Origin of the sequence: Idiomarina sp. 017G, assembly GCF_004362265.1 — a bacterium.
Taxonomy (GTDB): Bacteria; Pseudomonadota; Gammaproteobacteria; order Enterobacterales; family Alteromonadaceae; genus Idiomarina; species Idiomarina loihiensis.
Genome location: NZ_SNWT01000013.1, coordinates 1 through 45,564, shown reverse-complemented (window position 1 = coordinate 45,564; position 45,564 = coordinate 1). Strand labels below are relative to the sequence as shown.

Annotated in this window: 37 protein-coding genes; 18 read left to right on the top strand and 19 right to left on the bottom strand. The window is 46.9% G+C overall.

What is annotated here, in order from left to right:
- Positions 1–190 precede the first annotated feature (190 nt).
- Complete coding sequence (locus DEU30_RS13130) at positions 191–739, top strand: gamma carbonic anhydrase family protein (protein ID WP_034819523.1); 549 nt, start codon at positions 191–193, stop codon at positions 737–739.
- 12 nt (positions 740–751) lie between these two features.
- Here the strand turns inward: DEU30_RS13130 and DEU30_RS13125 are convergent, their stop codons facing one another.
- The 3 genes from DEU30_RS13125 to DEU30_RS13115 are packed head-to-tail and all read right to left on the bottom strand — an operon-like array spanning position 752 to position 5,857.
- Complete coding sequence (locus DEU30_RS13125; RefSeq protein ID WP_034819521.1) at positions 752–3,871, bottom strand: error-prone DNA polymerase; 3,120 nt, start codon at positions 3,869–3,871, stop codon at positions 752–754.
- Positions 3,855–5,258, bottom strand: a complete 1,404-nt coding sequence (locus DEU30_RS13120; RefSeq protein ID WP_034819519.1) for a DNA polymerase Y family protein — start codon at positions 5,256–5,258, stop codon at positions 3,855–3,857. The genes DEU30_RS13125 and DEU30_RS13120 overlap by 17 nt, the downstream gene beginning before the upstream one ends.
- Entirely contained in the window at positions 5,258–5,857 is a 600-nt protein-coding gene (locus DEU30_RS13115; RefSeq protein ID WP_034819517.1) for a SulA-like SOS-response cell division inhibitor, read from the bottom strand. Before DEU30_RS13115 ends, DEU30_RS13120 begins: the two co-directional genes overlap by 1 nt.
- 118 nt (positions 5,858–5,975) lie before the next feature.
- Here DEU30_RS13115 and DEU30_RS13110 point away from each other — a divergent pair, with 118 nt between their 5' ends.
- Together DEU30_RS13110 and DEU30_RS13105 are read left to right on the top strand one after the other, a co-directional pair.
- A complete protein-coding gene (locus DEU30_RS13110; RefSeq protein WP_011235792.1) occupies positions 5,976–6,887 on the top strand; it encodes an acyltransferase in 912 nt (303 codons plus the stop codon).
- Positions 6,888–6,899: 12 nt separating this feature from the next.
- Positions 6,900–8,135 carry a mechanosensitive ion channel family protein gene (locus DEU30_RS13105; protein ID WP_034819516.1) on the top strand — a complete coding sequence of 412 codons (1,236 nt, stop codon included), beginning with the start codon at positions 6,900–6,902 and terminating at the stop codon, positions 8,133–8,135.
- 1 nt (position 8,136) lies between these two features.
- Here DEU30_RS13105 and DEU30_RS13100 read toward each other — a convergent pair whose 3' ends face one another.
- The 6 genes from DEU30_RS13100 to DEU30_RS13075 all read right to left on the bottom strand — a co-directional run bounded on the left by DEU30_RS13100 (position 8,137) and on the right by DEU30_RS13075 (position 13,805).
- Complete coding sequence (locus DEU30_RS13100) at positions 8,137–8,754, bottom strand: thiol:disulfide interchange protein DsbA/DsbL (protein WP_034819514.1); 618 nt, start codon at positions 8,752–8,754, stop codon at positions 8,137–8,139.
- Between the two features lie 38 nt (positions 8,755–8,792).
- A complete protein-coding gene (locus tag DEU30_RS13095) occupies positions 8,793–9,797 on the bottom strand; it encodes a serine/threonine protein kinase (protein ID WP_011235795.1) in 1,005 nt (334 codons plus the stop codon).
- Positions 9,790–11,220: a cytochrome c oxidase accessory protein CcoG gene (gene ccoG / locus DEU30_RS13090; RefSeq protein WP_011235796.1), complete on the bottom strand. Its 1,431-nt coding sequence runs from the start codon at positions 11,218–11,220 to the stop codon at positions 9,790–9,792. The genes DEU30_RS13095 and ccoG overlap by 8 nt, the downstream gene beginning before the upstream one ends.
- Before the next feature lie 66 nt (positions 11,221–11,286).
- A complete protein-coding gene (locus DEU30_RS13085) occupies positions 11,287–12,519 on the bottom strand; it encodes a Zn-dependent hydrolase (RefSeq protein ID WP_011235797.1) in 1,233 nt (410 codons plus the stop codon).
- A gap of 127 nt (positions 12,520–12,646) precedes the next feature.
- Positions 12,647–13,174: a carboxymuconolactone decarboxylase family protein gene (locus DEU30_RS13080; protein WP_034819511.1), complete on the bottom strand. Its 528-nt coding sequence runs from the start codon at positions 13,172–13,174 to the stop codon at positions 12,647–12,649.
- Between the two features lie 85 nt (positions 13,175–13,259).
- Positions 13,260–13,805 (bottom strand): peroxiredoxin, encoded by a 546-nt coding sequence (locus DEU30_RS13075; RefSeq protein WP_011235799.1) that lies wholly within the window; start codon positions 13,803–13,805, stop codon positions 13,260–13,262.
- Between the two features lie 143 nt (positions 13,806–13,948).
- On the opposite strand from DEU30_RS13075, the gene DEU30_RS13070 reads away from it, so the two are divergent.
- Positions 13,949–14,863 carry a hydrogen peroxide-inducible genes activator gene (locus tag DEU30_RS13070; protein WP_034819509.1) on the top strand — a complete coding sequence of 305 codons (915 nt, stop codon included), beginning with the start codon at positions 13,949–13,951 and terminating at the stop codon, positions 14,861–14,863.
- A gap of 1 nt (position 14,864) precedes the next feature.
- On the opposite strand, the gene DEU30_RS13065 is transcribed toward DEU30_RS13070, so the two are convergent.
- Positions 14,865–16,376, bottom strand: a complete 1,512-nt coding sequence (locus tag DEU30_RS13065; protein WP_034819506.1) for an FMN-binding glutamate synthase family protein — start codon at positions 16,374–16,376, stop codon at positions 14,865–14,867.
- Positions 16,377–16,507: 131 nt separating this feature from the next.
- Here DEU30_RS13065 and DEU30_RS13060 point away from each other — a divergent pair, with 131 nt between their 5' ends.
- Entirely contained in the window at positions 16,508–17,641 is a 1,134-nt protein-coding gene (locus DEU30_RS13060; protein ID WP_034819504.1) for a PQQ-dependent sugar dehydrogenase, read from the top strand.
- A gap of 1 nt (position 17,642) precedes the next feature.
- The gene (locus DEU30_RS13055; protein ID WP_034819502.1) at positions 17,643–19,676 is read left to right on the top strand and encodes a TonB-dependent receptor; all 2,034 of its coding nucleotides are present in this window, start codon (positions 17,643–17,645) and stop codon (positions 19,674–19,676) included.
- 5 nt (positions 19,677–19,681) lie between these two features.
- Here the strand turns inward: DEU30_RS13055 and DEU30_RS13050 are convergent, their stop codons facing one another.
- The 3 genes from DEU30_RS13050 to DEU30_RS13040 form a co-directional block, all read right to left on the bottom strand.
- The gene (locus DEU30_RS13050) at positions 19,682–20,368 is read right to left on the bottom strand and encodes a type 1 glutamine amidotransferase domain-containing protein (RefSeq protein WP_034819500.1); all 687 of its coding nucleotides are present in this window, start codon (positions 20,366–20,368) and stop codon (positions 19,682–19,684) included.
- Positions 20,369–20,431: 63 nt separating this feature from the next.
- Entirely contained in the window at positions 20,432–21,772 is a 1,341-nt protein-coding gene (locus DEU30_RS13045; RefSeq protein ID WP_034819498.1) for a sigma-54 dependent transcriptional regulator, read from the bottom strand.
- On the bottom strand, positions 21,769–23,256 hold the full coding sequence (locus DEU30_RS13040) for a HAMP domain-containing sensor histidine kinase (protein ID WP_227016393.1): 1,488 nt from the start codon (positions 23,254–23,256) through the stop codon (positions 21,769–21,771). Before DEU30_RS13040 ends, DEU30_RS13045 begins: the two co-directional genes overlap by 4 nt.
- A gap of 169 nt (positions 23,257–23,425) precedes the next feature.
- Between DEU30_RS13040 and DEU30_RS13035 the strand changes: the two genes are divergently transcribed.
- The 3 genes from DEU30_RS13035 to DEU30_RS13025 all read left to right on the top strand — a co-directional run bounded on the left by DEU30_RS13035 (position 23,426) and on the right by DEU30_RS13025 (position 28,435).
- Entirely contained in the window at positions 23,426–23,809 is a 384-nt protein-coding gene (locus DEU30_RS13035; protein ID WP_034819495.1) for a DUF4168 domain-containing protein, read from the top strand.
- Between the two features lie 240 nt (positions 23,810–24,049).
- Entirely contained in the window at positions 24,050–26,650 is a 2,601-nt protein-coding gene (locus DEU30_RS13030) for a TonB-dependent receptor (RefSeq protein ID WP_034819493.1), read from the top strand.
- A gap of 126 nt (positions 26,651–26,776) precedes the next feature.
- Complete coding sequence (locus DEU30_RS13025) at positions 26,777–28,435, top strand: acetolactate synthase large subunit (protein WP_034819491.1); 1,659 nt, start codon at positions 26,777–26,779, stop codon at positions 28,433–28,435.
- On the opposite strand, the gene DEU30_RS13020 is transcribed toward DEU30_RS13025, so the two are convergent.
- Together DEU30_RS13020 and DEU30_RS13015 are read right to left on the bottom strand one after the other, a co-directional pair.
- Positions 28,432–29,004, bottom strand: a complete 573-nt coding sequence (locus DEU30_RS13020; RefSeq protein ID WP_034819489.1) for a glutathione S-transferase family protein — start codon at positions 29,002–29,004, stop codon at positions 28,432–28,434. The two genes, DEU30_RS13025 and DEU30_RS13020, sit on opposite strands and share 4 nt — an antisense overlap.
- Before the next feature lie 12 nt (positions 29,005–29,016).
- Positions 29,017–29,895, bottom strand: coding sequence for a cation diffusion facilitator family transporter (locus DEU30_RS13015; protein ID WP_034819486.1), 879 nt, complete (start codon positions 29,893–29,895; stop codon positions 29,017–29,019).
- Between the two features lie 128 nt (positions 29,896–30,023).
- Between DEU30_RS13015 and DEU30_RS13010 the strand changes: the two genes are divergently transcribed.
- From DEU30_RS13010 to DEU30_RS13000, 3 genes are read left to right on the top strand one after another with little or no spacing between them, the layout of a single operon-like run.
- Positions 30,024–32,105, top strand: coding sequence for a TonB-dependent siderophore receptor (locus tag DEU30_RS13010; protein ID WP_114982434.1), 2,082 nt, complete (start codon positions 30,024–30,026; stop codon positions 32,103–32,105).
- The gene (locus tag DEU30_RS13005; protein ID WP_011235812.1) at positions 32,095–33,240 is read left to right on the top strand and encodes a heparan-alpha-glucosaminide N-acetyltransferase domain-containing protein; all 1,146 of its coding nucleotides are present in this window, start codon (positions 32,095–32,097) and stop codon (positions 33,238–33,240) included. Before DEU30_RS13010 ends, DEU30_RS13005 begins: the two co-directional genes overlap by 11 nt.
- 17 nt (positions 33,241–33,257) lie before the next feature.
- Positions 33,258–33,617, top strand: coding sequence for a MerC domain-containing protein (locus DEU30_RS13000; RefSeq protein WP_011235813.1), 360 nt, complete (start codon positions 33,258–33,260; stop codon positions 33,615–33,617).
- On the opposite strand, the gene DEU30_RS12995 is transcribed toward DEU30_RS13000, so the two are convergent.
- The 3 genes from DEU30_RS12995 to DEU30_RS12985 form a co-directional block, all read right to left on the bottom strand.
- Complete coding sequence (locus tag DEU30_RS12995) at positions 33,608–34,840, bottom strand: permease (RefSeq protein WP_011235814.1); 1,233 nt, start codon at positions 34,838–34,840, stop codon at positions 33,608–33,610. The genes DEU30_RS13000 and DEU30_RS12995 overlap by 10 nt on opposite strands.
- 193 nt (positions 34,841–35,033) lie before the next feature.
- Entirely contained in the window at positions 35,034–36,335 is a 1,302-nt protein-coding gene (locus DEU30_RS12990; RefSeq protein ID WP_011235815.1) for a DUF5690 family protein, read from the bottom strand.
- Between the two features lie 91 nt (positions 36,336–36,426).
- Positions 36,427–37,161, bottom strand: a complete 735-nt coding sequence (locus DEU30_RS12985) for a DeoR/GlpR family DNA-binding transcription regulator (protein WP_279512853.1) — start codon at positions 37,159–37,161, stop codon at positions 36,427–36,429.
- Between the two features lie 286 nt (positions 37,162–37,447).
- Between DEU30_RS12985 and DEU30_RS12980 the strand changes: the two genes are divergently transcribed.
- From DEU30_RS12980 to DEU30_RS12970, 3 genes are all read left to right on the top strand, one after another.
- Complete coding sequence (locus DEU30_RS12980) at positions 37,448–39,793, top strand: TonB-dependent receptor (protein ID WP_011235817.1); 2,346 nt, start codon at positions 37,448–37,450, stop codon at positions 39,791–39,793.
- 62 nt (positions 39,794–39,855) lie between these two features.
- Positions 39,856–41,895, top strand: a complete 2,040-nt coding sequence (locus DEU30_RS12975) for a phospholipase C, phosphocholine-specific (RefSeq protein WP_011235818.1) — start codon at positions 39,856–39,858, stop codon at positions 41,893–41,895.
- A 26-nt stretch (positions 41,896–41,921) separates the two neighbouring features.
- A complete protein-coding gene (locus DEU30_RS12970) occupies positions 41,922–42,590 on the top strand; it encodes an HAD family hydrolase (protein WP_011235819.1) in 669 nt (222 codons plus the stop codon).
- 56 nt (positions 42,591–42,646) lie between these two features.
- Here DEU30_RS12970 and DEU30_RS12965 read toward each other — a convergent pair whose 3' ends face one another.
- Complete coding sequence (locus DEU30_RS12965) at positions 42,647–43,549, bottom strand: polysaccharide hydrolase (RefSeq protein ID WP_011235820.1); 903 nt, start codon at positions 43,547–43,549, stop codon at positions 42,647–42,649.
- 200 nt (positions 43,550–43,749) lie between these two features.
- Here DEU30_RS12965 and DEU30_RS12960 point away from each other — a divergent pair, with 200 nt between their 5' ends.
- The 3 genes from DEU30_RS12960 (at position 43,750) to DEU30_RS12950 (ending at position 45,437) form a co-directional block, all read left to right on the top strand.
- The gene (locus DEU30_RS12960; RefSeq protein ID WP_011235821.1) at positions 43,750–44,301 is read left to right on the top strand and encodes a hypothetical protein; all 552 of its coding nucleotides are present in this window, start codon (positions 43,750–43,752) and stop codon (positions 44,299–44,301) included.
- Positions 44,302–44,412: 111 nt separating this feature from the next.
- Positions 44,413–44,883 carry a hypothetical protein gene (locus DEU30_RS12955; protein ID WP_034819481.1) on the top strand — a complete coding sequence of 157 codons (471 nt, stop codon included), beginning with the start codon at positions 44,413–44,415 and terminating at the stop codon, positions 44,881–44,883.
- 71 nt (positions 44,884–44,954) lie between these two features.
- The gene (locus DEU30_RS12950; protein WP_034819479.1) at positions 44,955–45,437 is read left to right on the top strand and encodes a hypothetical protein; all 483 of its coding nucleotides are present in this window, start codon (positions 44,955–44,957) and stop codon (positions 45,435–45,437) included.
- The last annotated feature ends 127 nt before the right edge of the window (positions 45,438–45,564 follow it).

The window sequence follows — 45,564 nt, the reverse complement described above, 5'->3', positions numbered from 1 at the left end:
AACGTGGAGCGCATTTTAGAGATTTAACTCGTCCCGTCAAGCGCTTTTAGCACCTTTCTAACTGTTTTTTTACTGACTGCGTAAAGTTTCAGCAACACGCTGCTTTTCTCGCCAAACTTAGGCCAGACATGACCTATTTACCTCTATCTGCTATAAAGGTTGTAACAGCTTTTAACTCAGGAGCACACTTATGGCAGATATCCGTAGTTACTGTGAATATGAACCAGTTATCGGTGAACGCGTTTACCTGGACCCCAGTTCGGTCATTGTCGGTAATATTACAATAGGCGATGACAGCAGCGTATGGCCTATGGTCGCAGCGAGAGGCGATGTTAACCGTATTACTATTGGCAAGCGCAGCAACATTCAGGATGGAACCGTTCTTCATGTTACGCGTAAATCCAAAGCCAACCCTGATGGGCATCCCTTAGTTATTGGGGACGAAGTTACCGTAGGGCACCATTGCATGCTGCATGGTTGCAAACTGGGTAACCGCATATTAGTAGGCATGTCAGCCGTTATAATGGATGATGTCGTAATAGAGGATGATGTCATTATTGGAGCCGGTAGTCTGGTTCCTCCGGGCAAACGCTTAGAAAGTGGCTACTTATATGTCGGCAGCCCAGTTGAAAAGAAAAGACGCCTTAATAGTGGTGAGACGAACTTTTTAAGCCAATCGGCACAAAACTACGTCGATTTAAAAGACGACTACCTTTTACAGGTGAGTCCAGTTTCTTAAGTTAATGGAAGCTTAGTGGAAACGACGGCTTTCCAGTCGAGAGAAACTTAACAGGCCGGATAAGTCTTTTAACCGGCCTGCAATAACATGCACCACACCGTCGTGAATTTCGACAATGCCTTTTACCCAAAGTAGGTTGCTGGTCAGGAAGCATTGTCGAAATTGGCGGGCGGTATTCGCCCAGACCACCACATTGCTGTTTCCGCTTTCATCTTCCAAAGTTAAAAAAGTGACGCCGCTACGGGTGCCAGGCCTTTGACGGCAGGTGACTAAGCCGGCCAGAGTCAGCACTTGTCCTGAGCGGCAGGTCATTAGGTCGCGGGCCATAACACAGTTTTTTAACTCAGGGTTATTTCTCAGCAAAGCTAATGGGTGGCGGCCTAAGGTCAATCCGGTCGACTCATAATCCGCTTTTATATTGTCCGGCTCATCAGGCGCAGGCAGTTGGCGGGCAGGGCGATCCTTAACATTCTCAAACAACGGCATTTGCTGATCACTCATAGACAAGCTTTGCCAATGTGCCTGATGCCGGTGTCCAGCAATGCTCTTTAATGCGTCGGCGCGGGCGAGGGCGTTGATATCGGAGTCCCGCAATCCGCTTTTTCGCAATTCATGCATGCTGGTGAAACCGTCCTCCGGCCTTTGCATCAACGTATGTTTTATTCTGCTTTCGGATAGGCCTTGAATTTGCCTTAAGCCCATGCGGACAGTCTCATCAGAGTTCGTATCTTCTTTAGGCAACCAGCAATAGTTCCAGTCGCTGGCGTTAATATCCGCAGCCAAAAACGCTACGCCGTGGCGTTGTGCGTCCTGTACCAACTGCGATACCGAATAAAAACCCATAGGCAAACTGTTCAGTAAACCGACATAAAAAGCAGCCGGGTGGTAGGTCTTAAACCAGGACGACACATAAGCTAAATTAGCAAAACTGGCAGAATGAGACTCAGGAAAACCATATTGTCCAAAGCCACAAATTTGCCGGAACAACCGTTCTGCAAACTCCTGCTTATAACCTCGCTCCAGCATGCCGTTAATAAGCTTGTCTTCAAAGCGGGTTAAATGCCCATTTTGCCCCCACGAAGCCATTGCCCGACGAAGCTGATCCGCTTCGCCACCGCTAAAGCCAGCCGCGACCATAGCCAGCTTAATTACCTGCTCTTGAAAAATAGGTACGCCCAGCGTTCTTTCTAATACCGACTTTACTTCATCGCTAGGGTAATCAACCTCTTCCAGACCTGCGCGGCGACGTAAAAAGGGATGCACCATGTCGCCTTGTATGGGGCCGGGCCGCACTATCGCAATTTGAATGACCAGATCATAAAAAGTTTTGGGCTTTAATCGCGGCAACATATTCATTTGCGCCCGCGACTCTATCTGAAAAATCCCCATAGAATCGGCGGTTTGCAGCTGCTGATAAACTCGGCTGTCTTCCTGCGGAATGGTTGCCATGGTCAGTTGCTGGTCATAGCGCGAATTAATAAGCGTCAGCATTTTTCGTAATGCCGTCAGCATGCCCAGCGCCAGCACGTCTACTTTTAATAAGCCCAGGCTTTCGAGATCCGTCTTGTCCCACTGAATAACCGTACGGTCCGTCATCGAGGCATTTTCTACCGGAACCAGCCGTGACAAGTCATCAGCAGCGATAACAAAACCGCCGACATGCTGCGACAAATGCCGGGGAGTACCCATCAATTGCTCAGTGAACTGTAAAAGGTGCTGCCCCCTTACCGAATTTGTGACTTCGGGGTGCTGTTGCACCAGCTGTTGCTGCCAGCTTTGCTCTTTGTCGCGTCGGTCTAAGTTGCGACGGAAATACTGCAGTTGCTGCTCACTAAAGCCCAGAGCTTTGCCAACATCACGAAAAGCACTTTTAAAACGGTAGGTAATAACCGTTGCAGCCAACGCTGCGCGCTGCCGACCGTACTTGCGGTAAATATACTGAATGACTTCTTCGCGGCGCTCGTGCTCAAAGTCCACATCGATATCGGGAGGTTCGTTCCGTTCCTTAGAAATAAAACGTTCAAACAACACCTGAATTTGCGCCGGGTTAACCGCGGTAATGCCCAGACAATAACAAACCACCGAGTTTGCTGCCGAACCACGCCCTTGAAATAAGATTCCCTGCTCACGGGCAAAACGAACTAAGTCATGAATGGTTAAAAAGAAAGGCTCGTAGCTTTGCTCTTTTATCAGGCTTAGCTCTTTTAAATAAAGCGCTTTTATCGACTCGGGCACACCTTGCGGATAACGCCAGCGAGCGCCTTGTTCAGTTAACTGCTTTAAATAGCCGGAGGCACTCATACCTTCAGGAACCAGTTCGACGGGGTATTCGTAACGAAGTTCGGACAGACAAAACTGACACTGCTGAGCAATAACCAGTGTTTCGGCTAGCCACTTTTGCGGGTAGCACTGTTGCAACTCACTCAGGCTTCGCAGATGATGCTCCGCGTTGTTACTGGCTAACCCCGGCTGATGCGCTAAAGAGCCACCATGTTGAATCGCGTTCAGAATGTCATACAGCGGCTGTTGTTCAATGGTTGCCATGCGAACGCCACCAGCGCAGGTGACTTTCACTTTAACGGCCTGTTGTAGCTCAACCATAGCCTGAAAAGCCCTTTCATCGTCAGCCTGGTAATGCCGCTCGTATAATAGCCAAAAGCGCTGCTGCCATACCGATTTCAACTTTTCACCAATGGCCAGAAGCTGGGCCTGAGAAAAGTCTGGCTGCCACAATAAAAGACACTGAGAGAACCCGTCGAAAAAATCATCGATGTTGGCCTGATAATGGCCTTTTTCACTGCGACTACGGAACAGTGTAATTTTTTTACAAAGCTCCGCATAGGCTTCCCGGGTTGGCGCCAGCACAACCAGCGTACCCACTTCGGTCACCCTGAATTCACTACCCACAATCAGTTTAATACCCTGCTCTTTTGACTCCTGATAGGCTTTTACAATACCGGCCAAAGAGCATTCGTCAGTTATTGCTATGGCGGCATAACCCAGATCATCTGCGTGCCTCACCAGTTCCTCCGGCGAAGCGGCTGAGCGCAAAAAACTGTAATGGCTTAAACTGTGTAGCTCAGCAAAAGGTTTTCCACCGGAACCTTTGAACATATCAGCTGAACCAACCATGCAAATACCATTGTCCGGACTCAAAATAGAGCCAACCCACACGCTGAAACTTGTCCCGGGCAATCCAGTAGTCGCGCGCTATGTCACCAGCGTCCCACCAACCACAGACTTTGCGTTCCGGCCCGTGACGTAGTTGCCATAAATCAATTGAAGTTGGCTGCGGAGGCTGTAATAGCCAAAGAGGCCGCTTAGGCGCCGCAGATAAAATTTGAGGCTTTTCCCCTGCCGGGCGTCGAAATTCGTTATTACCGGGGCGAGGGTCGTCATTCATGGCTGGCGAGAACACGGCATTGTTGCCAAGCTTAGCCTGTAACCGGCCAATAAGCTGCAGTGTTTCATGCCGGTGTTGCTGCACACCAAAAAAGTGACTGTTGTGCTGTTCAGACTGCAATAGCTCGTTAGCTACCAACGTAATTTCTATAACCGCTTCTGGCAAGGGTATAGATTCCATTTTTAACTGCAGTAACGACAAAAAACTCTGCCCCCGCCAGCCGGGTTCAGCTAAAGCGACGGGAACAACAGAAGGAGGTTCATATCGGTGATGCAGTTCAATACTAACCTGCTGGGTTACTTTTTGCCGCTGATAGAGAAAATCTTCCAGCTCACCGAACAGTCTTTTTAGCGGAAACAACAACCCTTGCCAGTGAGGAATTTCAGTGACCAGATCCAGGCTTTGCCGGAAACTTTCCGGTGGAGTGAAAAAATTATAACTTTGCTGCTGGCGACCCTGAATTCGCTCCAGATATAACTGTGTTTCCAGGCCCAACTGCCGGCCGACTTCATCTCCCGATAACTGTATGAGCTCTCCCAGCTGACGAAAACCAGCGGCTTTACAATGCTTCTGTGTTTTTGTTCCTAAACCGGCAGCACCAATAGGTAGCTGAGCCAGCAGCTGTGCAGACTCTTTGGGGTTTAACGAAACCGGGCAGTCATATTCTGCTAATAATTGAGCGGCTAAAGGGTTATCCGCGACTGCCAGCTGAGCCTTAATTGGCAGCGCATCAACCTCTCGGGATAACGTGTTAAATACCGCATCCATCCCGCCATACAACTGCGCCAGACTACTCAACTCAATTGCCAGACCTTTGGATGGATACAAAACTAACTTAGCTGCCCACTGGTAAAGTCGGGTGGCTAATTGCTGCAACACCTGCTGCTCACGCTCCGGAATATATTCAACGAGTTGCAGTTGCTCACAAAGCGATATTGCCATAACCGTCTGGATAGAGGTTTTGACCCCAGCCTCCCGCGCCAAGGTGTTGCACTGCACTATAACCGACTGGTTACCCTGTAACTGGTAAAGTGCCAGCGGCAGGGTGTTGCTGTCAGGCTGTAAGCGCACCCGATTATCCAGTAGTAGTTGGGGAAAATGACAATATAGCCACATTAGTTCAGAACAACGCCTTCCAGCGGCCAACCCACTTTACGTTTTAGTATGTCGAGCGTGACACCCGATTCACCAAGCTTTAACCGTACACGGTTAGAATAAGCCCGCGCCTCTTCATTTAAAGCGGGTTCGCTCAAGACCACGCCCATCTGCCCGGTTTGGGCAGCTTTATACCAACGCCGAACAGATTGAGCTGTCGTCTCTTTTTGTGCAAACCAGCCTAAAGCCAGCGCATTTTTTGTCTGCAATATCTGCTCAAACGCCCAGGCAGCTTTCTCTGCACTGGTCTGAACAACCACCTGCATAGACTCATTAAGTCCATAATGATGTAAGCCAGCAGCCGACAACCAGGCCGGAGGGTTTACCCAGAAAACTGACTGCTTTTGTTGCACCGCACGCTGTATTAATGGCAACAATAGTGCCTGCTCCGAAAAAGGAGTTGGCAACTGCCATTCATGCAACCCCGGGTATTGCCAGCCACCGCCCAGCGCCGTATCTAACGACGAAAAACCGGAGCTTAAGGTTGCTGTCTGATTGTCGGTAACCTGACCATGCCAAACAAGCCCTTGCTGAATAAGAGTCTGAAGCTTTGTCTGCATAAAACCTCCGAATACTGTACATATATACAGTATCATTAATTTTTACTCGTTACCAACAGACATCATTACTGGCTTCAGTTATTATTTATCTCATTGTTTCTAATTAGGATAGGGCAGCATGCTGACATCAATACTCATTCCCTTCAGAGTCGTTATTAACTTTTCATGGGGATTAATCACCACCGCTATTATTGGTGTTTCGATTATTAGTATTGGTATTTTTAAAGTGTTACTGCCTTTTAAAACGCCTCAGCGCATTTGTTCTTTTCTGGGGAATGCTCTATTCAGAGTCTGGGCGTACTGTATGTCAATGATGTTCCAGCTGACTCAACGCATGGAATGGCACATTGAAGGTGACCTCGATATCCACGAAAAAGGCTGGTACATGGTTATGGCTAACCACCGTAGCTGGGTCGATGTGCTGGTATTAATGCATTTGACTCGTCGCCACATGCCTATGCCCCGCTTCTTTTTAAAGTCACAACTTATGTGGATACCCATTATTGGCTGGGGCTGCTGGGTACTGGATATGCCTTTTATGAAACGCTACTCAAAAGAGTTGCTGGAGAAAAAACCACACTTAAAAGGCAAAGACATTGCAACAACAACACGCTCCTGCGCCAAATTCCGCCACATTCCTACAACTGTGGTGAATTTCTGTGAAGGCACGCGCTTTACCCCGGAAAAACACGAAAAGAAACAGAGCCCCTTTCGCAACCTGCTGCCACCTAAGGCCGGCGGTACGGCTTTCTCTTTGCAAATTATGGGAGGTCAGTTTGAGGCCATTCTGGATATTACCATTGTCTATCCGGGAACCGATAAACGCCCGGTAGTCTGGCATTTATTAAGCGGACAATTGAAAAACGTCTATGTTGATATAAAGACACGGCCCATTACCGCTGACTTAATCGGCGATTACGCCAGTGACGAAGTCTTCAGAGCCCATTTTCAACAATGGTTGAATCAGCGCTGGCAGGAAAAAGATCAAACCATTGACGAAATGCGTAAGCAAATTCACAGCACCCGCTAAGGGAGTTTTATAATGGACTTCGAGTTTGTAAAAGAGTGGCTACAGAAATTCGGTATTGAAAGCAATTTACAGGAACTGAGCCTGGCTATCAGTTCATTAATGGTTCTTATTGGTTGCTATATTACCTATGCCATAGCGCGTTGGCTTATCGACCATGCCATAGAGCACTTACTAAAAAGAGCGCCTGAGCGTTGGTATAAGTCATTGGTTAACAGCGGCCTTTTTAAGCGCTGCGCTAACTTAGCCCCGGTTATCCTGATACACAGTTTCATACCGATCCTGTTTATCGATGACTTTGAAAGCTGGCAGTCCCCGCTACGTACCGTTGTTGGTGTTTATCTTACCTGGGTTATTACCAGCATCCTCACGGCTTTAGCTAACGTAGTATCCATTGCTTATGATTACTCTTATAAAGCACGTGAAGTCCCCATTACCGGGGTCATACAGGTTATAAAGCTCGTATTGGTACTAATGGCCATTATTATTACCATCGCCATTATTATGAACAAGTCCCCCATGTATTTACTCAGCGGCTTCGGCGCCATGACCGCCATTCTTATGGTGGTTTTCAGGGATACCCTAATGGGCTTTGTCGCCGGAGTGCAATTGGCGACCAACCGTATGGTTGCTATTGGTGACTGGATTGAACTGACTGATCACGGGGTTGATGGTACGGTTCAGGAAGTCGGCCTAATTTCCGTGCAAGTTGAGAACTGGGATAAAACCATTGTTTACTTGCCCACTTATGTATTAATACACGAGTCGTTTAAAAACTGGCAGGGAATGATCAATACAGGTGGGCGGCGCATGAGACGTTCACTAATGATTGATTTGGACAGCTCTAAAATTCTGTCGAACGAACAGTTAGAAGAACTTGCTAAAAAGCATTTTAATCAGTCCGCTGACGACTGGCTAAATGCCAATGAACTCGACAAACCGGTAAGTAACTTAACTGTATTCCGGGTATTTACTGACAATTATCTAAGGAACCACAAACAGGTAAGAGAAGATCTGACTATTATGGCTCGCCTTATGCAGCCTACAGCAGCAGGGTTACCGCTGGAAATTTATGCGTTTTGTAAACAAACGGACTGGATGAAATACGAAGCGGTACAAAGCTCAATTATCGAGTATTTATACAGTGTGATGCCAGACTTTGGACTGAAGAATTATCAGTACTTGAATAACAACCACGCCTTCTCTGAAAACAAAGAAGGCGCTTATTGTGACTATAAACCGGAGTCCTGAGTTACTTTTCTAACAGATAACCGGCTAAATCAGAAAAGTCTTCCTGAAAATTATCGCTGTCACGGAAACCCTGTGGCAGCATTTTGTATTTACCGTTAACGATAAAAGTTGGCGTTGCGTTAACCCCTAAGTTGCTTGCCCGGCGATCCATTTTAGACGCCGCAGCGCGCACAGTGAAGCTCGCCATAGCTTTATCAAACTCATCACCGGAAACACCGTTAACAATAAACACATTACGAATGTCCTGCTTGCTGGTCAGCATGCTATTTTTATTAAAGTTGTAATCAAAAATAGCCGCGGCAATCTCTTCTTCCTTATTCAGTTTTTGCGCAACGACAAAAGCCTGAGTCATGGTCTCGCCCACGTTACCGCGAGGACTAATGAACGACACATGAGCCTTCTTGAAAGCATCCGGGTATTCAGATTTCAGTTCTTTTGCAATAGGTTCAAAGCGGTAGCAGTGCACGCAGTAAAATGAGAAAAACTCTGCAATTTCCGGCTTGCTGGTCGCTTCATCGGCCACCACTTCGTAGTGGACACCTTCTTCAAAATTCTGAGCCTGAGCAAAACCCGCTGCGACCATTAATGCCCCGGCAAAACCCATTAACCACTTTTTCATTATCATTTCCTGTTATCTGTTAAAACTATCTATTCAAATTAGCCATTAAAACCAAGGTTCAGCGGCGCTTCATCCAGCCCCGCCAATTGTTCTTTCAGTGCCAGAATCTGCTGCTCCCAATATCGGCTTTCTGCAAACCAGGGAAACGCTCGCTGAAAGGCACTATCTTGCCACCGGCGTGATAACCATGCCATATATTGAATGATTCTGAAACTGCGCAAAGGTTCAATTAATATCAATTGCGCCGTATCGAATTCGCAGAAATCTTCGTAGCCAGTCAGCAGGGCATCCATCTGTAATGTTTGCTCCTGATGCGATCCGTTCAGCATCATCCATAAGTCCTGAACTGCAGGGCCGGAGCGACAATCATCAAAATCGACAAAAGTCAGTTGCTCTTCATACTGCAGAATATTACCAATATGGCAGTCGCCATGCAGACGCTGATACTCGAAGTCCTGCAAAGGTGTAGAACGTAAGCGCTCACTTAAGGGATCAAGAATGGCAAAAAAGGCGTCTTTTAATTCAGCGGGTAATAAAGCGGACTGGTGTAGCTCGACCACGGACTGTTCCACAAAACCTTCATAGTCAATGGTTTCCCGGACTTTAAACTTGCCTGCCTGAGCCACCGCATGCATACGGCCTATTTGACGGCCCAGTCGCTCAAGTTCGTCCAGGTCATTCGGCTCAAAGGCTCTGCCGCCAATGCTTGTATACACACAAAAACGATAGCCTTCAAACTCGTGCAGACGCTTTCCCTGAAGCTCCAGAGCCGAAACCGCCGGAACCTCGGCTTGCGCCAGTTCCTCAACAAACTCCAGTTCTTCGTTAATTTGCTCTGTGCGCCAGCGCTGCGGGCGATAGAATTTTGCCACGTAACGTTTGCGATCGTCGTCAGCAAACTGATAAACCCGGTTTTCGTAGCTATTAAGTGCCAGCAAGCCCGATGCGGGATACAAACCGACACTTTCTAAGGCATTAACAACCAGATCCGGCGTCAGTCCCTGAAAAGCAAAGTCCGACGCGTTCTCTGTAAAATCATTCATATAAAAAGCGGCTCTGATGCGTATTAGTTATATCCGCATTATCAACCGCTGTGACCACGAAGTAAAACTCTGTGACCTGACCTTCTAATAATGATGGTGGAACCGCTACGGTTACCGGCAAGGTTCCGACTTCACCCGCAGAAACCTGTTTCGTAGAATCGCCAATTAACTCGAACTCATCAAAACCTTTAACTTCCACGCGGTAAGTCATGTCCTGTTGCGACTTATTGACCAGCTTTAAGGTAAAGACGTTTTCAATTTGTCCTTCTATATTTTCTCGGAACAGCTGGTTACGGTCACGTAATACATCAACCTCCAGAGGCACACGGGTCGCGACGTCCCAAACCAGTACGGTACTAACTACGAGAACCATAATAAAGTAGCCGATACTCTTCATCCGCCACGGATTGGTTTTCTCTTTTTTGTTTTTGGCGGCTAAGTTACGTTCAGTGGTAAAGCGGATAAGTCCTTTTGGATAATTCATTTTATCCATAACGTCATTACAGGCATCAATACAGGCGCCACAGTCGATGCACTCGTATTGCAGACCGTTTCGGATATCGATGCCGGTAGGGCAGACCTGCACACACATATAGCAGTCAATACAGTGACCTAAGCCTTTTTCAGCGGGGTCGGCTTTACGCGAGCGTGGGCCTCGGGGCTCGCCCCTTTCAGCATCATAAGACACGGTGTAAGTGTCTTTATCGAACATAGCCGACTGGAAACGCGCATAAGGACACATGTGCGTACACATAATTTCCCGCATATAACCGGCGTTACCATAAGTACAGAATGCGAAAAAAAGAACACTGAAGGTTGCCCAGAAACCGGCGTCCAGGGTAAAGAAGTTCAGGAAAAGTTCGCGTATGTCAGTAAAGTAACCCACAAAGATCATTGCGGTTAATAGAGACACCAGGATCCAGCCGGTCTGTTTACCGGTTTTGCGCCAGAACTTGTCAAAGTCCATTTTGCGTTCATCCAGTTTTATACGCTTATTGCGCGGCCCTTCGAACTTTTTCTCAAACCACATGAAAATAAAGGTCCAGGTGGTTTGCGGGCACATAAACCCACACCAGACCCGACCAAAAACGGTTGTCACAAAAAATAACGCAACGGCGGCCACAATCGCAAACCAGGCAACTACAGTGAAGTCCTGCGGCCACAAAGTTAAGCCATAAATACGGAAGCGCTGATCCATAATATCGAGCAGAACTGCTTGTTCGCCCTGATAAGTCAGCCAGGGAATGAGAGCAAAGACAGCCAGCAATAGAAAACCAAACCCACGTCTAAAATACTCCATGGCACCTTTGGTATCACGCACGTAAATTCGGCTGCGGGGGGAGTAGTTATCGTTGTGTTTCTGTCCGTCTGGACGTTGAATTTTGACTTTATCGGCGGACTGAACCGTTATTTTTTGTTCCATGAGCAATACCACATAGTGTCACGGCGAGGTGCGCACAGTATAACGGATCTTAACTGTTTGCGCAGCTCACTGGGCTGAATTAATGATGCAATCTAAAAGTATGTTACAACCAGCTTCCACGTCATGCCAGTGCGACCACTCATCGGGTGCGTGACTGACCCCATTTACAGACGGGATAAATATTAGCCCGGACTCCGTAATCTCTGTAAAAAATTGAGCATCGTGTCCTGCGCCACTGGGCATTTTAAGACACGAATAATTTCGAGCTTTAGCTTTCTCTTCTATTTGTTTTGTCAGCTTTTCTGAACAGGCCTGAGGGTTCAGCCAACTCACTTGCTCGTATTCAAACTTCAAACGGTGCTTACGCGCTATTGCTGATAACGCCTTGTTACAGGAGTCTGCCAGCTCTTTCATTACATCGTTACTCATGTCGCGACCAACAATAGTAAACACCGCTTCACCCGGCACGGTGTGCGGACTCCCGGGCTTCAAGTCCACTTTGCCCACGGTAATACGCGTTTTATCGGTACCGTCTTCAGCAATAATGCGCTCAATTTCGTGAGCAAAATCTGCCAGCCCCATAAAAGCGTCACTGCGCATATTCATAGGAGCAGTACCAGCGTGATCGGCTTTACCTTTTAAGTGAACTATCCATTTAAACACCCCGGAAATGCCTTCCACTGCGCCAATGGTTATCTCTTTCTGAAACAGCACCGGTCCTTGTTCAATGTGCAGTTCGTAAAAGGCTTTTAGCCGCTCCGGAGGCCAGGCAGCGTCCAGTGCATCCATAACGTCCATGCCATGGGCGGCCATTGCGTCCTTTAAGTACACATTATCAGCATCGTGAGCCGACATAAGCCAGTCCGGATTCAGCACACCTGCAATAGCCTGAGAACCCATCATGCCGCCAAATCGGCCTTCCTCTTCGGCAGTACCAACAACCCATACAGGATGCGCTAATTTCACGTCATTTTCTTTGATCGAGCGCAAAACTTCGAAGCCCGCTAACACTCCGAGTGCGCCATCGAAAATCCCCCCGGCGGGAACAGTATCTAGATGTGAACCGGTAAGAATAGCTGGTTTTTTGCTGTAGTCGCCAATACCAAAAAACACATTACCGGCACCATCCATAAAGGTCTTGAAACCTTCGGCTTTAGCTTGCTCCATCATCCAGCGGCGGGCTTCCATATCGGCATCGGTAAAACCCCAACGGTACATACCATGATCGGTCTCGTTATAACCAATTTTGGATAGCTCCAGCACGGATTTTTTTAAGCGGTCAGCATTAATACTCAGCATAGTCACCTCCTTTGCTTTTATTATTAAGCGTAGGACATAAACTAAGGAGCACCAAAGGCGTAAAAAAAGCCCGCACCAAAAAGTACGGGCAAAGGTTGCACGGGGCAAAGGGGAGCCCCTAGAGGGTTTACGACAGTTTGCGTGCAGTTAAGGCTGCATTAAGTACCGCCGCCAACTTAATTGACGATTGAATCGCTTGCGCTGAGACCTCGTGCTTCAGCAAAGTTTGTACGTGCGAATCAATGCACATACCACAACCATTCAGGGCCGACACCGCCAGTGAGAACAGCTCAAAGTCTGCTTTGTCCACACCCGGGTTAGCCATTGCATTCATGCGGAGCCCCGCAGGAAGCTTAGAAAATTGTTTATCGCTAGATAAGTGCAGGAAGCGATAATAAATGTTGTTCATTGCCATTAACGACGCTGCCGTTTTCGCTGCTGTCTTAACGTTTTCTTCAATTTTGCCATCGGCTTCTTCTTCCACTGCCTGAGTCAGCTCGCCGTCCGACAAAGTGTAAACCAGCGAAAGTGCTGTGCCATAGAACTGGTCGCTGGTTAAACCTGACTGCTCAACATTTGAAAACAAGCTCGACAGGTTAAGCTTGGTGTCTTTACTGTGATCACCCAATAACTGTTTGTAGTCTGCAATTGCCATACTTTACTCCTGAAATCCTCTGAAAGTGGGGAACAGGCGCCGATGGCAATACCATCAGCGCTTAGTTTAGGGGAGTAACCACCAATTAAAGGGTGTCGCCGCCCAACGCGCGGTTACAAGGACACAGTTCATCGGTCTGCAAACCATCTAAAATACGAACGATTTCTGCCGGGTTACGACCTACGTTCAGGTTGTTTACCGATACGTGCTGGATAACATTGTGCGGGTCAACAATGAACGTAGCACGCAGAGCAACATTCTCAGCTTTGTCACGAACACCTAATCCGTCGACCAAAGAACCGTCGTCAGCAAAAGAGTACTGGTTCAGGCGGTCAAGGTCAGGGTGCTCACGGCGCCATGCCAATTTCACAAATTCGTTGTCGGTGCTGCCACCCATAACAACGGCGTCGCGGTCAGCGAAGTCTTCGTTCAGTTTTGCGAACTCAACAATTTCAGTTGGGCAAACAAAGGTGAAGTCTTTCGGGTAGAAGAAAATGATTTTCCACTTACCTTCAAAGCTGTTGTTGTCGATAGTTTCAAAAGCGCTTTCGCCGTTTTCTTCCGGCATGTTGAACTTAGGTTTTGCCGCAATTACGCTGAATTCTGGTAGTTTATCGCCTACTGTTAACATAAATTGTCTCCTTGATTGAGATTTAAAATGTATTCGTTCCTTAACGAGTCGAGAGCTAGTGTACGGACGGAGAGAGATTGGATAAAACGAATAAAACGGATTATGATAATCGGAAATACCAATTAAAACGCGACGGATAACCTATGAGTAAATTACCGAGCCTGAAAAACCTGAGCTACTTACTGGCACTGCACCAGGAACAAAACTTTAATCGTGCGGCAGCGGAATGCAATGTCAGCCAGTCAACACTGAGCAGTGGCATTCAAAATTTGGAAGAACAACTCGATTGCCAACTTATTGAACGCGACCATAAATCCTTCCTCTTTACTGCCTTAGGCGAGGAAATTGTGGAGAAAGCGCGGGACATTATCAGCGCCTCAGAAGAATTACTGCATTATGCTCAGGGGCAGGGCAATATTATGGAAGGACCGTTAAGACTCGGCATTATTCCGACCATAGCCCCGTTTGTTATTGGTGAGCTCAGTAAAAACTTACAGAACAAGTTCCCTAAACTGCTGCTGCAGCTTTCCGAAGATACCACGCAAAACTTACTGCACCGCCTGCGTAACGGCGAACTGGATATTCTTTTGCTGGCTCTGCCTATGGATATTCAGGGGAATCAGAAGTGGATACTGGGTCGAGACCCATTCAAACTAGTGGTGCATAAAGATCTGGCAGAAACCGTCGGCGAACCAGTCGATTACGATAAACTGCCTGATCGCAGCATTTTCCTGCTGGAAAAAGAACACTGCATGACCGGGCATGCGGTCGCAGCCTGCCAGTTAACGGACTCGATTAAGATGAACCCGTTTACAGCAACCAGCCTGCACAGCCTGGTACAAATGGCTGACGCCCGCTTAGGCGCTACCTTTATTCCACAAATGGCCATTGACCAGGGCATTTTGGAAAATACCGACCTTGTTTCATTAAAGCCCACCGGGCAGGAAGCCTCCCGCGATATTGGCCTGGTATACCGCCCAACCACCAGCCGTCGACAAACTTTCCGTAAAATTGCGGAAGAGGTTGCCAGGTTGCTGCCAGTCAATACGCTGAATTAAACTAACGCCGTCTGGCCGGCGGCAACGGATAACGCTCGGCCAGACTAATGCTCTCCCCGTCGGGTTTAATGACCCGGGCATGACGACGATTCAACCGACGCGGATCGGTCACACCACAAGAGTGCGCAATAATATTAACGCCATATTCCATGTATTTATGGTAGTTGGCGACACGCACCGATTTATCTTCTGGATCAAGCCCTCGCATTAACTTAGGGTCGTCGGTAGTGACTCCTGTTGGGCAAGTATTTTTATTACACTGCATAGCCTGAATACACCCCAGCGAGAACATAAAACCACGTGCAGAAGTAACAAAGTCGGCTCCCATAGCAATAGCCCAGGCAACATCTGCAGGTGTGATCATTTTACCGGAGACAACTACGCGAACACGGCCGTGCAACCCAGCTTCGGTGAGCTTATCAATAAGCATAGGTAAGCTTTCAGTCACTCTCAGACCAACATAATCCATTAATGGCTGTGGTGCTGCGCCGGTTCCACCATCAGCGCTGTCCAGCGTAATAAAGTCTGGGGCGTATTCTTCTCCACGGGTCAGGATGCAGTCGACCAACTCGTCAATCCAGGACGGGTCACCCATAACAAATTTAAAGCCGGTAGGTTTGCCGGTAATTTTGCGAACTTTTTCAATGAAATCGAGCAGCTCTTCATTGTTACTGATTTCCGGGTGCCGGTTCGGGCTAATGGCATCTTCGCCTTCTACAAGGCCACGGATTTGTGCAATTTCCTTATTCACTTTTATGCCCGGCAAAATACCACCTTTACCCGGCTTAGCGCCCTGACTCAGCTTTATTTCAAACATTTTCACATTGTCGTGGCGGCCCAGCTCAGCAAGCCGATCTTCATCAAGCCGCCCTTCTTTATCCCGTACCCCAAACTTCGCGGTGCCCATTTGGAAAACAATGTCGCAATGTCCCATCAAGTGGTAAGGCGATAAACCGCCCTCGCCGGTATTCAGCCAGCAGCCGGCCTTCGCCGCCCCCTGAGACAATGACTTAACCGCAACCGGTGACAAGGCACCATAGCTCATCCCGGACACATGAAAGTACGAAACCGGAGAATAGGGCTTTTGACAATAAGGACCAATAATAACCGGCTCCGGCGATGTCGCCTGCTCAGCCATAGGTGGGTAAGGAGCGTTACTAAAAATGATGGTGCCGGTGCGGCTTAAATCCCGGGTGGAGCCGAAAGCCACGTTACGGTCGGCATTTTTTGCGGCACGATAGACCCAGCTTCGTTGGGCACGATTAAATGGCATTTCTTCGCGATCCATAGCAAAGAAATACTGGCGCATGAATTCCCCCATGCGCTCGAATAAATAGCGAAAGCGCCCCACAACCGGATAGTTATGGCGAATAGTATGCTTATTCTGGGTTTTATCGACGACATACATAACGCCAATAGAAATCACCAGCGTAATAATAGCCAAAACAAAAATGGCGGCTAACCACTGCGCTAAAGTAAGTAAGGAGTCCGTGCTAAAAACGTTGCCGCTCATGGGTACCTAATACATTTCTAGTAATTGATAAGAGTATTAACGGTTAAAGCGACAAACAGATCAAGCACAGTGTCATCAAAATTTTGAAGAATGACGTATACTCTAAATAATTCAATAACAAGGAGAGACCTATGTTCAATCCAAAGTTTGTTTTAACGGCAATATTGGCAGCTTCAGTAAGCGTGACGGCCACAGCCGAAGATGTCGAAACCGAACGCCATAAAGTCAGTGTCAGCACACTTGCGGATGGCTTTACTAACCCCTGGGGTATGACTTTTCTTCCTGACAAAAGCATTTTAGTTACCGAGCGCTCCGGCGACATCTACTGGGTATCCGCCGACGGCAGTTATCGCGAAAAGATAAGCGGAACGCCAGAGGTGGTAGCACAAGGCCAGGGTGGTATGCTGGATATTACCACTGACCCTGACTTTGCTGAGAATAACTGGGTTTATATTAGCTACTCTGAAGCAGCACAGGACGGTGGGAAAGGGAATAGTACGGCCGTTATGCGGGCGAAACTTGACGATAAAGAATTTACTGAGCAGGAAGTTATTTTCCGTCAGGCACCTAAGTACGAAAGCAATAACCACTTTGGTTCCCGGTTAGTCTTTTCACCTGAAGGGCACTTATACATTACTTTAGGTGACCGCTATTCACGTATGGATGACGCACAGACACTGGATAACCATCACGGTAAAGTGATACGCATATGGCCTGATGGCAGCATCCCGAAAGACAACCCTTTTGTTAACAATGATAACGCTCTGGACGAAATCTGGTCTTACGGTCACCGCAATGTGCAGGGTGCCGATATTCATCCTGAAACGGGCGAGCTCTGGACTGTTGAACATGGCCCACAAGGCGGTGACGAAGTAAACATTCCGGAAGCTGGCAAAAATTACGGTTGGCCAGAAATTACTTATGGTGTTGATTATGGCGGTGGCATTATCAGCGAAGACGCAGTCAAAGAAGGTATGGAGCAACCCTTCTATTACTGGGTACCCTCTATTGCCACGGCCGGAGCCACATTTTACAACGGCGATGCGTTTCCTGAGTGGAAAGGCGATTTCTTTGTCGCAGCTTTGAAAAGTTCACTGGTTGCTCGCCTGGACTTGTATGAAGGTCGCATGATGCATGAAGAGCGTTTATTTGAAGATGTTGTTGAAGCTCGTATTCGCGACATTAACCAAGGCCCTGACGGTTACCTCTATTTATTAACCGACCAGCCTGACGGTGCCATCATTCAAATAAAACCGGCGGATTAATATGTTGTACTCAGCTGTATTAAGAAAACTCACTTACACGGGGCTGCCTTTATTGGCGGCCTCTTTCGTTGTTCACTCCGCAGACGTAGACGAAACCGTTGTTGTTACAGCGACACAAAGCGAAACGCCCTGGTTGACTACTGCGGCCAGTATCGACCGCGTGAGCGTGGAAAACACCTTACCTTCTATGAAAATTGATGCTGGCGATGCCTTAGCCGGGGTGGCGGGCATTCAGGCTGACAACCGTTACAACTACGCACAGGATACACGCCTGGTGGTTCGGGGCTTTGGCTCGCGTGCGGCCTTTGGAGTAAGGGGTTTGCAGTTAAATGTCGACGGCATTCCGTTATCTATGCCCGACGGACAGGCACAAACTTCGAGCATTTTTCTCGACAGCATTGATTCGCTGGAAGTATTGCGCGGTCCATTAGCAACGCTGTACGGTAACTCCGGCGGTGGTGTGGTTGAATGGTTCAGCCGCAAGCCAACAGAAACCGCGTTGGAATGGGGTGGACAGTTCAGCGAAAATGACACTCAGCGGTACAATGTTAATGCCCAGTGGGCAACCAACACCAATCAGCTGCAAATTTTAGCCTCAGATTTTCAGACCGACGGCCCGCGCAGGCATAACTCAGCCGAGCGCCAACAGCAGGCGATACGCTGGTATCATCAGTGGGACGAGCAGAACCGCTTTGTTATTCGTTACGACAATAACGATGCGCCATTATTGCAAGACCCCAGCGCACTAACGCCCGAAGACTGGCGCGAAGACCCAACTCAGACAGTACAACGGGCAATTGATTTCAACACGCGGAAAGATATTCACCACCGTCAGGGGTCTTTTAGCTGGTTTCATGAGAGCAACAATGGTGAGGGGTTACTCTCGCTGTGGCAGGGTGACCGCGATATAGAGCAGTTTCTGCCTTTTGCCGGTGACGACACAACAAGCTCGGGCGCCGTCATTGATGTCTCTCGTCAATTTGAAGGTGCTCATGCGCGCTGGCGTCAACGCGGAGTTAACTGGTCAGCAACCGTGGGAGCGCAATTAGAACGCCAGCAGGATCATCGCTTTGGTTATGTGAATGACAGCGGTGAAAAAGGTGACTTGCGCCGCAACGAATTCAACTGGATTGAAAATGCATCAGCTTATCTACGTTTTCAGTGGCAGTTATCGGAAGAGCTTTCAGCAACCGGCGGAGTTCGTTACAGCGACATCAATTATGAGGTAGAAGACTACTTTACCGAGCTGGATAACTCCGATGACAGCGGCAGCAGCGACTTTAGTGAGACCACCGCAGCTGTTTCAGTTACCTGGCAGTTTCTGCCTACCTCGGCGACTTATCTGAGCATCGGGCAGGGATTTGAAACACCGACACTGACTGAGCTGGCATACCGAAATCAGGGCTCGGGCCTGAACCGCGAACTGGGTCCGTCCACGAATGAGCAGTGGGAATGGGGTATCAAACACCAACTACCACAAGACTGGCGACTGCATTTCGCGTTCTTCGGTATTAAAAGCGAGGACGAAATACTGGTGGATCAGTCAAACGACGGTCGCACAACCTACCGCAACGCGTCGGAAACCTCGCGCGAAGGTGCTGAACTCAGTATTAACGGAGCATTAACGCAACAGTTAGATTTACTGCTTTCATACAGTTACATTGATGCGACCTTTGATAATGGTCCGTTGCAGGGGAATCAGCTACCCGGCGTAGCAAAAAGTCAGGGGTATTTACGTCTTAACTGGCAGCCCACAGAGCAGTGGCTGGTTCAGTTAGCCGGACAGTACCGTAACGAGACACCGGTTAATGATGCAAACGATACCTTTGCCCCTTCTTATACGACTTGGGATATCGCTGTAAGCCGCGATTGGCAATGGTCTAAGAGCGAGCTGGATGTATGGGCTCGGATTGATAACATTACGGACAAAGACTACGTAGGAGCTGTTGTGGTTAATCAGGGCAGCGGGCGTTCATTTGAACCCGCAGTAGGCCGGCAGGCAAGCGTCGGCATTAGTTGGCGCCGACGCTTTTAAACCAACTACAGGCTGGCTCTTAACACATCGAGCAGGCGCTGTGCCGTCTGCTCAGATGAAGCAGGGTTCTGACCGGTAATTAACATACCGTCCTGAACGGCATATGCCTGCCAGTCATCCACCTTACGATAATGGCCGCCTTTGGCGGTCAACTCGTCTTCCAGCAAGAACGGAACCACATCGGTCAGCTCTACTGCCGCCTCTTCGCTGTTACTAAAACCGGTAACAGTACGCCCCTGAACAAGCGGGTCACCACTTGGGGTTTTCACATTTAAAAGCACCGCGGGTGCGTGGCAAACAGCAGAAACCGGCTTGCCTTTACTCCAGAAATGCTCAATCAGCTTAATGGAGTGCTCATTGTTGGTTAAATCCCACAATGGTCCGTGACCACCCGGATAAAAAATTGCGTCGAAACCCTCAGGGTCAACTTCATCAAGCTTACAGGTGGTTTCTAATTTATGCTGAGCCGTCTCGTCTTTTTCAAAACGCTCGGTTGCTTCGGTTTGCGCATCGGGCGTTGTGCTGTTTGGATCAATTGGTGGCTTGCCGCCCTTAGGCGATGCCAAAGTCACGTCCACACCTGAATCGGTAAAAACATAATACGGAGCTGCAAACTCTTCTACCCAGAAACCCGTTTTATGATCTGTGTCACCGAGCTTATCGTGTGAGGTTAATACCATTAATACTTTCACTTAGTACTCCCGTTAGATGATTCTAAAACTTAGTATAGACTACGTGATAAAACGCGTGTTTGATCACTCGCCATGCTGTTCCAGCCAACGGTATAAGGTGCGTCTTGTGACCCCGAGAATTTCAGCCGCTTTAGATTTGTTCCCTTCGGCATGCGCCAGTACCTTACGAATGTACTGATTCTGATATTCATCCAGAGTCGGCCACTCCGTGCCATATTCCACGTCGGGTTCATGCTCACTATCCAGAATTCTTTGCGGTAAATCTTCAACCGCTATCTTATCGTCTCTGGAAAAGGTAAAAGCACGCTCAATAGCATTTTGTAGTTCTCGTACGTTGCCCGGAAAGCGGTAGCTATAAAGTTGTTCCAGTGCAGCCGGAGAAATGCTGCGAACCGTTTTATCACTGTTTTTTTGCAACTGCTGTAGAAAGTAATTAGCTAAGCGCTCTATGTCTTCGCCGCGCTCGCGCAAAGGAGGCACCCTTAAGCTAAAGGTTTCCAGACGGTAAAATAAGTCCTGCCGAAAGCGTCCATCCTCTACCTGTTGCTCTAAGTCCTGGTGAGTAGCCGCCAGGATCCGGACATTCACTGTTTCTTCTTCGTCACTGCCCACGGCGCGAATCGTGCCTTCCTGCAAGACGCGTAGCAGTTTGGCCTGCAACGCCATTGGCATTTCACCAATTTCGTCCAGTAACAAAGTACCACCGTCGGCCTGCTTAAGCAGACCCTGACGTTTTTTCTGAGCACCGGTAAACGCACCGGCTGCGTGACCAAAGAATTCACTTTCCATTAAATCGGCGGGAATACCTGCACAGTTCACTGCCTGAAAGCTTTGCTCAGCACTGTCACTTAACTGATGCAGTGCCTTAGCCACCAACTCTTTACCCGTACCGCTTTCACCGGTAATTAACACGCTGCCGTCTGCCGGAGCAATGCGCTCTATCTGGTCATACAATTTGCGCATTGACGGGCTTTGTCCGACTAAGCCCCCGGGGCCTTTTTGTTGCTGACGATACCGTTTAAGCTCCCGCTGCAGTGACCTATGCTCTAAGATCCGTTTTACGCTAAGCAATAAATGCTCAACATCCAGCGGCTTAGTTAGAAAGTCATCGGCTCCTTGTTTGAGGGCATCAACCGCCTGATCAACCGTACCAAAAGCGGTAATCAATAAAAGTGCAGGTGAGTTATCTTCATTTTTTAAACTTTCCAGTAAAGACAGACCCGACAGTCCAGGTAAGCGGATATCGCTGATAACCAAATCCAATGGTGTTACCGACTTTTTGAAGGCCTCAACACTTCCCCAGGCCGTAACTTTATAGCCTTCGGCCTCCAGCTCTTCAACCAGCAGTTCCTGCAGAGCCGGATCATCCTCAATTACGCCTATCATGGCTTTTGCTGCGGTCATTCACTACCTCCTTTGATAACTGCTTGCCGAAGGCATTGCGCAGGTAAACTCAAGGTGACCCGACAGCCACCGTTGGGGTTATTTGTTAAAGACAATTCCCCATTATGATCATTCAATACGTGTTTAACTATGGTTAAACCAAGTCCGGTACCTTTGCCCTGAGGTTTATTGGTTTCAAAAGGCTGCAAGGCTTTATCTTTCATCGACTCGGGCAAGCCTTCGCCGTCGTCATCAATGGTGATAATGACGCCCTCATCAGCAAACTCAGCTGCCACCGCAACTTCCGATTCAGCGGCCTGCAAACCATTGCGAAGAACATTCACCAACGCCAGTTCCAGTCGCTTGATATCCACTTTCAGAATAACGTCGACAAGCTCCTTAATGACTACTTTGGCCGACCCTTTATCCTGCTCAAACTCTATGCTGGTCATGGCTGTTGCTATCAGGTCACGTAGAGAAATGGCTTCGCGCTGCTGTACCGGCGTGCGAGAGAAAGCGAGCAGCTGGTTTACCAACCCGGTTAACCGCTGCACCTGGCCTCTTACGGCTTTTAGTTGGCGCTGACTGTCTTCGTCTTTATGGTTGCGTAGTAATCGGCTGGCGCGTCCGTCAATAACGGTCAGCGGAGCACCTAACTCATGCGCAACACCACTGGCGACGCTACCAATAGCCGCCATTTTTTCCTGCTCTCGTAATGCCTGTTGTAGTGAGGCCTCGTGCTCCCGACGTTGCTCCAGCTCCTGCTCAGCCTCAGTGATACTATCGAGCATACGGTTGAAACCCTGCGCAACCTCCTGCAGTTCTGACGGGCCAGCCGGTGTAACTCGTGTACTGCGGTTCCCTTCAGCCACCCGCAACATCGCGTCCTTAAGTGCCACCACATGCCGACCAACACCGCGATAATGACCAAAAACCAACACCGCAATAGTAATTAAGCCGAACGCCGCCCAACTGAGCCAGGCGTATTGACTCAGCGTTTCAAAGGACTCATCAAAGTCACTGGCACGACGGTTTATCTGTAATAAGCCAATAATGCGACCACCACGGTCAACAATAGGCAGGAACTGGGAGAAGACATCGCGCCCCTCAACCCGCCGGTAGTCATCTTGCCTGACCCCCGTCTGTACGGTTTGCAGCGCCAACTGACTATTACTTAAATCGGTTTCAGTAATGCCGGCTTCGGCTACCTGTTGACCATACACGTTATACACCGACGCGCCGTGAACCCGGCCAATATTGAACACCGAGTCCAGGTTAGCCTGCACTGTGGACAAATCATTATTCAGCAACGCATCACTAATGGGTAAGCTAATAGCTCTACCCAGCAGCTCCAGATCGCTCTTTAAACGTTCATTAGCTTCATCCGATGCAACCTGTAAGCCGACACTGATTGCCACACCGGAAATCATTAGCATAGGCACAACAACATAAATAAGAAGTCGCCGCTGCAAGCTGGATAGTGGCCAACTGTATCTTTTTGTCACACTGCCTCCTTTGACTGTGTACTAAGGATACACATTTTTGGGCGGTTTTTCTGTGTGCAAACTCTTCAAATAAAAAAATCTCTTAAAAATCAATTGATTGAAAAGTTGGCACAGTCTTCGCTTTAGTTAGAGCGTAATTAAAACTGATAAATTCATTTAGGAGATTATCATGCAAAAGACAATTATCGCATTAGCAACTGTATTCGCACTGGGTAGCACTGCCGCAATGGCTCAAGAGCAACAAGCTCAAGATCCAATGGCTCAGCAACAACAGCAGCAAACTCAGGAAATTTCTGAAGGCATGCTGGTTAAGTTTGTAACCGCTATGGAAGATGTTCAGGGTGTTACTGAAAAATACCGTGACCAGTTCCAGGAAGCTGAAAACCAGGAAGAAGCTCGTGAGATTCAACAGTCTGCACAGGAAGAAATGATTGCAGCAGTTGAAGACGCTGGCCTAACTCCGCAAGAGTACAACATGATTATTCAGCAAGCGCAAAACGACGAAGAACTTCGTGGCCGCTTAGAAGAGCTGACTGGTGACGAAAACTCTTAATCAACCGAGATTCCATAAGACATAAAAAAACCGCAGTCTTCGGACTGCGGTTTTTTATTTACAAACTTTTACAATCATCGTCCTCACTAAAACTTTAGTCTAATCTAGCCTCAAAACGAATAATTATTCATTAAAAATGAATAACCAACCCTTGCATGATCGTCAAATTAATGTAATAAAAATTAACATATAAGTTACTTTTTCAATCGATATAACGCAAATGCAAAGGGGAAAACAATAATGAAAATAACGTTTAAACATTCTCTTTGTGCATTAGCTATAGGCGCAACTTTCACCGCAGCCCCCAGCTTTGCACAACAAGGAAACAGTCAGGCAGACGATGACGCTCTTGAGCGCATTCAGGTTACTGGCTCAAGAATTTCACGAACCGATATGGAAGGCGCTTCTCCGGTAGAGGTAATTGACAGAGAAAGCATTGAAGCCTCAGGTTTTAACAACCTACAACAGTTATTAGAGCGCTTACCATCGGCAGGTGTCGGAACCTTCTCAACTCAGGGAAACAGTCAGGACACCACCGCTAATGGTGCTGCGGCTATCAGTTTGCGTGGCTTTGGTGCGGACTCTACACTGGTTCTGCTAAACGGACGTCGGGTTGGTGTCTCTTCATTTGCTGAAGGAATTGCTAACTCATTTGTCGATATTAACTCTATTCCGGTAGCCGCCATTGAACGTATTGATATTCTTAAAGACGGTGCGTCCGCTATATACGGTTCTGATGCCGTTGCTGGTGTCGTTAACATCATTCTACGTGACGATTTCGTAGGTACTGAGTTAACCGCCAGTCACGGTGGAACCACTGGTGATGTTAACTATGAAGAAACCAGTATGAGCCTGGTATGGGGTACTGGCGACGATGACAGTAACACCACAATAATTCTGGACTACTGGAAAAACACCTCAATTATGGGCTCAGAGTTTGGCAGAAATGGGACAGCAGACCAAACCCCCTGGGGTGGAGCCGACAAGCGTTCTTCTCGTGGGTTCCCCGGCACTTTCATTGTAGACGGGGTGTCAACGGCGGACCCTGCATGTGCTCCTGAAGCAACAAAAGATATATTTGATGAAGATGATAATAGAATCGGCGATTTTTGCGTATTTGATTACGGTCCATACGCACAAATATTTCCGGAGGCAGAGCGTGTAGGTGCAATTGTTCAGTCCAGTAAAGAGTTTTCACGCGACGTTGAGGGCTACATTGAAATAGCAGCCCAACATAACCGCTCAAAGGCTGGTGGCGCACCAACTCCTCTTGATAGTGATGCGGATCTTTACGTACCTGCCGACCACCCAAATAATCCTTTTGGTGAACAAGTTGATATCAACTATTTTCGTCCTATAGATGCCGGAGCCCGTATTTGGGATATCGAATCGGACACCTTACGTTTCATCGCAGGTTTGCGTGGCGACCTAAATGGTTGGGGCTGGGATGTCTCATACCAAAAAGGCCGCAGTTCAAGCATGCAAACCGGCTCTCGTGAACAAGGCTGGCTCCGCACTGATTTTTTACAAGAAGAAATTAACGCAGGTAACTACAACCCATTTGGCGGCACCATCAACGATCCGGAAGTTATTGATGCTATCAACACGTCACTTGTACGTCGCGGTGAATCACACCTTACCGCAGTAGATGCAAGTATTGCCGGCGAAGCATTCAAGCTAGGTAACCACTACGTGTCAATGGCTGCTGGTCTTGAATACCGTCAGGAAGACGTTTTCGACCAACCAGATGACCAGTTCCAGCGTGGATTAATTTTTGGTACCGAATCTGTACAAGCGGAAGCCGAGCGTGATCAGTGGGCTGCTTATGTCGAGTTCCTAATCCCAATTACTGATCAATTGGAAGCGACTGTTGCCGGTCGTTATGACGACTACAGTGATTTTGGCTCAACCTTCAATCCGCAATTTAAATTACAGTGGCGTCCAACTGAAGATGTAACGTTACGTGCATCATACGGTGAAGGATTCCGCGCACCATCATTAGCACAAATTGGTTTAGGTCCATCACAGGAATCCACTTTCTTTGTGGATGAATACCGTTGCGATGCAGACGGCCAGGGCTGTGCTGAATTAGACTACACTATCGTGTTCTCAGGCTCTGACAATCTTGAGCCAGAAGAGTCATCAAACTACAACTTAGGTGCAATTTGGCAAGTTAATGATGACATTGATATTTCTGCAGACTATTGGTCTATTGAACAAGACAACAAAATCGCGCAAAACGATTTTGAAACCGTTTATGATGCCAACTGCAACGATCAAGACAGCGAAATCTGTGAGCGCCGCGATCCATTACCGGGCGATGAACTAGGTGAGCTCGCAACGCTTTACAATAGCTATGTAAATCTAACTAGTCAGGAAGCTTCTGGCCTTGATTTCTCAGCCAATTACAACTGGGATACCCAAGGCCTTGGAACAGTCCGTTTCGGTGTTGATTGGTCTTATATGAGCAAATTTGAGAAAAACGGTATTGATTACACTGGTGAGTACGAGTATCCAGAACACCGCTGGACTGCACGTGCAGAATGGAACCAGGACGCTTTAGGCGTTAACTTGAACTTAAACTACATTGGCGAGTTCGAGGACTATCAGGCACCTGATGAAGTAGAAGCAGAGAAAGCACGCATGGTTGATAAACAACTGCTTGTCGATTTACAGGCCTATTACGATGTGACCTCTGAACTTCGTTTGACTATTGGTACAACCAACCTGTTCGATGAAGAGCCGCCAGAAGCGTTTAACAACGATCTTTACGGGTACGCATCAAGCGTTCACAACCCTCGTGGTCGCTTTGTTTACTCGAAAGTCAGTTACTCGTTCTAAAATCTGAAATTTAAAGTACTGTAAAATCCGTAATCAGTTGACTCTGGTTACGGATTTTTTTGATCATCTCTCCTATGCTTTACGTAGGCCTAACTAGAAGATTCTTTAACGCAAGGAGAAAGCGAAGTGAAAGCATCCGATTTATTCGTAAAAGCACTTGAAAACGAGGGTGTGAAGTACATTTTCGGCATTCCCGGCGAAGAAAACCTGGACTTACTTGAGTCCCTGTCAAAATCTGATATCGAACTGATTTTAACCCGGCATGAGCAGGGCGCAGGTTTTATGGCTGCTACTTATGGCCGCCTGACCGGCAAACCCGGGGTGTGTCTTTCGACCTTAGGGCCGGGTGCAACCAACCTGGTTACACCGGTGGCCTACGCACAACTCGGCGCTATGCCTATGGTTGTGGTTACCGGGCAAAAACCCATAAAGGAACGGCATCAGGGTCAATTCCAAATCATTGATGTGGTCGACATGATGACGCCTATTACCAAATACACTCAGGCGATTATTAGCGCCAGCAGTATTCCGGCGCACATCCGTGAAGCTTTCCGTCGTGCTGAGGACGAACGCCCAGGCGCTTCTCATCTGGAACTGTCAGATGATATCAGCCGAGAGGAAGTCAGTAGTCTCCCGATAGAACCCAGTCATTCGCGCCGACCCATTACCGAGCACAAGTCGGTTCGCCACGTACTCGAGCTGCTGCGAGAGGCCAAGCATCCGGTATTGCTGATAGGGGCTGCTGCCAACCGGAAAATTACAGCCAAAATGCTGCGCGCCTTTGTTGATAAAACCGGTATTCCCTTTATTACCACACAAATGGGTAAGGGCGTTATTAACGAAGACCACCCGCGCTGGCTTGGTAATGCCGCGGTTTCCGATGGCGATTATCCTCACCGCGCCATCGAAAAATCTGACCTGATTCTTAATGTAGGTCACGACGTGGTGGAAAAGCCGCCCTTTATGATGAAAACCGGCGACAACGATAACCGTAAAGTTATACATATTAATTTTCAGGGTGCTCAGGTTGACTCAGTTTACTTCCCTCATGCCAGCATGATCGGCGATATTGGGAATAGCATTTGGCAATTGAAAGAAGGGATTGAGCCGCAGAGTCACTGGGATTTCGACTTTATGCTAAAAGTTCGCGATCATATGCGCGACCATACTGATGAAGGCGCTCATGACGACAGCTTTCCAATGTTACCGCAGCGTCTGGTAGAAGATGTGCGTGAAGCGATGCCAGATGACGGTGTTATTGCGCTGGATAACGGCATCTACAAAATTTGGTTTGCACGTAATTACCCGGCTCGTCAGCCGAATACCGTTCTACTGGATAATGCCCTTGCCTCAATGGGTGCAGGATTACCCTCGGCCATGGCTGCGAAGCTGGTTAATCCGGAAAAGAAAGTTATGGCAATATGTGGCGACGGCGGTTTTATGATGAACTCGCAGGAGCTTGAAACCGCGGTGCGCATGGGGCTGGATATTGTTGTCGTTATCTTAAACGACAGTGGCTATGGCATGATCAAGTGGAAGCAGCAGCATATGAAGCTAAGCGACTACGGCTTAGATTTCAATAACCCGGATTTTGTGAAATATGCAGAGTCTTACGGCGCTAACGGTTACCGTTTAGATAAAACCGAAAACTTGATACCGCTGTTAAAAGACTGCCTGAACAAACCCGGCGTACACCTTATTGATGTACCCGTGAACTATTCACAAAATGACCGACTGCTGAACGAGGAAATCCCCGAACGCAGCCGCGCCATTAAAGATATTTAAGAACGGTTCGGATCAGTATCCGCGAAATAAGGGTAGTCGTTTAACTTATCGACAAAGGCCTGAAGTCGCGGATACTTATCTAAGTTAAAACGCTCACGGAAAAGCCCCCAGCTAAGGAAACAACCTAAACGTAGCTCTCCGTCACTAAAGGGATGAGGCCCTTCATAAGCCACCGCATGCTCTTTATCTTCCATCAGTTGCAGTATGTCATCAATACGCTGCTGTTGGCGTTTAACATACTTAACACTGTCAGCTGTTACGCCTTCTCTCTCCAGCAAAAACACGTTAATTGCCGAGTCCATCGCCGTATTGACCAGACAGTACTGATCAAAATCTTTTACATCGGCAAAGAAGCGCTCATCCGCCTTGTCCCGCACGTATTTGAGAATGCTGGTAGAGTCGTGCAGGCGCAAATCATTGTGGTGAAGAAAGGGAACCTTTTTCGCCGGACTTAATTTGGCACTGGTTTCAAAATCCGTTTCGGTAAATGAAAACTTTGTCTTGGTTTCAAGTAAAGCAATACGGCAATGTCTTACGAACGGCGAGGTATAACTTCCGAACAATTCCATGATCTTCTCCTGTTAATGGTCTCGACAAGCTTCGTCAGGGTATTCCAGTTCAATGGTGGTATGAGCTAATTCAAACGCTGCCAGCTGCTGTGATATTTGCTGCTTTAACAGTGCGCGCTCTGAACATTCCAGTTCTTTTGATACCACAATATGCGCGGTTAATACATGACGCTCGCCATCCAACGACCAAAAATGCAAATGATGGGCGTCATCAACCAGTTCCAGCGAGGTCAATTGCTCACGTATTTTCCGGTACACTTCGGGGTCTGGTGAGGCCTGAACAAAGAGCTTAACGGTAGAACCCAAGTGACGAAGAACGTTAACCAGAATGAACAAAGTGAAGCCAATGGAAAGCAGAGGGTCAAGAATAGGCCAGTCGACAAAGATTAAGATAATCGACACGATTAAAACAGCAACCCAGCCCAGAACGTCCTCTAGTAAGTGCCAGTTAAGTACGCGTTCGTTTAACGATTTACCATGAGACAATTTAAACGCCGCATAACCATTCACAATAACGCCGAATACCGCCAGTAACGCCATACCCTCCGCCATTGGCATTACCGGGTTCCATAAACGGGGAATGGCTTCAAATAAAATCCAGATTGAGCCTGCAGTCAGTACAACCGCGTTAATAAAAGCGCCAACCAGAGATAAGCGTTGATAGCCATAGGTAAAGGTCTGCGTGGCATCTTTACGACTGAATTTATCCAGCAACCAGGCCATACCAATAGAAATGCTGTCGCCGAGATCGTGCACCGCGTCAGCTAAAATGGCCGTACTATTGGTTAATATCCCACCGATAAATTCAATAACGGTAAAGCACAGATTAAGGAAAAACGCCCAACCAATTCGCTCCGATGAGCTCTCGTGGTGATGATGGTGATGGTGCATAAAGCTCCTTATTACCAATGTTAGCACCCATTCATCTTAATACTAAGCGAGTCAGAATTCGACATCAGAGATTTACTGTTATAATATAACATTACACTTAAACACAATAACTGAGTTGTCTTGGACCCATGAAATACCAAACAGTTACCTTAAGTTTACTCTCTATCATAAGTATGGGCTCGTTTGCGCAAGAACAGGAGTCTTTCGAACACATTGAAGTCAATTATCGTCAGGCTTACCGCGGAGATGTTCCTGTTTCAGAAATTCCTCAGGCAATTACTACGCTGGACCGCAGCCTGGTGGATGATATTAATATTTCCCGTTTTCGCGATATTTTGCTGTTTTCTCCGTCAATTGCTTTGCAAAACGACGGCGGTAACTTATGGGACAGCTACTCCATGCGCGGGTTTCCGGGCAACGAAAATGTACCTACTGGTTATTTAGTTAATGGTTTCTCCAGTGGTCGCGGATTCGGCGGGCATCGGGACGTTTCCAATATTGAGTACGTAGAAGTTCTGAAAGGCCCGGGCTCTGCACTGTATGGCCGCTCGGACCCGGGAGGGGTAATTAATGTAGTTACTCGTAAACCACAATACGCGCCGGAAGGATACTTAAAGACTTCCCTTGGCAGCGATGACCGCTATCGTATTGAAGGTGACTACACCAGCGGCCTTAGCGATAGCCTCGCCATGCGGATAAACGGTGCAATACAGGACGACGACAGTTTCCGCGATCATGTCAGCAGCAAGAAAAAGGTTATTAACCCGTCGCTGCGCTGGCAACTGGATAAAGACACCTCCATACTTTATTCGTTTGAGTTCATGCAGCAGGAGCAGTTGTTTGACCGCGGCATTGTCGTTTTAGATAACAACATTAAAACTGTTCCACGAGAACGCTTTCTGGGCGAACCAAGTGATGACCCTACTAAAATCAATTCACAAGGCCACCAGTTAACCTTTGAGCACTATCTGCAAAACGACTGGTTTTTAACCGGTGGTATTAATGCCAGAAGCACAAAGTTGGACGGCTACTCGTCAGATGCCGAGCTATCCGGCTCGCGCCAGAAACTATTTGAAGACGGCCGCACTCTGACACGTCAGCATCGCCGTCGTGACTATGACTCCGATGATTTATCAGTAAGGTTGGAATTAAGCGGTAACACAGAGCTGTTCGGTATGACCCATCACTTATTGATGGGAGCCGACGCATACCGTTATGACTTATACACCTTATTGGCTCGCGCCCGTCCGGAGCCAGGCACTTACGAGCTGGATATTTTTAACCCTCAGTATGGCGCAGCTAAACCAGAACTCCAGACTCAATACATTAACGATGAGAATCAAAAGGGCTTCGGTTTGTACGTGCAGGATCAACTTGAGCTTAATGACCAGTGGCATCTACTGCTGGGTTTAAGGCTGGATCAGTACACACAGGAAACCTTAGAGCTGGTTTCAGGTACGGAATCTGAACAGGATGACAGCCGGGTTAGCCCACGCGTTGCACTGAGCTACTTGCCAACGGATAACTTAACCCTGTATGCCAGTTATTCAGAAGGCTTTGTTCCTATTAGCGGCACCGACTTCGAAGGTCAGGGTTTTGACCCGGAAGAGAGCGACTCAGTAGAGCTGGGCATGAAATATTCCGCTCATGGCTTTCGGTTAAATGCGGCTGTTTTCGATGCCACCAAAACCAACATTCTTACGGATGACCCGGCTCACCCAGGCTATCCAGCCACGCTGGGCGCAGCAACCAGTAGAGGGTTTGAAATAGAAGGGGGCATGTCGCTAGGCAGTTACACCGATTTACAGGTTGCCTACAGCTACATAGACAGTGAAACAAAAAATGATATTACCGTTTACGACTGGGGCGTCAATGTCCCTGCCGGTAGTGACCTGGTAAATATTCCTCAGAATACCTTTAACGCCATGGTTAAACACGACCTCAGACACTGGCAAATTAATGCTGATATAGGGCTTACTGCTCGCTATGTGGATGACCGTTTAGGCGCTACGGTCGATCAGTCGTATCGTCTGCCCAGTTATCAGGTGTTTGATCTGTTCTATACACACCGGTTAACCGACAACACTGAATTACAGATAAACGTTGATAACCTTTTTGACGAGTATTACATGTCGAACGCCTACTCTGCGCTTTGGACAACACCAGGAGCCCCAAGACAGTTTTCAGTGAGCCTGACTTATGAATTCTAAAACTATCACGCAAAGAATTAACAGTATTGATGCGTTGCGTGGGCTGGTCATTATATTGATGTTGCTGGACCACGTACGGGAGAGGTTCTTTTATAATCACCCGGTTGCAGACCCTATGATACTGGAAACTACGGAGCCGGGCTTATTCTGGAGCCGTTTTGCCGCACATTTTTGTGCGCCCATATTTGTGTTTCTAACCGGCCTTTCAGCCTGGTTGTATCAGCAAAAGCATGACGGTTCGCCCAGCGTCGCCCGTGAGTTTTTATGGAAGCGCGGACTGTTCCTGGTGATATTGGAACTTACGGTCATCAACTTTTCATGGTTTGGCGCCTACGAAACACTGTACCTGCAAGTAATATGGGTTATTGGTCTGTGCATGCTCATTCTGGGTGCCTGCGTTAATTTACCGTACCGGCTTCTGTTTGTGTTGGGTCTGCTTATTGTTGCCGGGCATAACGCGCTGGACTTTATCCACCTTAAACCGGGTGAGTGGGGCTATACAGCCTGGACCATTCTTCATGACCGCGGCTATATTTTACAGTCCGACGCATTATCAATACGAGCCAGCTACCCGTTACTGCCGTGGATAGGCGTTATTTTGCTGGGTTATGCGGCCGGACCTTTGTATTCCAAATCCTTCTCATCTGAGCGCAGAGCCTATTGGTTATTAGGGCTAACGACGTTTTGCCTCGCCGGCTTTCTGTTGCTGCGTGGTTTTAATATCTACGGCGAGACACAGGCCTGGTCTCAGCAAGAGAGTTTAGCCGCCACCGCGCGGGCTATATTCAATGTGACCAAGTACCCGCCATCGCTGAATTTTCTGCAAATAACCTTTGCCGGCATGTTTGCCATGCTTTACCTAATGGAGCGCTTACAAGGAAAGTGGACGGAAGTTCTGACCGCTTTCGGTGGCGCACCCATGTTTTTCTACATAGTCCATCTTTACGTTTTATTGCTGCTTTATACTCTGGCTACCGCAGTTTTAGGGGCGCCGGAGGAAGGCTTTATGAGTCTGCCCAACATTTATTGGGTGTGGTTAACCACCATTGTACTGGCCGCCTTACTGTATAAGCCAACGCAAGTGTTTAACCGATACAAACGTCGCAGCAATAAAGCCTGGGTGAAATATTTATGATGGTTAAGGAGAAAGGCATGAGTGACAGACTCGGTATATTTTTCTCTGGCCTGTGTTTTGTTCATTGTCTGGCAACGCCAATACTGCTTATTTTTCTGGGGACAAACTCGTTAGCGAGTGTTCTGGAAACGCCTTTGTTCCACCGGCTATTATTGCTGCCGGTGTTAACCATGGCGATATTTCAGGGGTATTATGCCTGGAAAAACCCGCAGGCGAAGCTCAGTCGGGTACTACTGCCGCTTGGTTGTTTAGCGGTCGTTATCGCCCAGTTTTTTCATGGCCCAATTGAAATCTTACTCACTATTATTGGCTCGCTTACCTTAATTAGTGGTCACTTTTTTCATTTAAAGCACGAGCACTGCGCAGATCAGAACTGACCCGCGCTACTTGTAAGATAAAAGCCCATTCCGCCTAGCAGCCAAAGAACACTGATACCACACAGCCCATTCATAACCTTGTCACCTAAAGACGAACCGCCGCCATGGTCATGATGATGGTGGTGTTCGTGTTCTTTTTGCTTCTGCCGCCAAAGCACAACCATAACCACGCTCAGCAGTAAGAAAATAAGGTTGAGAACAAAACCATAGTCCAACTTAAAGTGCTGTTGTTCTGCCGGAGAGGACCACTGCGACGCATCCGGCAGTAGATCAAACGCCAGTAAACCATAATGCATAGCTAAAGACGCCGCTACCAGGCAGGTAAATAGCATTAAGGTAATATACAGTGCCATTTTCCAGCCATAATAACGCGCATTAATTTTAACAACCGGCAGTACAATTAAGTCGGAGAAAATAAACGCCATAACCCCGGCAAAGGCCACACCTTCACCAAACAAAACGGCCGCTAATGGAATGTTGCCCATAGAACCAATAAAGGTGAAAAATGCAGCCACCGGACCCACTATCGCTTGTTGAAGTAACGACCAGAAACCCGGGTCACCCTCTGTACCCACACCAATAAACAACCATTCAAAAAACGCACTAGGCAAAAAGGCTGAAATAACGCCGGCAACGGTAAAACCAATGAGTACGTCTTGCCAGACCATTTGCCATTCCATTACGTACTTTTGGCCAACTTTCTGCCAGGTATCCTTACTGAAAAGATCCGATAATGTGCTCTCGTGTTGATGTTCGTCGTCCTCTTCGTCTTCTTTTCGCGCATTCTTAATTAGGTTTTTAGGGTTGGTTAGCGTAATAAAGAGCCAGACGAATAGAATTAGCAACAACCCGCCAACGTATTCACCAACTACAAACTGCCAACCAAGGAAAATAGAAATAACAAAACCCAGTTCAATAACCAGATTCGTGGAGGCCAGCATAAACGCCATTGAAGCACTGAACGCAGCCCCTTTGTTAAACAAAGCCCGGGTGGTTGATAGCGCAGCAAAACTGCAGGAACTGGAGATAAAGCCAAAGAAAGTACCCAGCGACACAGACTTAAGATCATTGCCGCCCATAGCCTTGCGCATTCGCCGCTTAGTGATAAGCACTTGGATTAAGCTACTGATTAAATAACCTAATACAAACGCCCACAGCGCCATCCAGAAAAAACCCAGGCTGGTATAGGCCGACTCACCCCATAGCGATAGAAAATTCTCCATGCTGGCTCCTTGGTCTGGTTAAATTATTTTAGAATTCAGCAGATTAAAATAAAAATATGACTACATTCAAAATAGTAGCTTACGTTAAGCCTGTCCAAAATTGATCAAAACGCCTTGTTCCGTGACAGTCTCGTGACGTTTTCTTAAAAGAGCACTTTTGAGCCGCTTTCGTGTAGCCCCTTTTCATTTCCAGTTAAGCTGAGCTTTTAATAAGAGTCTTTGAGTGTTCTTTATAGAAGCGCTGGCGGAAAAACCAGGCGGAACATACCATCAACACGCTACCCAGAAGAGCCGTAAAGTAAGCGCTCTCTAATAGAAAGTTTAGCCAACTTAGCTTTATTTCAAAGAAGTTACGGTACAGCAGTATACCGACGGTTCCCGCATAACCCATAGCATCCGCGATATAAATAAGAAATCCGGCATTAGCTTTGTCGTTTATCATCGATAACATGCGATCGAAAATAAGACAGTTAAAAGGAACATAAGCCAGATAAATCCCAATAGTTAGCGCTATCATCCATGATGAACCTGAAATTCCACCGCTTTGATAGAATAAGCTGCTAACACCTAAGAGAAGAAATCCCCCAATAACCATCAGATGGTTAACCATAAATGCCCGAAAATTGTTTTTAATCCACATTATCGAGCTTAGCAAAAGTAGAACAGTCAATGACGTATACAGCGCAACGGAAGAAAATATTGCGGGTCTGTCGCCATACCCTAGTTCTATCCATATTTCTGCTGCAAAATTGTCACTGAAGTCGCGCATAGCGGTCAGTAATATATAACTGACGACCATGCAGCCCAAACCTATCGAGTATTTCCGCACTAATTGGATCCTATCTTCGGATGTCATTGGCTCCCTTTTATGGCGTTCCTCTTTATCCTGGTGTGTCGGCGGGGGAATCCTGGAAAGAAAATATACGGAAATGAATAACGGGATAGTAAAAATAGCGCCCGTGGCAGCCGGCATCCAGTATTCGCTGACTTGTAAGTCCAGCATCAGGTATTTACCGACGGTTTTTACGACACCAGAAGACACAATGAAACTAATAGATAAAATAGCACCCAAGACTTCCGTGGTTCTTCTTCCCTCTAAGTAACTGAAGACCAGGCCCCAGATTATGCCTAACGGTAAACCGTTAAAGAATAGCGCGACTAGCTTCCAGTTCCCCGGCGCAACGGCAAAAGCCATAAGTGAGCACTGTGCTGCCATTACCAACGTGAGAATGGCAACACTGCGATAATTTGCCGTCATTTCCGATACGACTTTAATACCGACAAACTTGGATAGGGCGTAACCTAATACCTGCGCAATAATTAATGCACTTTTGAAATCGATCCCTGCAACGAACTGAGCCTGTTCGTAGCTTGCCACGGCAAAAGGCTTCCGGAACGCATACATACAAAAATAGGTCGAGAAAGCGGCACTTGAGGCGTAGAGAATAAACCAGAAGGTGTTACTGCGCTTTGTATTCTTAGTGAGAGAAACCATAAGTGCCATTCCTACCATTGTGAGAACGGCCAATATTACGCGCAGAATATGAAGAATTTATGTTACTACCCGACGCTAACCTGATAGCGGGTTAACGGCTACAAATAACCTCCACTTGGGCATTATCGAGTGCAGATTTCAACGGGTCTTCGGGCGGTTTATCACAAACTATCGTATCAATTTGGTCAAAATCGGCCAGATGAACGGAACCAGCCCCACTAAACTTTGAAGAATCGGTCAGTACGACTTTTCGGCGAGCTCTATCAAGAAGTGAACGCTTAAAATTAGCCTCATCAATACTGAAATCAAGTAGCCCTATGTCGGAATGAATACCACCGATAGACAGAAATAGCAGATCGGGTGTGAACTGCCGAGCCTGAATAATAGCTTCCCGCCCGAAAGCGGCCCGGTAATCTGGATCAATTTGTCCACCAGTAAATGCTAACCGCCAATCATCGCGACCAATGACTTCATTTGCTACATCCAGCGAATTTGTCACTACCAGTAACTTCTTAGGTTTGGTCAACATTCTTGAAAACCAGTAACTGGTTGAACCACAGTCAATAAAAACCGTCATCCCATCTTCGACTAATTCGGTAGCTTTCTCTCCAACTTCTTTTTTAGCCGCAGCATTCAAACTTACGCGCCCTTGGTATGGGGGCTCTAGAGTTGAAGTGGAAAGACGAACTCCACCATGCACTTTAACCACTCTGCCGGTAGTTTCTAACTGCCGTATATCACGTCGTATGGTTTCTTCTGACACCTCAAAACGCTGTGAAAGATCGACAACAGACATTGATCTATGAAGCCTAATCAACTCCAACATAGTGATTAAACGCTCAGACATATTCACATCCATCCCCACACGTTTATTGGTTGCGCGCATGTAATTCAATGAGTTAACAAGTTGCTACTTTAGAGCAGAAGTAAATCTTAATCCACTTCCAACATTAAAAACCACATAAACTCACATTATTAATAATTAATACAACAAAATATCACACCACTGTCACATTTTAATTCTATATTGGCCTCGCTCAAAATCATAGCTGGAGGTGAAAGGTCATTTTGGTCCTATTACTTCCACGTTTAGCATACCTGGGGAGATACACATGAACGGCTACAAACGATTTGCACTTTCACCATTAATACTGGCAATAGCCTCAGCATCAGCGATAGCTGATCAGGATAAAGAAGAAACGAGTAAAAAAGACGAACAAATGGAAGAAATCATTGTTGTAGGTAAGAGACAGACTTTCGCCTCAAACACGGTTTCAATGGATATGATTTCACGTCGTCCAGCCAATGCTTCAGTAAACACTGTTGTACAGGAATTACCCGGAGTTATTGTACAGGAAGCTGATACCTTCGGTTCATCTGACTGGATGACTAACATCCGAATGCGAGGCTTTAATACCAATAACGGGCAAATTGGTACAACGCTTGATGGCTTACCAAACGGCGGCTCAAACTACGGCGGCGGTAGTAAAGCGAATAGATTTATTGACGTGCTCGATCTTGAAACCGTGGAAGTCAGTCAGGGAACGGCGGATATCAGCTCGAGATCAAATGAGGCATTAGGTGGAACACTGAATTTCATTACTTCCGATCCATTAATGGAAGAAAACTTAAGCTTACTCTATATGGCAGGCGACCAGGACGCGAGTAAGTACCGTTTCCGTTACGACTCAGGTGAAATTAGTCCAGATACCTACTTCTATCTCAGTGGCTCATCTTCGCAAAATAAGGACGTTTGGGATAATGAAGCTATCACGGAGAAAGATTATCTTACGGGTAAAATCACAACCATTATTGATGGGTTTCATATTACAGGCTTCGCTACCTACAATTCGGCTAATGAAAACGAATATGAATATGTTTCTTTAGAAGATTATTATGAAAACCCTCGTCACGACGGATTACACATGAACTGGACCGGAATTCCTGGTCTTGATGAAAACTATCGCGATGGCTGGCGTGCACTGCGTGATAATTCATTTTATAGTTTTCAGGTCGAAAAAGACTTTGGCAACTTTTCATTCAATACCGCCGTTTATTATCACAGAATGAAAGGCCGTGGTGACTGGATCCCTCCCTACATTACCGATGTCGATGGAGATGGAAACCTGGATAACGAACGCTCCGGTAACACAATTTATGGCGATTACGAGGGTGACGATATCTTTTTCGTTAACGCCGGTACAAATGTACCAGGTACATTGATTGACTCTTGCACTGGTCGATATGGTTTAGACGCTGAAAAAGATCCCAATTGTTATGATGGCAATGTCGAAGGGGTTGGCTCATATCGTACGTCAAATTATGCCAATCATCGTTATGGCATAACGGGGGATGTTTCCTACGACTTTGAAACTGGCAACATACAACATACCTTACGCAGCGGGTTTTGGTATGAAAACTACGATGCCGATGTAACGCGCTCATGGCATTTAGTTGAGAACTCGGCAATTAGCCCGGAATTCAATGAAACCCCTTACTGGATTCAATATAAAACCGAAGCAAACACTAAAGAACTCATGTACTACGCTCAGGAAAAAGCGGTTTTAGGCCCGCTGAGCGCAAGTCTCGGCGTAAAACAATATCAGGTCGATACTACGGTTGATCACTTCTATAACGATGACAGAACGGGTCAATTAGACTCCACTTCAGATCCGTTACTCTACGCAGGGTTAACCTATACAACACCGGTTAATGGTTTAGAGTTATTTGCCGGCTACTCTGAAAACTATAAATCCATTGTTCCTGGTATCATTGATTCCGGTTTATCTAATTCAGAACTGGGTGGCATTGATCCTGAAACGGCGGAGAACATTGAGTTAGGCTTCCGTTATATCAACAATGGCTTTAACGCAGCGGTTACCTTATACGACATTAAATTCGATAACCGAATTGTACAATTGGATACTAGTGTATTGGATGGTATCGATTACAAAGAAGAAGTCGACGGCAGCTATGTGAACGTTGGTGGTCAGAAGAGTCGCGGCGCTGAACTGCTCACCTCATATCAAGTTACCAGCGGCCTGAGAGTTTCTGGGTCTTATACCTATAATGATGCTGAGTACCTTAGTACAGGTGATACCGGTCTTGACCAAGACGCAGAAATTCGGGCTGGGAACCAAGTATACGGCGGACCAAAAACTTTCTTCACCATCGCAGCTGATTATGTCGGTAGCAACATAACGAGTGGAATCTCTCTGCGCCATATTGGGGATAGATTTATCAACTTTGAGAACTCAGCCACCGCGCCTGGGTATGAAGTGGTAGATGCCTACATTGGTACTGATATTCAGGGTGTTTCCTCCAGCATATCGGCTCTTCGCCTGCGTTTGAATGTGAATAACCTGCTCGACGATGAGTATATATCGGCTGTTGGCAGTAACAGTGTTTATCCCGGTTCACCAAGAACGGTGACTTTCTCTGTTAGTGCTGATTTTTAACCAGATGTTAGGTAAGAGGCATTAGATTTCGAAATCTAATGCCTCTTCAAGGAGTTACTTCTATGGTCGATATTAGTCGCCGTCGGTTTCTTTTAGGGGCAGGAGCTGCCAGCGTAATGGCTTCTTTTCCCGCAATATCAAGAGCTTTGGCTATTCCTGCTGCGGTACGTACTGGCACGATAAAAGATATTGAGCACGTGGTTATTCTGATGCAGGAAAATCGGTCTTTTGATCATTACTTCGGTACCTTGTCAGGAGCACGAGGTTTTTCCGACCCTTATCCTGCACCAGCTAAATCGTTTGACCAAATCAAAGACCGTACGATATTCACGCAATTAAACCAAACTGAAATAGGCCCTAAATTTGTCACCCCATTTGCGTTAAATACACGCCAAACATTCGAACATATGCGTGTAGAAGGCACGCCTCATTCCTGGCCAGATGCGCAAGCGGCTTGGGATAACGGGCACATGGATCGTTGGCCAGAAGCAAAAAATCTGCACTCAATGGGTTACTTTGAGCGCGCGGATATGCCATTTCAGTACGCCTTAGCCGATGCCTTTACACTATGCGATGCTTACCATTGTTCTATGCATGCGGGAACCAACTCCAACCGTTTGTTCCTCTGGTCCGGAACCAACGACGGGCAGGCCCAATTTGGTGGGCCGAGTATTGGTAACTCACATGACCGTTTACCTGAAGATGGTGGTGCAGCCATTCCATACACCTGGACAACCTACGTGGAAAGGTTGCAGGAAGCAGGTGTAAATTGGCGTATTTATCAGGATATGTCGGATAATTTTACGGACAATCCGCTTGTCGGGTTTGCTGCGTTTCAAAACTCAGTAGCAGGTAAGCCAGGTTCAAATCCAGAGCTCGCAAAACGAGGGTTAACGACTCAGGCTTTAGACCAGCTGCGAGAAGATATTATGGAAAATAAGTTGCCTTCTGTATCTTATATTATAGCAACAGCGGAAGGTTCCGAGCATCCTGGACCATCTAGCCCGGCACAAGGGGCTGCATATACCTCAGAGGTATTAGACGCTCTAACGGCGAATCCTGAGGTTTGGGCAAAAACAGCATTGTTTATCATGTTTGATGAAAACGACGGATTTTTCGATCACGTACCGCCACCAGCACCGCCTTCAGAAGATCCAGCATCACCCGGCGGATATGCAGGCCATTCTCAGGTGTCTACCCGAGGGGAGTATCATACTCATCGATCCGAAGCGGATGAGTCGTTGGAAGTACAAGACTACATGGGAAGACCCTACGGATTGGGACCACGCGTTCCAGCCTACGTAATTTCTCCCTGGAGTCGGGGCGGCTACATTAACTCGGAAGTTCTCGATCATACTTCGGTTATTCGTTTTCTGGAACAACGTTTCGGTGTTTTAGAACCCAACATTAGCCCCTGGCGACGGGCTGTTTGTGGTGATTTCACAAATGCTTTTGACTTCGTAAATCCAAACAGGGACTTGCCGTTAGCTTTTCCTGACCCCACAGCTGACGCAAAAAGGGCAGCGGCACTGCCAAAAAGAACAACGCCTAAACTTCCGATTCAACAGTCGATGCCTGCCCAGGAACCGGGTATGCGTCCACACCGGCCTAGCCTCTATAAGCTGGATTTAGAGTGGGATGAGCTGCCGGAAACCAATACATTGAAGCTGACCTTCATTAATAAAGGCAAGCACGCTGCTGTATTCCATGTTTACAACCGACTGAATCTGGACTCAATTCCGCACCGATATACTATCGAAGCCAAAAATAAAACGAGCAGAGAGTGGACGCTAATTGAAGATGCTTATGACTTGCAAGTCATGGGGCCAGAAGGTTTTCATCGTCGCTTAGCAGGAAAACATTCTGAAATACAACCCGGAAGAGATATTAGCTTTATCAGTGACGGCAAGTACTGCGGCCTATTGGCTCGTAGTGACGGCTTTACCTACTATCTTGGACAAGACGTTGATACGAAAAAAAGGCTGCCTCAAGGACAGGTCGTTCATATACCGACGGACAGTAATCAACGCTACGATGTCTCAGTGACGAGCACCTCATCTGATTCTTTTCTTAGACAATTTGCCGGCCGCCTGAATCGTTAAGGTGTACTTAAGGACGTACTTTAATAATGACAAAACCAAAGCTTACTGTATTTGACCTTGATGGCACCCTGGTTGATTCAGATAGTGCGCAGGACTGGATGTACTTTTTACGAAAAAACTCTTGGCCTTACAGCAAAGAAGCGACTGAGATTTGCAGCGAAATCATGCAGGATTACAGTAGCGGACGAATGAATATGAAGGATTATATGCAGGCATGGGTTTTACCCATAAAAGGTAAACGGGTTACTGAAATCAGAACTCTGGCTGCCGAATTTGCTGAACACTATATTAAGCCTCGCATTTATACAGAAGGTATGCGTAAAGTCAGGGAGCATCAGAAAGCAGGAGACATTCTTCTGGTTATTTCTGCCAGCCCCACCATTATAGTAGAGCCCATTGCTGCTCTTTTTGGTATTCAGTATGTTATTGGAATCGATATTGAGGTCTCTAGCAATAAGTTCACACAAAACCTAATAGAGCCATTTAGCTTTGGAGAAGGAAAAGTTGCTCTTTTAAAGCAGTGGCAAAAACAGCACGACTTAGAAGACTTACCGTTAGGCTGCATATATAGTGACTCAATTAACGACGTACCATTACTGGATTACGCGCTTAACAGCCATGTTATAAATGGTAACGAACAAATGCGCTCAATTGCGAAAGAAAACGACTGGCATACTCACGAGTGGAGCATATAAGCTCAAAGGTCAGTTCGTTTTCTTGTTTTAATGAAACTGACCTTTGCTTTAAAATTCTATTCGCTGCAGCTCAGAACATTTTCCCCATCCAGGTTAAAACCCTCTTTCCATAAAGCGGATATTCCAACGTCAAGGAAGTAAGAGCAGGCATTACTTTCAAACTCCTGCTGGCTGATTTCACCCTCTGAGCCGTCTTCATAATATTCCTGCACAAACACCGCTTTGTTATTTTTCAGGAAAGTGTCCTCGTAACTCACGCATTCATTTCCGTAGGCATAACACTGTTCGTTTACGGCAAAATCAAAGTCATTAACCAGTTCATTCAGTTGGTCTACATCATTCTTTAAACCAATGCTTAACCCTCGCGAGTGTGCGGCATTGGCTAACCATTTATTGTAATTTAGCTGATCATCGTAAGTGATAATGCCTTTTGTCTCGTCAGTGTTTATATAGCCGTCGACATTGTCGGGTTCAACCGCATCACAACCTGCAGATTGAGCTAAGTCCAGACGCGCTTCCATAATGGGTTTGATGTTTTCATTCAGGACAGCCTCATTGTTTATGTCCAGCCATACTTCACCCGGCCAGTCCGCCATTTCACCGTTGGCAATAACCGCGTCTTCCGAAAATTCAGTCGCATCGGGCCGCCAGTCTTCACGGGTTCCGGCACTAAAATAACAAATAACCCGTTTACCGTTGTCCTTTAATGAACTGATAATACTGTCGTCACCACCCTCGGCACCTTCAAATAAGTCGATATCGAACGCCTCGGCGTCCTTGCTTATATCCAGGTTATCGTAGTTCTCCAGCTGCCAATGCCAGCTTGTTCCTGGCTTGGGTTGCCATATGCCGGATTCTTGGTGATCCGAGCTTTCTGAAGACGAATCAGAGTTACAAGCGGTTAGTTGCGAGCAGGCTAAAACCAATAAACTTGCAGCAAAACAGTTTCGGTAAAACATTGGTGTCATTCCTTAGGTGATCCTTTAGAGATTATCGAGCTTTGCCGGATGGGCGGCAACCTTATTTGAATAACCGACCCTAGAAACTAAGTTTAGGTTCGCGAACCCGCTATCTGGATATTATTTTAAAGGTTAATTAATATACTGGGTGAAAAGTTGATTCAGACACAACGGAATGAGAAGTTTCAGAAGGAGACGCTATGTTAACCAAAGCTTTTTTTGCCCCTTTTTTAACAGCTAGCTTGCTGCTGATATCGGTATCGACGACAGCACAGTCAGTTTCGCAGAAAACCGATATGCTCCCCAATAAATCGAATACACCCGCTTGTAAGCTTCTGACAGAAAAAGACGTTCTGGATCATATTCCCACCAGCGAAGGCGTTCATATAGCAGAAGAAAGAGCTGAGCAAGGTTATTCAACCTGCGTTTGGGTACGAAATGATCTGGATCCTGACTTGGCCACCAAAGAGCCATTTCAGTTGACTGTATCCTGGGACTACCACGACCATGAAAGTGACAACATGGGAGGCTATGTATTAACCCAAGCTCGTCGATTAGGTGAGCCAGTCTTAGGCATTGGCGATGAAGCACACTGGATGCAAGGCGCAATGCCAACACTGGCGGTCTGGTATAAAGAACAAAGCGTGGCTATACAGCTTTTAGGAGGAGAGCCTCAGCGAAAAGGTAGCAAAATTTTAGCCAGCAAAGCATTACGTCGGATAAAAGCCGGTAATATTGCTCAAACGAATTAGAGCTGTTAATCCCCAGGCGTTGACTCGTTGTCACTGCTTCAATAAAGTTATTATCACTAAGGTAAGGAAGTAAAAACCTTTAAGTTTATCTTAAACACAGGAATATGACTGATGAAATCAACAGGAATAATGTTTGCAGCCGCCCTTACTTTAAGTCTCTCCGCTAATGCACAAACACCACCTGAACAGTCGATGGATAAGCCATGGGAATCTTTGTATGAAAACCCAGGTAAAACACCTTATGACAACGACCAGTCTGAGCATGGCAAGCTGCTGCAGGCCCGTTGGAAAAGTTGCTCTGGTATGGTTTTAAAAACCAATATGGTCGCCAAAACAGTGGCTGATCTTAAAGATAACCCGGACGACTACTACGTAACCGAAGAGCAGAACCGCAAACAACTGGAGCGCTTCTTTCCCACGACTTCCGGTACCTACCAGGACGCCATTAACGAAAAAATATTAGCCTTAGGCTATGAACACTGGAAAATGGGCCGAGGCGAAGCCGACAGCTCACCGGAGCTGTCTCAATTAGTATGGGACTGGTGTACTAGTCAGCCAGCCAAAAATTTTAAAGGACTGTGAGTTTCTCGTTTAGTAGCGTTATCTAAAAAAGAAGAAATATTCCCCTCTTAAATCAATTAAGGTATAGCTGCATGTTAAGTAAAAAAAGCACTCTATTTTTGTACGCTGTACCTTTTATTATTAGTTTACTTTCTTACTTTTTTCAGTTCAGTTTCATAAATGAAGTTACTGGAAATAACGGAATAGGGTTGATAGTAACAGGCATCTTATCACTGTATTTTATCGTCATAACGTTACTCGCTTTCAGTTTAAAAGAAGCCGTCACCCCATTACTGTCGTTAGCTATACTGGCTCTTATGTTTTTACCTGTTAGACAAAATATTTCTGTCGTCAGCACTTTAAAATCAGATTCCAAAATCTATTGGATAGAGCGCTCGTATTTCACAAGCTTTTTGAGTGTTCATAAAGCTAATAATGAAATTATAACGAAGCCTGAAAGAGTACGCTTAATAGAAGATGTTGTTTACGAGGCACAGCTTAAAGCCATTGAAGGGGAAGTTTACTTAGTCTACAAAGAAAACGAGAATGACCCTGACATTTCAGAAAAAATCTAAAAATGACTAAATTACAGGTTCTAATCCTTGAAGAGAGTGTTCAATATTCTGTGTCAGCCAAGTTTTCATAAATCTATGTGGCCATCCAGTCGACCTTCAAAGTGGATGGTTAGCTGAGACAGTGTCA

What these genes read in the sequence shown, in the direction of transcription:
- DEU30_RS13125 (WP_034819521.1), bottom strand. Translation starts at nt 3,871, where the DNA reads ATGGTTGGTTCAGCTGATATGTTCAAAGGTTCCGGTGGAAAACCTTTT.
- DEU30_RS12950 (WP_034819479.1), top strand. Translation starts at nt 44,955, where the DNA reads ATGTTAAGTAAAAAAAGCACTCTATTTTTGTACGCTGTACCTTTTATT.
- DEU30_RS12985 (WP_279512853.1), bottom strand. Translation starts at nt 37,161, where the DNA reads ATGTTGGAGTTGATTAGGCTTCATAGATCAATGTCTGTTGTCGATCTT.
- DEU30_RS13075 (WP_011235799.1), bottom strand. Translation starts at nt 13,805, where the DNA reads ATGTTAACAGTAGGCGATAAACTACCAGAATTCAGCGTAATTGCGGCA.
- DEU30_RS12995 (WP_011235814.1), bottom strand. Translation starts at nt 34,840, where the DNA reads ATGGAGAATTTTCTATCGCTATGGGGTGAGTCGGCCTATACCAGCCTG.
- DEU30_RS13130 (WP_034819523.1), top strand. Translation starts at nt 191, where the DNA reads ATGGCAGATATCCGTAGTTACTGTGAATATGAACCAGTTATCGGTGAA.
- DEU30_RS13120 (WP_034819519.1), bottom strand. Translation starts at nt 5,258, where the DNA reads ATGTGGCTATATTGTCATTTTCCCCAACTACTACTGGATAATCGGGTG.
- DEU30_RS13110 (WP_011235792.1), top strand. Translation starts at nt 5,976, where the DNA reads ATGCTGACATCAATACTCATTCCCTTCAGAGTCGTTATTAACTTTTCA.
- ccoG (WP_011235796.1), bottom strand. Translation starts at nt 11,220, where the DNA reads ATGGAACAAAAAATAACGGTTCAGTCCGCCGATAAAGTCAAAATTCAA.
- DEU30_RS13015 (WP_034819486.1), bottom strand. Translation starts at nt 29,895, where the DNA reads ATGCACCATCACCATCATCACCACGAGAGCTCATCGGAGCGAATTGGT.
- DEU30_RS13105 (WP_034819516.1), top strand. Translation starts at nt 6,900, where the DNA reads ATGGACTTCGAGTTTGTAAAAGAGTGGCTACAGAAATTCGGTATTGAA.
- DEU30_RS12990 (WP_011235815.1), bottom strand. Translation starts at nt 36,335, where the DNA reads ATGGTTTCTCTCACTAAGAATACAAAGCGCAGTAACACCTTCTGGTTT.
- DEU30_RS13070 (WP_034819509.1), top strand. Translation starts at nt 13,949, where the DNA reads ATGAGTAAATTACCGAGCCTGAAAAACCTGAGCTACTTACTGGCACTG.
- DEU30_RS13045 (WP_034819498.1), bottom strand. Translation starts at nt 21,772, where the DNA reads ATGACCGCAGCAAAAGCCATGATAGGCGTAATTGAGGATGATCCGGCT.
- DEU30_RS13065 (WP_034819506.1), bottom strand. Translation starts at nt 16,376, where the DNA reads ATGAGCGGCAACGTTTTTAGCACGGACTCCTTACTTACTTTAGCGCAG.
- DEU30_RS12965 (WP_011235820.1), bottom strand. Translation starts at nt 43,549, where the DNA reads ATGTTTTACCGAAACTGTTTTGCTGCAAGTTTATTGGTTTTAGCCTGC.
- DEU30_RS12975 (WP_011235818.1), top strand. Translation starts at nt 39,856, where the DNA reads ATGGTCGATATTAGTCGCCGTCGGTTTCTTTTAGGGGCAGGAGCTGCC.
- DEU30_RS13035 (WP_034819495.1), top strand. Translation starts at nt 23,426, where the DNA reads ATGCAAAAGACAATTATCGCATTAGCAACTGTATTCGCACTGGGTAGC.
- DEU30_RS13095 (WP_011235795.1), bottom strand. Translation starts at nt 9,797, where the DNA reads ATGAATGATTTTACAGAGAACGCGTCGGACTTTGCTTTTCAGGGACTG.
- DEU30_RS13085 (WP_011235797.1), bottom strand. Translation starts at nt 12,519, where the DNA reads ATGCTGAGTATTAATGCTGACCGCTTAAAAAAATCCGTGCTGGAGCTA.
- DEU30_RS13005 (WP_011235812.1), top strand. Translation starts at nt 32,095, where the DNA reads ATGAATTCTAAAACTATCACGCAAAGAATTAACAGTATTGATGCGTTG.
- DEU30_RS13055 (WP_034819502.1), top strand. Translation starts at nt 17,643, where the DNA reads ATGTTGTACTCAGCTGTATTAAGAAAACTCACTTACACGGGGCTGCCT.
- DEU30_RS13000 (WP_011235813.1), top strand. Translation starts at nt 33,258, where the DNA reads ATGAGTGACAGACTCGGTATATTTTTCTCTGGCCTGTGTTTTGTTCAT.
- DEU30_RS13030 (WP_034819493.1), top strand. Translation starts at nt 24,050, where the DNA reads ATGAAAATAACGTTTAAACATTCTCTTTGTGCATTAGCTATAGGCGCA.
- DEU30_RS13115 (WP_034819517.1), bottom strand. Translation starts at nt 5,857, where the DNA reads ATGCAGACAAAGCTTCAGACTCTTATTCAGCAAGGGCTTGTTTGGCAT.
- DEU30_RS13100 (WP_034819514.1), bottom strand. Translation starts at nt 8,754, where the DNA reads ATGAAAAAGTGGTTAATGGGTTTTGCCGGGGCATTAATGGTCGCAGCG.
- DEU30_RS12960 (WP_011235821.1), top strand. Translation starts at nt 43,750, where the DNA reads ATGTTAACCAAAGCTTTTTTTGCCCCTTTTTTAACAGCTAGCTTGCTG.
- DEU30_RS12980 (WP_011235817.1), top strand. Translation starts at nt 37,448, where the DNA reads ATGAACGGCTACAAACGATTTGCACTTTCACCATTAATACTGGCAATA.
- DEU30_RS13010 (WP_114982434.1), top strand. Translation starts at nt 30,024, where the DNA reads ATGAAATACCAAACAGTTACCTTAAGTTTACTCTCTATCATAAGTATG.
- DEU30_RS13060 (WP_034819504.1), top strand. Translation starts at nt 16,508, where the DNA reads ATGTTCAATCCAAAGTTTGTTTTAACGGCAATATTGGCAGCTTCAGTA.
- DEU30_RS13020 (WP_034819489.1), bottom strand. Translation starts at nt 29,004, where the DNA reads ATGGAATTGTTCGGAAGTTATACCTCGCCGTTCGTAAGACATTGCCGT.
- DEU30_RS13080 (WP_034819511.1), bottom strand. Translation starts at nt 13,174, where the DNA reads ATGGCAATTGCAGACTACAAACAGTTATTGGGTGATCACAGTAAAGAC.
- DEU30_RS12955 (WP_034819481.1), top strand. Translation starts at nt 44,413, where the DNA reads ATGAAATCAACAGGAATAATGTTTGCAGCCGCCCTTACTTTAAGTCTC.
- DEU30_RS12970 (WP_011235819.1), top strand. Translation starts at nt 41,922, where the DNA reads ATGACAAAACCAAAGCTTACTGTATTTGACCTTGATGGCACCCTGGTT.